45 protein-coding genes and 1 pseudogene (1 of these 46 only partly in view) are annotated in these 57671 nt (G+C 61.7%); 26 read left to right on the top strand and 20 right to left on the bottom strand.

Annotation, left to right across the window (positions count from 1 at the left end; all coding sequences use genetic code 11):
• Positions 1-355 precede the first annotated feature (355 nt).
• From OKW41_RS18520 to OKW41_RS18495, 6 genes are all read right to left on the bottom strand, one after another.
• Positions 356-1480, bottom strand: a complete 1125-nt coding sequence (locus OKW41_RS18520; RefSeq protein WP_429573535.1) for an amino acid permease — start codon at positions 1478-1480, stop codon at positions 356-358.
• On the bottom strand, positions 1407-1784 hold the full coding sequence (locus tag OKW41_RS18515) for an amino acid permease (RefSeq protein ID WP_429573534.1): 378 nt from the start codon (positions 1782-1784) through the stop codon (positions 1407-1409). Before OKW41_RS18515 ends, OKW41_RS18520 begins: the two co-directional genes overlap by 74 nt.
• Before the next feature lie 69 nt (positions 1785-1853).
• The gene (locus OKW41_RS18510) at positions 1854-3290 is read right to left on the bottom strand and encodes a basic amino acid/polyamine antiporter (protein ID WP_429573533.1); all 1437 of its coding nucleotides are present in this window, start codon (positions 3288-3290) and stop codon (positions 1854-1856) included.
• Between the two features lie 141 nt (positions 3291-3431).
• On the bottom strand, positions 3432-4928 hold the full coding sequence (locus OKW41_RS18505) for an efflux transporter outer membrane subunit (RefSeq protein ID WP_429573532.1): 1497 nt from the start codon (positions 4926-4928) through the stop codon (positions 3432-3434).
• The gene (locus OKW41_RS18500; protein ID WP_429573531.1) at positions 4925-7984 is read right to left on the bottom strand and encodes an efflux RND transporter permease subunit; all 3060 of its coding nucleotides are present in this window, start codon (positions 7982-7984) and stop codon (positions 4925-4927) included. Before OKW41_RS18500 ends, OKW41_RS18505 begins: the two co-directional genes overlap by 4 nt.
• A complete protein-coding gene (locus OKW41_RS18495; protein WP_429573530.1) occupies positions 7981-8955 on the bottom strand; it encodes an efflux RND transporter periplasmic adaptor subunit in 975 nt (324 codons plus the stop codon). The genes OKW41_RS18500 and OKW41_RS18495 overlap by 4 nt, the downstream gene beginning before the upstream one ends.
• Positions 8956-10215: 1260 nt before the next feature.
• Between OKW41_RS18495 and OKW41_RS18490 the strand changes: the two genes are divergently transcribed.
• Positions 10216-12276: an esterase/lipase family protein gene (locus OKW41_RS18490; RefSeq protein WP_429573529.1), complete on the top strand. Its 2061-nt coding sequence runs from the start codon at positions 10216-10218 to the stop codon at positions 12274-12276.
• A 2118-nt stretch (positions 12277-14394) separates the two neighbouring features.
• On the opposite strand, the gene OKW41_RS18485 is transcribed toward OKW41_RS18490, so the two are convergent.
• Together OKW41_RS18485 and OKW41_RS18480 are read right to left on the bottom strand one after the other, a co-directional pair.
• Positions 14395-15369, bottom strand: coding sequence for a ParB/RepB/Spo0J family partition protein (locus OKW41_RS18485; protein WP_429573528.1), 975 nt, complete (start codon positions 15367-15369; stop codon positions 14395-14397).
• Positions 15366-16577, bottom strand: coding sequence for a ParA family protein (locus tag OKW41_RS18480; RefSeq protein WP_167368785.1), 1212 nt, complete (start codon positions 16575-16577; stop codon positions 15366-15368). Before OKW41_RS18480 ends, OKW41_RS18485 begins: the two co-directional genes overlap by 4 nt.
• Before the next feature lie 1045 nt (positions 16578-17622).
• Here OKW41_RS18480 and OKW41_RS18475 point away from each other — a divergent pair.
• On the top strand, positions 17623-19026 hold the full coding sequence (locus OKW41_RS18475; RefSeq protein WP_429448720.1) for a replication initiation protein: 1404 nt from the start codon (positions 17623-17625) through the stop codon (positions 19024-19026).
• Positions 19027-19150: 124 nt separating this feature from the next.
• On the opposite strand, the pseudogene OKW41_RS18470 reads toward OKW41_RS18475, so the two are convergent.
• Both OKW41_RS18470 and OKW41_RS18465 read right to left on the bottom strand, forming a co-directional pair.
• Positions 19151-20648 (bottom strand): annotated as a pseudogene (locus OKW41_RS18470) (GntP family permease).
• A 2-nt stretch (positions 20649-20650) separates the two neighbouring features.
• Positions 20651-21694, bottom strand: a complete 1044-nt coding sequence (locus tag OKW41_RS18465) for a patatin-like phospholipase family protein (protein ID WP_429447095.1) — start codon at positions 21692-21694, stop codon at positions 20651-20653.
• A 629-nt stretch (positions 21695-22323) separates the two neighbouring features.
• Between OKW41_RS18465 and OKW41_RS18460 the strand changes: the two genes are divergently transcribed.
• The 7 genes from OKW41_RS18460 (at position 22324) to OKW41_RS18430 (ending at position 28914) form a co-directional block, all read left to right on the top strand.
• Positions 22324-22695: a GFA family protein gene (locus OKW41_RS18460; protein ID WP_429573527.1), complete on the top strand. Its 372-nt coding sequence runs from the start codon at positions 22324-22326 to the stop codon at positions 22693-22695.
• Positions 22692-22814 carry a hypothetical protein gene (locus OKW41_RS18455; protein ID WP_429573526.1) on the top strand — a complete coding sequence of 41 codons (123 nt, stop codon included), beginning with the start codon at positions 22692-22694 and terminating at the stop codon, positions 22812-22814. Before OKW41_RS18460 ends, OKW41_RS18455 begins: the two co-directional genes overlap by 4 nt.
• 7 nt (positions 22815-22821) lie before the next feature.
• Positions 22822-23562, top strand: a complete 741-nt coding sequence (locus OKW41_RS18450; RefSeq protein ID WP_184005401.1) for a response regulator — start codon at positions 22822-22824, stop codon at positions 23560-23562.
• Positions 23559-24905 carry an ATP-binding protein gene (locus tag OKW41_RS18445; protein WP_429573525.1) on the top strand — a complete coding sequence of 449 codons (1347 nt, stop codon included), beginning with the start codon at positions 23559-23561 and terminating at the stop codon, positions 24903-24905. Before OKW41_RS18450 ends, OKW41_RS18445 begins: the two co-directional genes overlap by 4 nt.
• Before the next feature lie 527 nt (positions 24906-25432).
• On the top strand, positions 25433-26854 hold the full coding sequence (locus OKW41_RS18440; protein ID WP_429447105.1) for a basic amino acid/polyamine antiporter: 1422 nt from the start codon (positions 25433-25435) through the stop codon (positions 26852-26854).
• A 56-nt stretch (positions 26855-26910) separates the two neighbouring features.
• Positions 26911-28170 (top strand): arginine deiminase, encoded by a 1260-nt coding sequence (gene arcA, locus OKW41_RS18435; protein WP_184061759.1) that lies wholly within the window; start codon positions 26911-26913, stop codon positions 28168-28170.
• A gap of 408 nt (positions 28171-28578) precedes the next feature.
• Positions 28579-28914 (top strand): RcnB family protein, encoded by a 336-nt coding sequence (locus OKW41_RS18430; protein WP_429447107.1) that lies wholly within the window; start codon positions 28579-28581, stop codon positions 28912-28914.
• A 98-nt stretch (positions 28915-29012) separates the two neighbouring features.
• On the opposite strand, the gene OKW41_RS18425 is transcribed toward OKW41_RS18430, so the two are convergent.
• The 4 genes from OKW41_RS18425 to OKW41_RS18410 form a co-directional block, all read right to left on the bottom strand.
• Positions 29013-30269 (bottom strand): MFS transporter, encoded by a 1257-nt coding sequence (locus tag OKW41_RS18425; protein WP_429447109.1) that lies wholly within the window; start codon positions 30267-30269, stop codon positions 29013-29015.
• A complete protein-coding gene (locus tag OKW41_RS18420; RefSeq protein WP_429447110.1) occupies positions 30266-30829 on the bottom strand; it encodes a GAF domain-containing protein in 564 nt (187 codons plus the stop codon). The genes OKW41_RS18425 and OKW41_RS18420 overlap by 4 nt, the downstream gene beginning before the upstream one ends.
• A 38-nt stretch (positions 30830-30867) precedes the next feature.
• A complete protein-coding gene (locus OKW41_RS18415) occupies positions 30868-32295 on the bottom strand; it encodes an MFS transporter (RefSeq protein ID WP_429447112.1) in 1428 nt (475 codons plus the stop codon).
• 69 nt (positions 32296-32364) lie between these two features.
• Positions 32365-34149, bottom strand: coding sequence for a gamma-glutamyltransferase family protein (locus OKW41_RS18410; protein WP_429573524.1), 1785 nt, complete (start codon positions 34147-34149; stop codon positions 32365-32367).
• A 220-nt stretch (positions 34150-34369) separates the two neighbouring features.
• Here OKW41_RS18410 and OKW41_RS18405 point away from each other — a divergent pair, with 220 nt between their 5' ends.
• On the top strand, positions 34370-35047 hold the full coding sequence (locus tag OKW41_RS18405; protein WP_184045149.1) for a FadR/GntR family transcriptional regulator: 678 nt from the start codon (positions 34370-34372) through the stop codon (positions 35045-35047).
• 40 nt (positions 35048-35087) lie between these two features.
• On the opposite strand, the gene OKW41_RS18400 is transcribed toward OKW41_RS18405, so the two are convergent.
• Positions 35088-36413, bottom strand: a complete 1326-nt coding sequence (locus OKW41_RS18400; RefSeq protein ID WP_429573523.1) for a type II toxin-antitoxin system HipA family toxin — start codon at positions 36411-36413, stop codon at positions 35088-35090.
• 2 nt (positions 36414-36415) lie between these two features.
• A complete protein-coding gene (locus OKW41_RS18395; protein ID WP_429573522.1) occupies positions 36416-36859 on the bottom strand; it encodes a helix-turn-helix transcriptional regulator in 444 nt (147 codons plus the stop codon).
• Between the two features lie 900 nt (positions 36860-37759).
• On the opposite strand from OKW41_RS18395, the gene OKW41_RS18390 reads away from it, so the two are divergent.
• The 3 genes from OKW41_RS18390 to OKW41_RS18380 all read left to right on the top strand — a co-directional run bounded on the left by OKW41_RS18390 (position 37760) and on the right by OKW41_RS18380 (position 40400).
• Positions 37760-38137: a hypothetical protein gene (locus OKW41_RS18390; RefSeq protein ID WP_035471298.1), complete on the top strand. Its 378-nt coding sequence runs from the start codon at positions 37760-37762 to the stop codon at positions 38135-38137.
• Between the two features lie 11 nt (positions 38138-38148).
• On the top strand, positions 38149-38367 hold the full coding sequence (locus OKW41_RS18385; RefSeq protein WP_429447121.1) for a YMGG-like glycine zipper-containing protein: 219 nt from the start codon (positions 38149-38151) through the stop codon (positions 38365-38367).
• Between the two features lie 467 nt (positions 38368-38834).
• Positions 38835-40400, top strand: coding sequence for an alpha/beta hydrolase (locus OKW41_RS18380; RefSeq protein WP_429573521.1), 1566 nt, complete (start codon positions 38835-38837; stop codon positions 40398-40400).
• Positions 40401-40513: 113 nt separating this feature from the next.
• Here OKW41_RS18380 and OKW41_RS18375 read toward each other — a convergent pair whose 3' ends face one another.
• From OKW41_RS18375 to OKW41_RS18365, 3 genes are all read right to left on the bottom strand, one after another.
• Positions 40514-41668: an endo-1,4-beta-xylanase gene (locus tag OKW41_RS18375; protein ID WP_429573520.1), complete on the bottom strand. Its 1155-nt coding sequence runs from the start codon at positions 41666-41668 to the stop codon at positions 40514-40516.
• Positions 41669-42038: 370 nt separating this feature from the next.
• Positions 42039-42347, bottom strand: coding sequence for a BON domain-containing protein (locus OKW41_RS18370; RefSeq protein WP_429573519.1), 309 nt, complete (start codon positions 42345-42347; stop codon positions 42039-42041).
• A 430-nt stretch (positions 42348-42777) separates the two neighbouring features.
• The gene (locus OKW41_RS18365; protein ID WP_429573518.1) at positions 42778-42912 is read right to left on the bottom strand and encodes a hypothetical protein; all 135 of its coding nucleotides are present in this window, start codon (positions 42910-42912) and stop codon (positions 42778-42780) included.
• Between the two features lie 279 nt (positions 42913-43191).
• Here OKW41_RS18365 and OKW41_RS18360 point away from each other — a divergent pair, with 279 nt between their 5' ends.
• The 9 genes from OKW41_RS18360 (at position 43192) to OKW41_RS18320 (ending at position 53179) form a co-directional block, all read left to right on the top strand.
• Positions 43192-44346: a porin gene (locus OKW41_RS18360; protein WP_429447126.1), complete on the top strand. Its 1155-nt coding sequence runs from the start codon at positions 43192-43194 to the stop codon at positions 44344-44346.
• A 199-nt stretch (positions 44347-44545) separates the two neighbouring features.
• Positions 44546-45637, top strand: a complete 1092-nt coding sequence (locus tag OKW41_RS18355; protein ID WP_429573517.1) for a LacI family DNA-binding transcriptional regulator — start codon at positions 44546-44548, stop codon at positions 45635-45637.
• 189 nt (positions 45638-45826) lie between these two features.
• A complete protein-coding gene (locus OKW41_RS18350; RefSeq protein ID WP_429573516.1) occupies positions 45827-47074 on the top strand; it encodes an ABC transporter substrate-binding protein in 1248 nt (415 codons plus the stop codon).
• Between the two features lie 130 nt (positions 47075-47204).
• Positions 47205-48239, top strand: coding sequence for a carbohydrate ABC transporter permease (locus OKW41_RS18345; protein WP_429573515.1), 1035 nt, complete (start codon positions 47205-47207; stop codon positions 48237-48239).
• Positions 48236-49066, top strand: a complete 831-nt coding sequence (locus OKW41_RS18340; protein WP_090810629.1) for a carbohydrate ABC transporter permease — start codon at positions 48236-48238, stop codon at positions 49064-49066. Before OKW41_RS18345 ends, OKW41_RS18340 begins: the two co-directional genes overlap by 4 nt.
• A 58-nt stretch (positions 49067-49124) precedes the next feature.
• Positions 49125-50462 carry a GH1 family beta-glucosidase gene (locus OKW41_RS18335; RefSeq protein ID WP_429573514.1) on the top strand — a complete coding sequence of 446 codons (1338 nt, stop codon included), beginning with the start codon at positions 49125-49127 and terminating at the stop codon, positions 50460-50462.
• Between the two features lie 112 nt (positions 50463-50574).
• Complete coding sequence (locus tag OKW41_RS18330) at positions 50575-51705, top strand: ABC transporter ATP-binding protein (protein WP_429573513.1); 1131 nt, start codon at positions 50575-50577, stop codon at positions 51703-51705.
• Between the two features lie 854 nt (positions 51706-52559).
• The gene (locus OKW41_RS18325) at positions 52560-52790 is read left to right on the top strand and encodes a type II toxin-antitoxin system Phd/YefM family antitoxin (RefSeq protein ID WP_008921569.1); all 231 of its coding nucleotides are present in this window, start codon (positions 52560-52562) and stop codon (positions 52788-52790) included.
• On the top strand, positions 52790-53179 hold the full coding sequence (locus OKW41_RS18320) for a type II toxin-antitoxin system VapC family toxin (protein WP_090810623.1): 390 nt from the start codon (positions 52790-52792) through the stop codon (positions 53177-53179). The genes OKW41_RS18325 and OKW41_RS18320 overlap by 1 nt, the downstream gene beginning before the upstream one ends.
• Here the strand turns inward: OKW41_RS18320 and OKW41_RS18315 are convergent.
• The gene (locus OKW41_RS18315; protein ID WP_429573512.1) at positions 53158-54207 is read right to left on the bottom strand and encodes a LacI family DNA-binding transcriptional regulator; all 1050 of its coding nucleotides are present in this window, start codon (positions 54205-54207) and stop codon (positions 53158-53160) included. The two genes, OKW41_RS18320 and OKW41_RS18315, sit on opposite strands and share 22 nt — an antisense overlap.
• Before the next feature lie 272 nt (positions 54208-54479).
• Here OKW41_RS18315 and OKW41_RS18310 point away from each other — a divergent pair, with 272 nt between their 5' ends.
• The 4 genes from OKW41_RS18310 to OKW41_RS18295 form a co-directional block, all read left to right on the top strand.
• Positions 54480-55775 (top strand): extracellular solute-binding protein, encoded by a 1296-nt coding sequence (locus OKW41_RS18310; RefSeq protein ID WP_429573511.1) that lies wholly within the window; start codon positions 54480-54482, stop codon positions 55773-55775.
• Between the two features lie 60 nt (positions 55776-55835).
• Entirely contained in the window at positions 55836-56753 is a 918-nt protein-coding gene (locus tag OKW41_RS18305) for a carbohydrate ABC transporter permease (RefSeq protein ID WP_429573510.1), read from the top strand.
• 3 nt (positions 56754-56756) lie between these two features.
• On the top strand, positions 56757-57587 hold the full coding sequence (locus OKW41_RS18300; RefSeq protein ID WP_184023548.1) for a carbohydrate ABC transporter permease: 831 nt from the start codon (positions 56757-56759) through the stop codon (positions 57585-57587).
• 70 nt (positions 57588-57657) lie between these two features.
• A protein-coding gene (locus OKW41_RS18295; RefSeq protein ID WP_429573509.1) for an ABC transporter ATP-binding protein crosses the window boundary here: on the top strand, positions 57658-57671 show its 5' portion. Its footprint extends 1117 nt past the window's final position; the window shows 14 of its 1131 coding nt (coding positions 1-14); the start codon lies at positions 57658-57660; its stop codon lies off the right edge, out of view.

Below are 57671 nucleotides of genomic sequence, written 5' to 3'. Positions count from 1 at the left end.
TCCCCGCCTTGCACAGAGGCGGATTGTACGATGCGCTAACAAGAAAAAAGTCAGCAGAGTCCTATATGCGTCATAGGTGCAAGAAGTGCTTTCAACATCCAGCCCAGTCGGCCCGTCGCAATGCCCCATCGCCGCCGGCGTCGCCGCCGTGTTTCTTCTAGCGGACCCCGCGCGACAGCAGGTCCGCCCTCGCGGGCCCATTTGAACCGAAACCGCTAGTTGCTGCCCCGCGTGCTGGCGAGACTGCATCTAATGCAGCGCGAAGGCGCGATTCACACGCGCCCGGCCGACTATTTCATCCGCTGCATTCGCCAGGCCGCGATCATGTGAGCCGCGCGGCGCGCGAGCGCGAGCCTTAAGCCGCAAAATGATTGCGCACAAGATCGACGAACGCGACCAGCCCGGTAAGCAGAACCACGATGAACAGCCAGCGTTCGAGCAGCGTAAACACAGGCCGTTTCCCCTTGCGACGCTCGGCGATGTAAAACCACACGGTCGCCGCCGTATAAAGCACGGTCGACATCAACAGATAATGCAGGCCGCCCGCGTACACGAGAAAGAGCGCGTAGCCGCAGCCCAGCAGCGCGAGCATGAAATCGATGCGCCGTGACCACGGCTGCCCCGCATACGATTCGCCGCTCGCTGCGAGCTTCAACCCATAGCCGGCGACGAGCAGATACGGGATCAGGTTCATCGACGTCGTGAACTCCTTGGCCAGCGTGAACGCTTCTTTCGAAAACAGCGTCACGAGCAGAAAAGCCTGAATCACGAGGCTCGTCATCCACAGTGCGGCGACCGGTACGTGGTTGCGGTTTTCTCGCCCGAGAAACGCGGGCATCGTGCGGCTCTTGCCCGCCGCGTGCAGAATTTCGGCGGCGAGCAACGTCCATGCAAGATAAGAACCGAGTACCGATATCAACAGGCCGAGCTTGACCACGACCGCGCCCCAGGCGCCGACCGCGGCGCTCAGCACGCCAGCCATCGACGGATTTTTCAGCGTGCCCAACTGCTCGAGCGGCAACACGCCATACGACAACAACGTGACCATGACCATCAACGCAAGCACGCAGAGAAAGCCGAGTACGGTCGCGACCCCGACGTCGCGCCGTTCGCGTGCATGCCGTGAATAGACACTCGCACCTTCGACGCCGAGAAACACGAATACCGTGCCCAACATCGTCTTGCGCACCTCGCCGAACAGACCGGTCGCCGACGGCTCGGGAATGGTCCACAGATTCGCGACGAACAACTGCCACTTGACACTCGATAGCACGAGCACCGCGAACAGTCCAAGCGCGAACAACTTGGCGGCCGTCATCGACGCATTCACTACCGACGAGCCCTTCACGCCGCGCAGTATCAGAAAGTGAAACACCCAGATCATCAGCGAGGAACTGACGATCGCGCTAAACGTATTGCCAGCGCCGAATGAAGGCGCGACGATCGCGAGCGCGGACTTGATCAGCACGAGATACGCCACGTTGCCGAGACAGCTGGCGCACCAGTAGCCGAACGCCGACAGAAAATCCGGTGTAGCGTCCAAACCCGACGCGCGCATACGTGTAGACGCCAGCGTCGAGTTCCGGCTTGCGCCATGCGAGCCGTTGAAAGATCAGCGCGAGTATCAGCATGCCGGAGCCGGTGATGGTCCAGCTGATCAACGAACCGACTACGCCGGTATATTTGCCGAGCGCCTGCGGCAACGAAAAGACGCCCACCCCGACCATCGAGCCGATCACCATCGCCATCAGGCCCGGCGCTGAAAGTCTGACGCGCTTGTCCATGGCTGCGATCGCTCTCCCGCGAACACGTTCCGATCGAGCCGCGCTCGTGCGACTACGATGATCGACCGCTCAGATGACGATCGTGCCGGTCGCGAGGCCGATCAGCGCGCCAATCGCGCCGCAGGCCGCGACGGCAACGATGACCCACTCGACTTTCGAAAACACCCGCTGGCCGCGCTCGCGTTTGGCCACCACATACAGCACCGTACCGGGCGCATAAAGCAGCGCCGATAGCATCAGGAACTTCAGGCCGCCCGCGAACAGCAGAAAGGCCGTGTACAACGTCGCGAACATCGCGACGAAATACTCGGTGCGCAACGCGCCGCTCAAGGTGCCGCCATTCTGCCCACTATCGTAACGCGCGGCCTTGATGCCGTATGCGGCCACGAGAAAATAGGGAATCAGCGCCATCGAGCTCGTGAGATTGAGCATCAGCGCAAACGCATCGGTCGACCAGTACGTGCTGATTACGAAACACTGCACCACGGTACTCGTGAGCCAGATCGCGGCGACCGGCAGCCTGCGCTCGTTTTGTCGCGCGAAGATACGCGGCATCGTCTCGAGACGCGCGGCGGCGAACAGCACCTCGGCACAGATCAGCGACCATGCGAGGTACGCGCCGAGGATCGAAATGATCAGACCGGCGCTGACGAACACGACACCGAATGGGCCGAGCAGCGCGCCGAGTACCGCGGCCATCGACGGCTGGCGCATCACCGCGATATCGGCGCGCAGCAAGGTCGCGTAAGGCAGCAGCGTCACCAGCACCAGCAGACACAGCACGGCGACGAAGCCGGTGATCGTCGCGGCGCCGACGTCCGAGCGCTTTTTCGCATAGCGCGAGTACACGCTCGCACCTTCGATACCGACGAACACGAAGACGGTGACGAGCATCGTCGCGCGAACCTGCGAGAACAAGCCCTTGCCGATCTGATCGCTGCGTTCCCACAGATTCGCGCGAAACATGTCGGCGCGAAACAACGCGATCAGCATCACGATGAACAGCACGATTGGAATCAACTTCGCGACCGTGACGATCGTGTTGATCATCGTGGCCTGCTGGACGCCGCGCAGCATCACCAGATGAAACAGCCAGATGCCCACCGACGACACGATGATCGCGGTCGCCGTATTGCCGTTGCCGAAGACGGGCACGAAAGCGCCAAGCGTCGATTTGATCAGCACCCAGTACGACACGTTGCCGAAGCAGCCGGCCATCCAGTAGCCGAATGCGGATAGAAAGCCCGCATAATCGCCGTAGCCCGCTCGCGCGTATGCGAACACGCCCGCATCGAGCTCGGGCCGTCGCTGCGCGAGCGCCTGAAAGACGCGCGCCAGCGCATACATGCCGATGCCCGCCACGCACCATGCAATGACCGCGCCGAACGGTCCGGTCGCGCGCGCGAAATTGCGCGGCAGCGAGAAAATCCCTGCGCCCACCATTGAGCCTACGACCATCGCGGTCAATGCGGGCAACGACAGTTTCGTCTCGACCTGGGTTGCCATCGTCCACCCTTCAGAGAAGCTGATTTCCTCCAGAAAGGGACTTACGCGGAGCAGGTACGCGTGAATTGCGCATCTCCTGTTAGTCCTCCCCGACTGAAGCCCACGGCCTTGCGAGTACCGGACCGCACTCGTCCTGGTCGTTCACTGTGCGGCCGGTGCCGGTGCGGTGGCGGGCGCGGGTTCCGTCGGCGATCGTGTATTCGAGGCCACTGGCGGATTGGCCAACCAGCCGCCTCCCAACGCCCTGAACAGTGCGAACTGTGCCTGCAGTTCGCCGACCTCTTCCCTCGCCTGCGACGACTGGCTTTCGAGCAGCGCAACCCGCACCTGATCGATATCAACGCGGCCGGTATCGCCGAGTTCGTAGCGACGTCGCACCTGGCTCAACTGCGTGGTGCGACGCGTGACTTCTTCATTGCGTGCCTTGAACAACTCGTCCTGCCGGTTCAAACGCGCCAGTGCACGGTCGACGTCATAGAACGCGCCGAGCGCGGTCTTTTCGTAGTTCAACATGGCCTGCTGCGCCTGCGCATCCGACGACTCCACCTGCGAGCGCCGCGCGCCAAAGTCGATCAGCGGCATCGCCATCGCCGCGCCGAACAGCCAGAACGTGCTGGCCCCGAGGCTTTGACCCGCGATCTCCCAACCATTGCGTGCAAGCAAACCGCTCAACGACATGGTCGGCCAGTAGTTGAGCCGCGCGACATCCGACTGCCTGACCGCCGCATTCACGCGTGCCTGCGCCGCGATCAGATCCGGGCGCCGCATCAGCAGGTCGACCGGCTGGCCGGGCTCGATATGCGGCAGCGCGGTCATCAGCGTGTCGCTTTCATCGAGAATTCCCGCGAATTCCGCGGGCTGCACGCCGCATAGATTCTGCAAATTGAGTCGTGCCTGCGCGATGCCGTTCTCCACGTCCTGCAAACGCGCATCGACCTGCGCGCGGCCGGCGCGCGCTGCTTCGATGTCCGTACTCAGCACGAGGCCCGCGTTAAAGCTCTTCTCGGCGATGTCGACGAAGTCGTCCGCGATCGCGCGGCTCTGCAGCAAAATCGTGCGCTGACGCAGCAGCCCGCGATAGGTGACGTACAGATCCGCAACACCCGACACCACGCTCAGGCGTACCGCCTCCGCGTCGCCCGCGGCCGCGCGTGCCTGTTCGCGTGCCGCCGAGAGCCTTGCGCGTCCCTGACCGAACAGGTCGATCTCCCATTGCGCCTGCAAGCCGACACGCCAGAACTGCGCATCGGTATTGTTGATGCCGAGGAATTCCGCGAATTCGAGCTGCGTCTCGCCGCCGTGGTACTTCGCAGCGCTCACGCCAGCACCGACCGACGGCAGCAGTTGCGAGCGAGCCAGCCGGATCCCGGCCTGCACCTGATCGACGCGTGCGTAAGCGGTCGCGATGTCGAAGTTGTGCGCGAGCGCGAGATCAATCAGTTTGTTCAGCGTCGGGTCGTTGTACTGGGTCCACCATGCCGCGAGCTGCTGCTCGGACATCGGTGTCGCCACGCCCGGTTGCGCCTCCGAATACTGCGGCGGAAACGCGGCGGGCTTTTGCAGCTGCAATGAACCCGTACAGCCGGCTTCGAGCAGCAGGGCCGCGATGGCGAGCAGATAAGGGCGCGCGCGGATCATTTTGCTTCCGGGTGTCGACCCGGCTCCCATTCCGCCTGCCTGATCGAGAACAGCATCGCATACAGCGCCGGCACGGCGACCAACGTCAGCACGGTGGCAAAAACAAGGCCCGCCATAATCGTGATCGCCATGTCCTTGAAGAAAGGATCCCACAACAACGGCGCCATGCCGAGCGCCGTCGTACCGCCCCCCAGTATCACCGGCCGCAGTCGGTTCATCGCGCCGTGGGTCACCGCCTGCATGCGCGGCACGCCCGCGGCGATCTGCGAATCCATCTCTTCGACGAGCACCACGCCGTTCTTGATCAGCATGCCGATCAGACTCAATAGACCGAGCAACGCCATGAAGCCGAACGCGCCGCGAAATAGCAGCAGACCGAGCGTGACGCCGACGATCGACATCGGCACGACGAGCAGCACGACGAGCGCCGGCTTCAGGCGTCCGAACATCATCAGCACGAGCAGCGCCATGCCGATGAAGCCGAGCGGCAGTTGACGGAACAGGCTCTGCTGCGCGCGCGTCGACGATTCGTGCTCGCCGCCCCATTCGAAGCTATAGCCCGATGGCAGCTTGATGTTCTCGATGCTGGAGCGTATGCGGTTGAACGCGTCGACACTGTTCTGCCCATAGATCGGGTTGGCCGAAACCGTCAGCGTGCGAATCCGGTTTTCGCGCGCGATCTGGCCTTCCTCGGTACCGACCGTGAAGCCGTTGACCACGTCGCCGAGCGGCACGTAACGGCGCAGCCCCGCGCTGAACACCTGCAGGTCCTGCAGACCCGCGACGCCACGCGTGTAGTCGGGCGAACGCAGCACGATCGGCAGTAGCTGATCGCCTTCGCGATAGATGCCCGCCCGCAGGCCTTCGGTTGCATAAGCCATCGTGTCGCTAACCTGACGGCGCGTCACACCGAGCGAGCGCGCCCGCGATTCGTCGAATTCCGGCCGCACGATGCTGATCGGGTTCTCCCAGTCGTCGCGGATCGCGATGATGCGGCCGTCGGCCTTCAGCACGTTCTGTGCTTCCTGAGACAAGCGACGCAGCACGATCGGGTCGGGTCCGGAGAAACGTGCCTGAATGGCCGCGCCACCGCCAGGGCCGAAGTTCGGCCGCGTGACCGTCCAATGCTGTTCGGGGAAGCGCTTCTTCAGATCCGCTTCGATCTCCGGAATCATGTCGTCGATCAGGCCCTGGTCCTTCACGCCGACGATGAACTGCGCGTACGACGGATCACGCCCTTCCGGATCGTAGACGAGGAAGAAACGCGTCGCGCCCGAGCCGATATAGGTCTGCACGTTGGTGACGTCCGCATGCTTGAGCAGCACTTTCTCCACCTCGCGGCTCTTTTCGACGACCGCGCGGATATCGGCGCCGCGCTGCAAGCGCATGTCGACATAGAAGATCGGCGTGGTCGACGCGGGGAAGAAGCTCTGCTCGACGAAACGGAACGCCCACCCGGCCAGCACGGTCAGCGCGACGAGGCCGATGACCACGAGCACACGCCGTCTCGTGACCCATGACAACAGCTCGCCGTAGCGCTGGTACAGCTTCGACTTGAACGGGTCTTCATCGATGATGTCCGCGGGCTTGAAAAGATACGTGCCGAACAGCGGTGTCAGGGCGATGGCGATCACCCAGCTGAATAGCAGCGAAATCGCAGCGACGGCGAACAACGACGCACAGAATTCGCCGACCGCATCCGGCGACAGGCCGATGCCCGAGAAAGCCAGAATCCCCACAATGGTCGACGCGAGCAGAAGCCATTGGCTTTGTTTGAGAATCTCGGTCGCCGCCTGGAGATGCGACGTGCCTCGTTGAACCTTCACGAGCATCCCCTCGACCACCACGATGCTGTTGTCGGTCAGCATGCCCATCACGATGATCAGCGCGCCGAGTGAGATACGCTGCAGCTCGATGCCTGCCGCGTACATGACCAGCAGCGTGCCGAGGATCGACAGGAACAGCTCGACGCCCAGCACGACGCCCGCGCGCCAGCCGAGCGCAATGCCCAGCGCGACACCGACGATCGCCACGGACAGGAACACGTCGAAGATAAAACCGCGCACGCTCTCGTCGACGACCTGCGGCTGATCGTAAAGCGAGTGCAGCTTGATGCCGATCGGGCGGTCACGCTCGAGTTCGGCGAGCTTCGCCTTGATCTCCTCGCCGACCCTCACCACATTGACGCGCGGCCGCGCGCTGATACCGATCGTAACCGCGGGCTGGCCGTTATAGTGAATGACGTGGTTCGGAATCGTGGCGTAGCCGTGGCTTACGCGCGCGATGTCGCCGAGCAGCAGCGGGCCGGGCGTATTGTTGACAGGCAGCGAACGAATGGCCTGCAACGAATCGAGCGAGCCGGACGGCGCAATCCGCAACGACAGGTCGCCGACACGTTCGCGGCCCGCGGGCCGAACCTCGTTCTGCACGAACAGCGTCTGCGCAAGATCGTCGGTGGACAGATTGTTGGCGATCAGTTGCGCCTGGTCGACGTCGACCGAGACCTGCTCCTGCTGCTCACCGGCGATCACGATGTCGGACACGTCGCCGAGTGTCAGCAGTTGGCGGCGCAGTTCGCGCGCGTACTCATACAGTTGCGCCTGCGTGTAGCCCTCGCCGGTCAGCGCGTAGAACATCCCGTAGACGTCGCCGAAACGGTCGACCACGAGTGACGGTCCCGCGCCCGGCGGAAGCCGGGGCTGTGCATCCGATACCGACTTGCGCACCTCGTCCCACACCTGCGGCAATTGCGCCGACGTGTACTGGTCGCGAATCTCGACGCGGACTTCAGAGTAGCCCGGTGTCGAACGCGAGGTCAGCTTGTCGACCTGCGGCATCTGCTGGATCGCGCTTTCGAGCCGGTCCGTCACTTCCTGCTCGACTTCGTGCGCACTCGCGCCCGGATACAGCGTCACGACGACCGCAGTCTTGATCGTGAACTTCGGGTCTTCGAGCCGCCCGATGTTGTAGTACGCGAAGATGCCGCCCAACAGCGAGATGAGCGTCAGAACCCACGCGATCAGCGGCTTTTCGATAAGGGGGCGCGCGAGATTCATTGAGGCGCATCCATTGGACGGACCGCCATTCCCTCTTTCATGAACTGCGAGCCGCCGGCCACCACGCGCTCGCCCGCCGCAACCGCCCCCGCGACGACCACATCGTCATTGCGAATTTCGCGCACGCTGACCGGCACCGCATGCACACGGCCGGACGCGGCGTCGTAGCGCCAAAGACTGCGCTGACCGTCCGCGCCGATCGACACCGCGGCGATCGGAATCGCGAAGTACCCTTTGTTGTCGTTTTGCGCGACCTGACGCGCCGTGTCGGAAATCTGTACGCGCAGCGCCATGCCGGGGAACAGCATCGCGCTTTGCGGTCCTTCGATCGAGAACACGAGCCGGTAGGCCGCCGAAGTCGGCGAGGTCTGCGTGGTCCGTTCCCGGAACACGAGCGGGAAGCGGTTCTGCGGCCGCTCGGGCAGCCACGCCTCGGCTCTCAGCGTCTTGTCGACGAACAGCCGTTCGGCAATGCTCTGAGGCAGATCGACGCCGACATCGACACGGCCGATGTTTTCCAGATTGAACGCGGGCGCCCCAGCCTGCACGACCTGCTGGATCTCGATGTTGCGGCGAGCGATCCGGCCGTCGAATGGCGCGACGAGCTGGGTATTGCGCAGGTCGCGGCTCGCCAGGTCGCGTGCCGCGCGTGCGGCATCGGTGGAAGCCGACAACTGCTCATAGGCAGCCTGAGACAGAATCCCGTCCTGGCGCAATACCGCCTGGCGCTTCAGGTTGTCGCTCAGCTGCTGATACTGCGCGTTCGCGCGTTGCATTTGCAGCTTGTAGGGTTCCTCGTCGATCCGCGCGATCAGTTGCCCGCGTTTCACCGACGCGCCTTCGAGCACCGCGATCTGCACGACGCGGCCCGATACTTCGAAGGCGAGCGGCGAGATGCTGGTCTGCTCGACCCGCCCGGTAAAAATGCGAATGGCGGAAGCGTCGGCCGGTTCGACCCTGGTGAGCTGCACGGCTGGCCTCGTATCGCCACTCTGTGTTTCGGTCTGCCGTTGGCAGCCCGACAGTGAAACGACAAGCGCGCAAGTCAGCGCGCACGACACTGCGCCGGTCAGTGCGATTCCGGCTGGTCGGCGAGGCCGCGGTGCATCGGAGCGGTTTGCATTCATGACGTTCTCGGCTGACTGCTGGCGCAACCCATGTCGTAAGCCCGGCGGCAACGTAGCTCACGGCCCGGCGAATACGAGACCCTACAGGTTGCTCAGCAATTCATAGGGGCCCATAACAGTGGACCGACGGGTGCATCCGATGCGACTTCCACGGCCAGCTCAGACTCGAGGAACAGCGGCATCCCTTCTGTCGGACCGGCAACGTCGTTCAAACCAGTCTATCGGCGACAATGGTGTTGTGGCCGTCGGGACTACAGCCGCGACCCATGTGTCGTCATTCCGGCTCCGTTCATCAGGCATCCTGTCTAAGTGCCAAACTGCTTCGCCATGTCGAAGCAAGACTGAGGAAATTGACGAATCCGCCCTGTACGGAATGCACGACGATTCCGCAAAACCTGAAGACGAATTGCGGGCGGATTGCAGCGTTGAATCAGATCCCTTCGATTGAACCTTGCTGCAAAATTATTAAAGTTCCCAAACAATTCGTTGTCAAGAGCCTCACAGGCGCAGCACGATCGTATCGATCGCTTACCTTAAGCGGTATATCAAAGCCATCATAGGCGTTCATGACTTCGCGCAGTTCACTGGTGGTTTGCCCGGATCATGCGTGCGTCATTGCCCCTTTCAGTTCGTCACAGGCATCATGGCCGAACAATGCGCAAGCCGTCAATCGATTCGCGACTTACTACGGCCATACAGACTTGTTCTATGGTTGCTTCGGCTTCTGTTGACGAAAAATAAGCATGGCTATTCTGCTGTACTAGTGACGAAATGCCATGGGGAAAAAATGCTATAGGTTTCATGGAATTTTTGTTTCGCCGATGGAGCAGCCGTGATCGTTAGATCGGAATACTCTCTCATTGAAGCCAAGGCGCGCTGTGGGGGACGGCGTTGGTTGCATCAGCAATTCGCCGGGCGTAGAGTACTCAGCGGACAGGTAATTCGTTCTCAGCGATATCGATTCGATGCGCGAGGCAACCGCCTTGTGACCCAACTCTGCATGAAAGAAAGTTGGCAATTGCAACGTCGCGGGCCGCCGCCAGCATTCATCGCTTGCATCGGCGTAGCGCGGCTGCCGTCTCGGACGAACCGGTTCGACGCATCATGACGCGCTCGCTCGCATCGTGGACATCGCGGTGCGCGGCACTCGCGCTGCTTACCAGCAGTCTTCTGTGCGGTTGCGCGATGGTGACCGTCAGCTCGCAAGGCCCGGAGCAGTACATCGCGATGCGTCGCGGCGACATTCTGTCGACCGGCCGTCTGAGCGCCGCGACGCGAGACACACTGCACATTGCGGCACTCGACGGGAACACCTGCCAACGTGAGCCGCTCGATTGCATCAATACGATCTCGACCGTCGGCGGAATCAATACCGACCGGCGATTGTCGAGCCTCGCCGAACTGTCGTTGCAGATGGCCATCACCAACACGCCGGCCAGCGCCAGCGATTGGAGCGACGCGCAATTCGATCTGTGGCTCAGGGCCGCGCGATTCGCGTATGCGTTTCTGTTCCTCGGTGAACGCACTGCTGGCGAACGTGCATTCGAAGATCGTCAGACCCAGGTCCGTGACTACTACAACTACGCGGTGCAGGAGCTCGCCCACGCGCTGTTTCTGCGTGGCGCGCTCGCTACCGATGCCGGCAACGGCGTGCCGGGCACGCAGTACATCGCAGGCTGGTCCATTCATCTCGACCTGAGCCGAACCCGGCTACCCGAAGGCGTGCGCGAACCGCGCGAAGTCATCCCGGCGTCGCGGCTGTCGTTCGCGGGGATACGTAGCATTTATCGACGCGATGGTTTGGGGGCGGAACTCGTTGCTGTGATGAACGTGCCGCCGCCTGAAGATGACGTCGATGCGGGTGGCAATGCCAGCGCCGACACGCGTGTGTCCGCCCGCGTCGATGGTCCCGCGAGCGCACCGTTCAACCCCGGCGTGTCGTCAGCAGCCGCGGATCGGCCAAGGCCGGCGTCGCGCTTTTTCCGCGAGATGCCGTCGCCGAACGTCACCGCGTTGATCTGGTTCAGCCAGGGCACGCTCGAACAGGTGCTTGCCTCGCATGAGGTCGTGCTGTCCGTCTATGATCCGTATCGCGAAGACAGTGTCGAGCGACACGGCCAGACTGTGCCACTTTCGGCCAACTTCAGCGCGGGCTACGGCATCTGGCTCGCGCGCTCGGGCTTCGCCGGGCAATCGTTGCGCACGCTGTTTGGACGCGCACACGGTATCGATACGCCCCGCATCTACATGATGCAACCGTTCGATCCCAATCGACGGATCATTCTGATGCTGCACGGCCTCGCGAGCAGCCCCGAGGCATGGGTCAACGTCGCCAACGATATTCAGGGCGATGAAGTGCTTCGCCAGCATTTCCAGGTGTGGCAGGTCTACTACCCGACCAACGTGCCGATTCTGGTCAACCTCGCGCGTATCCGCCGCGCCACGCAACAGACGCTCGCGCACTTCGATCCAGACGGTACGGCGCCGGCGTCGCATGGCATGGTGTTGATTGGTCATAGCATGGGCGGCGTTCTGGCGCGGCTGCTCGTGTCGACTTCCGGCGACGCGCTTTGGGCGACGTTCGAGGACAAGTACGTGCCCGAGGGCACCGATATCGATCGCGAGGACGAGCGGCTCGATCGGCTACTGAACTTCACGCCGATGCCGCAAATCGAGCGCGCCATATTTATCGCGGCCCCCCATCGAGGCACGCCGTTCGCGAGCAACCGGCTGTCGCGCTGGGCGGCCAACCTCGTGCGTCTGCCGCTTGCCCTGCTGAACGAGATCGAGGAAGTGATGCAGACGGCGACGAACATCGAGCCGCAGGGACGGACCTTCCATGTGCCTAATAGCATCGAACAGCTGCGCGAAACCGATCCGTTGATTCGCGCGACGTCGCGGTTGCCGATCAGCCCCCAGGTTTGCTTCCATTCGATCATCGCACGGCGCCGCGAAAACGGGCCGCTCGAAGATTCCGATGATGGCGTGGTCCCTTATCGCAGCGCGCATCTCGTGGGCGCGCTGTCGGAGAAGGTGATTGTTGCTGGACACAGTGTGCAGGAGACGCCGCGGGCGATCCTCGAGATTCGGCGGATCTTGCATGAGGATATTGCGCAGATCGATCAGCGCGGGGAGGTTTGCGGGGAGGCTGGGATAGCGAAGTGATGGCGGAGGGGCCAGCTGTCTTTTGCGGCGGCTCGGACTTGGGCTTGGGCTTGACATGCTTGCTGTTGCTGGGCTCTGTTCGAATCACTGGTACAGCGTTCCGAATCAAGCCAGCGTGATCGAGGCAGGCGCGGAAGATTGGTTCGGATGAGCGGTCAGGTCAGCGGAACGCTCGAAAGATCGCGATAGCCACTCGAGATTTTTTCGCTACAAATTACGTATTGAATGTTACGGATCGGCGGGGCACGTGTGTTCATTCTGGCGTGTTGTCGCCGTTTGGGGGGAGTGATGGGGTATCGTGCACCAATTTGACTGATTGGCGTGAAACAATGGGATGCATTGGTGAAAAAAGTCTTTTAAAACAATAGGTTGACATGCATAGAAGAGGTTTAGTTATGTTTCACGCCGTGTCGGTTGGCGAGATTGGCCGAAGAATCGAAAATTCTCGCTCGTATTGGCTAAGAGTCATTCGTTTTTCGATATTTAGTTCGCAAAAGTTGACCGTATGTTCAGTCCCCGTATATTGCTAGGTTGCAGATGCGCGACTGCTGCATCTGCTGAAGTTCAAGTTGGCCACACGCGTGGCGACTGACAGTCGCTCGAATTGCGGATGCGCGATCGTCTTGCTAGTCAATATCACAGGGCGGGGCGGGAGAGACTCTTTACGTTCGCGAGAATTGCGCGCTTGCCCTCACCTATCCTGCCGTCCATCGTCCGACGGATTTCTTGCGGATGATCTGAGAGCAGCGATGTTGATTTCGCGCTGAACGAGTGGTCTGACGCAGGCCTATCCGGGCGGCGTGACATACGATCGGACGGAAATCATTCGTTGCGGTCGAGTCACTCATTACTCCAGTACTTGCCCAAAAAATGATCGGGGCGGTCGCGATGCATCCCATCGAATACATCTATCTGGGTGTCACCCCAGCGGGTGGGTAGATCGGTAGGCCTGACGGCCGACATCAACTATCTTTAAAGTGCCCTCTCACTGACGACGGTGGGATGTTGGCTTAGCGCGATTACAGCCAAATTCATCGCGGCCGGCAGGCGTTCGCGATTGACTTTCTGGTGTTCGATCGAGACGCTGAATCAGCGACGGGATCTGATTTGAGGACAAGCTTGCGCCGTGGCGAACACTGTTTGCGGGACGGCGACTGCTTCGTTTGAGAGAACGCGCGATACATGATTCGGGATCCCTTAACGCGACGTTCCAGTAATAACTGGCTCCCGCCGGATCTTGACGCATGTCGTCTGTTCGCTGAGGCAAGCCCCATTCACAGCCTTCCTTGGCGCGTTTGTTCATGCCGCTTTCATTGCTAATCGTACGGAACAGCTTTTCCGGCAGAACGACTGTTGACTTTGCGGTCGATAAGCGGTGGCCTCAACGCTGCGCGCGTTCATTGCCTGAGGTACACCGGGAGTGTGAAGCATCCTTGCGAGACGTCGACGATCTTCGCCGAGGTTTGCTGCGGCCGACAGCGCCATCATGAACACAGCTGTTCATGGACAACCATGTGCAATGCACGTCGCGCACTAAGAATCGCGGCCTTTCTCATTGAGAAGATTGGGACCGACGATAGCGGAGTCGAGTCGTCTCGGGGAAATGCGCTGATGCGGCGTTGGGTTGAGAATGACCGTGGATGGTCTGCCGGAATAGAGTTTACGTTTATAGGACAGAGGGCTGGCCCTCCATCCCGTCCGTCATATGTCGCCTGTGCGATTTTGTATGTGCTCCGGGTAATGCGACCGTCAGCGAAGCAGCCGAACCCCGGCTCAATGGATGCATCAGAAATTCCCAGTCATTGGCTGTCTCGCTCATGGCGAGCGGCTGACCCGCAGCGGGTGCCTGCGAGATCGCTGCGAACGCAATACCGCGCGAATCGCTCCACGGGTCGTGCAAGGCACGAAGGATGTGCGTTCGCCCGGACGCGGCACGCTTTCATCGGCATCGGGGGTGCGTCGTCAAGAGTGTCTAGAGTCTAGACACCGGATGGCGCAAAGGTAGGGCTACGGAGTGAGTGTCTAGACTCTAGACACTCTTCGAGGTGGACCGAATTGATTGACCCAAAAAAAAGCCCGCACTAAGCGGGACTTTTAACACTACAACCGAACCACCGATTAGCTCGTCTTCGGCTGCGATTGGAACATCTGTCCGATCAACTGTCGTATCTGAACTTCTTGCGCCTCGGTGATCACTCCGGTCTTGATCTTGATCGTGAAGTTACTAACATCCTTGGTGATGCTCCCAGCGTGCTCTCGTCCCGCGAAAAATTTCTCGATGCTGCGTCCGCCGGTACTACCCGACGTCGTCTGCCGGGTCGCCAGGGCGGTGATTCCCGCCGCGACCTTGCCCTGATCCATTTCGCCTCTCACCAGCAGAGGCCAAATTTCGCGAGCGGCTTTAACGCCATCCTCGCCATGCTTTTTGATAGCCGCTGCAATTGCTTGCGCCGCAGTCCCGCCCAATAGTCGCGGTTGAATATCGAGATCTTTCTTGATGAAGTCCGGCAGATTGTCGAACGACAAGAACTGATACAGACCTGCCCGCGACAATCCCATCGCTTCCGCCAGTCGCTTGCGATTCGGGAACTCTGTTTCCGATCGACGAATCGCCACGCCGATTTCATAGTCAGCAAGGTCGTCGCGGCTAATGTTTTCGACCATTGCGAGCACGGCCATATCCGAGTCGGAGCAATCCGCAACCACGGCCTTGATCGTGTCCAGCCCCAACATCTTGTGCGCACGCCAGCGTCGTTCGCCGGCGACGATCTGATAGTCGTCCGCAACACGACGGACCACGATCGGCTGCATCAGTCCAACTTCCCGGATCGACTCCGCAAGCTCGGCTAACTTTGCTTCGTTGAACACGCGACGCGGCTGCCAAGGGTTTGGCAAGATGCCAGCAACCGCCAGTTGCGATGCGACGCCAGTCGATTCCAGTTCCTGCACGCGAAGTTGCGCAACGGCCAGCGCGCCGGCAAGGCCGGGCGCCGTTTGCGTGCGGTTGCTGCGCTTCACCTCGTCCTCGTTGATCGACGAAGTTTTGCGAATGCCGGACGTCTTGGCCAGCAACTGTTCTCGCATATTGCTCATTGCGCGTTCCTCCATTTTTCCGAATAGATCTCGTCGATCCAGCGACAGTAGTCGACGAGAGGTTGCCGCACGCGTTGCAGCGACTTGGCCGCGCTGTGATTGCTGCTGATGTCGAAGACAGTCGAGAACGCCAACGCCCCGGTGCTCATCACCGAGCTCGCCGGTACCTCGATCGAATGCAGCCAGTTTTCGTACGCGCTTTGCGCCCACGCGCGCACGATTGGCGCCGACGAGTTCCGCCCATAATCGACCCGCGACAACACCAGCGACACGAAGTCGTACTTCTTGTCCGTCTCGAATTTGATAAAGCTTTTGGACACGTCCGAGAAAAGTCGCCAGAACGACAGCGAGCTGATGAAGTCCAGGTTTTCCGGCACCATCGGCATCACCATGGCATCCGCGGCCATCAGCGCGTTCAGATTGAGGTACGACAGCGACGGCGACGTATCCATGAGAATGTAGTCGTACTTCTTGCGCAGCGGCTCGAGCCCTTGACGAAGCACGGTCCAGAAGCGAAAACCCGGTCGCATCTTTTGCATCGCCGGCAGATGGAACTCTGCTCCAATCAGTTCCGTGTGCGCAGGAATCACGTCGATGCCATCCCAGTACGTCGACTGGACCCGCCCCTCGAGGCCACCTTCGATGTCCTGGTCGTAGACGTACGGCAATACTGTGTCTTCAGGCGTCACGTCTTTTTCCGCGTACAGTCCACACAGTTCCGAAAGCGACGCCTGCGGGTCGAGATCAACCACCAACACTTTGCGTCCCCGCAGCGACAGCCCTTGGGCGAGGCACATCGTCGTCGTCGTCTTGGCGGAGCCACCTTTGAGCTGCGCGGTGATAATGATCTTCCCGTCTGGCTCCTTCAGGCGCGTGACCAGTGGAGTCTGGTAGATGTCGGAAATCTTTTGTACCCAGATCCGCGCCTCTTCCAGCGTGAAGGTCCGGGTACGGCCCGTGCCTGCCGCCGTGCCCGAAGGCAGTTCTCCGTCGCCTTTTGTCGCGAGATACTGAACCTGCGAGTGTGAGACGTTGCACATCTCGGCAATCTCGCCGGTCTTGAAAACAGGAGCCGTTTTTCGAGGACGCGGAGCCAGAATCGTGTCACGCAGCTCATTAGTGAAAATGGTGACTTTTTCTGCGAACTCACTGATCTGCTCAAAGTGAACGGTTCGGTCTACGGCAGGAAGTTGGCTCGTTCTGACCATTCTGAGGTTTTTCCATAAAATTCCAGAAACCTCAGAATACAGGAAATACTTGAAAATAGCTTTTTAAATTACTGTTTTTATGCGGATTTTCTGCAAATTTCTGTATTTCCAGACCGTTTTCGGTTGCAGAATCGCCGTGGAAACTAAACGACCCTCGAAACACTGCATCCTCGAAGGCACAAATGACCTCACCTTTCTTCGCAATCTGGGTAGCGGAGTCGGCACTCCTGCTCGAGACTTAGGCACTTGGTGAGGTCATTTGTGCACTTTCTCATTTCCTGAAAGACCGGTCCGGCGAACTTCTGCACAACCGACCTCACCATTGTTAGATTTTCGCCACCTCCCTGCGAGCGCTCCCCGCGCTTAGAACACAAATGCGCAATCAACCTCACCCACAGAAGCGGCGACGCACCGGCGCCAGGCCGTCAGCCAGAGGCTCAGCTCATCACCAAGGATTGCCAATCACCGTAGCAGCACAACCAACCTCACCTTGGCAGCAGCCCTCCCAAACTCGCTCCACGTTTCGCACAATCAACCTCACCATGCTGCATCGCGCAATCTTAAGCCGCATTTATTGTGTGAGCCAGGTTGGTAGGTTTTTTTAAAACCGAGAACGAACCCACAAACCAACGCAATCAAACACTATTCAATGCGTTCAACCACTTAAGTTCCAAAAGGTGAGGTGCGTTGTGTCGAAGGTGAGGTTCGCTGTGCTCAGAGGTGCGGTTGGTTGTGCAGCAAGGTGAGACCGATTCCCCACCAAGGTGTGGTTCGATGTGTTTGCCACTGCGTCAAATCACGAGGGTGAGGTGGGTTGTGCAGCTACTGGGAACGAGGTTGAAAGGGCCGTCGCATAAGGCCTTGCCGCGCGAACGCCCGCCCGCAAGGTGAGGTTCTTTGTGAACATGGTGAGGTTCGTTGTGCCGAAACGCGGAAGGGACGCCGAAACGGCCTCCGCCGCGGTCGTTTGATGGTGAGGTTCTGTGTGTTGACAGCTCACCACCGCATGCTTACAGTCCCGGGAGCGAAAAAGTGGATGAAGAACATGGCCGCGGACAATCCGGAAGAGGGCAGGTCGAAAGCGACGTCACGCCAGATGGCGCTCGCGCTGTTCGAAGACATGTTCGATCAGGGATTGCGCATCAACGAGGCCAATCGCGAGATCGGTTATCAGCGCAACGATTTCTTCACCGAAATCGTCAATATGGGGCTGCCGGCGCGGCGCTTTCTCGATGCCGCGTACTTCATCGTCGCGCAGGAGCCCGAGCAGCGCGATCAGTACGACGTCGAACTCAACTACTTCAAGTGGCTGATGCGTTACGACAGCCGCAACCTGAAGCACTTGCGCACGATCGCCGACGAAGCTCAGAACGCGAAAGTTCGCGTGACGAATACGCCCGCGGACCGCGATCCCAACGAAGACGATCTGTGGGTGCAGGTTCAGTTGATCGGCATGGTCGGCTTTCATCGCGGACGTATGCGTTTCGACGTCCATCCGCGGCTGGTGCCGCATATCCGCGATCCGCAGAAATCGCATTGGCTGAGCTTGCGCATTTCCACCGCGTTCACGCGCAGTCTCGCGCGCGCGATCTACGACAAAGTTTTGCCCAACGTGCCCGCGGGACGCACCGACTGGATCCAGCTCGAGGAAATGCGCAACTGGCCCGGCAAAATGGGCGCGAATGCCGCCATCTTCAAATACTTCAAGCGCGACTGGCTCGAGCCGGCGGTGCGCGAGATCAACGAAGTGTCGGACGTCGAGATGTCCTATGAGACGCGGACTGCATCTACGACGTCGAAGAAAATCGACCGCATCCGCTTCCTGCTCAAGCGCAAGGACACAGCCGACGCGGTACTCGCGAGCCTCGCCGACGCGAGCCATCTGTACAAGATTCTCACCGACGAATTCGGGCTCTCGACCAAGCAGTTCAGCGAGATTTCGGAGAACCGCGAACTCTGGACCGACGAACGCATCCAGCAGGCAGTCGAATACACGCGCTTCAGGGTCAAGCGCGGCCAGGTCAAGAAGAGCCCCGCGGGCTACCTGATGCGCGCGCTACGCGACAACTGGAAGATCTCCGACGCCGAGCGCACGATGGTCGACGTACAGGCCAAACTGCTCGCCGACGAAGCGCAGGAACAGGCGGTCAAGACCGAAACGAGAAAGACCGTGGCGCACAGCATCGCGACGCGCGAAGAAGAAGTGCGCGCGCGCATGAACGAGGATTCGCGCAAGGGCCGCGACCATTTCAACGCCGCCGATGCGAAGACGCGCAAGGAACTGATGCATGCGTGGACGACGTCGCGCGAAGGCAAGCTGATGCTGCGCCGGATGAAGCTCGAACCGTCGACGGTCACCGAAGATGCCATTTTCGCGAATACCGAGCTGGTCTGGTATCTGGGGCAGTTCGTGTTCGGCCGGATGAATGCGGCGCGCGCGGCGGCGTGAAGTGAGCCGGAAATCGGCTGCAAAGCAGCCCAAACTGAGCCGATCGGCAAATAGAAAGGGGTCTTGCACTGACGGATAGCAACGTCAGTGCAAGACCCCTTGCTACTTCAGCCGCTCAGAACGCTCAGAACGACCCGAACAGCGAGCCCAGCACGATCACCACCACCAGCGCGAGTAACGCGCCGAGAATCGCGACGATCACGATGTCGCGATAGCTTTCGCGGTGGTTCGACCCACACACGGCAAGCAGCGTCACGACCGCGCCGTTATGCGGCAGGCTGTCGAGTGTGCCTGAGGAAATCACTGCGACCCGATGCAGCAGCGCCGGGTCGATGCCGTATTGCGCAGCCAGTTGCAGATAGGTGCTGCCGAGCGCGTCGAGCGCAATGGTGAGACCGCCCGAGGCCGAGCCGGTCAGCGCCGCGAGCAGATTGGTGGCGACCGCGAGCGATACGAGCGGACCACCGCCGATACCCAGCACCCATTCGCGCACGAGCGCGAACGCTGGCAGTGCGGCGATCACCGCGCCATAGCCGACCAGACTGCCGACGCTGAGCACCGGGAGCACCGATGCATTCGCGCCCGCATCGATCGTCTCGCGCAGCGCTGCCAGGCGATGCCGATTGAGCAGCACGAGCACGACGATCGCGACGGTGAGCGCCACGCACACGCCCCACACACCGCCGACCGCCGCAAGCGACGTCTCGCCCCAACGGACCTCGGCCAGATAGTCGGCGTCGATGCGCGGCAGCACGATCACGTTCATCACGAAGTTCGTCAGCACGACGAGCACGAGCGGCGTGAGCGCGACGCCGAACGAGGGCAGACTCTCGCTGACATGCCCGCGCTTCGCTTCCTCCGGATCGAAACTCTGCGATACGCTTGCGCGCTCGCGCACGAGGTTGTCGCTGGCCGGCGCCCCGGTGGATTTCACCGCCGCCTTGAGTCCGTCGAATCCTTCATTGGCCGCCTTCGCGCGCGATTGCTGCAAGGACAAACCACCAGAGCCCGAACACCGCCATCACGATACTCGCGATGATGCCAAGCCCGGGCGCCGCAAACGGCGTCGTACCAAAGAACGGCATCGGGATCGCGTTCTGGATAGCCGGTGTGCCGGGCAGCGCGGACATCGTGAACGTCGACGTGCCGAGCGCGATCGCGGCCGGCATCAGACGGCGCGGAATATTGGCGGCCTGGAAGAGGGCGGTGGCCATCGGCGCGAGCACGAAGAACGCCACGAAGAGGCTGACGCCGCCATAGGTGACGAGTGCGCCACCGATCACGACCGCGAGAATCGCCCGATGCGAGCCGAGCTTCTCCGTCATGTAACTGGCGATCGCCTTCACGGAGCCGCTGTCTTCCATCAGCTTGCCGAACAGCGCGCCGAGCAGGAACAACGGAAAGAACTGCGCGAGAAAGCGCGCGGCGCTGAGCATGAAGGTCTGGGTCCAATGCGCGAGAATCGGTTCGCCCGAAATCGCGGCGGCCAGCATCGCGGCGAACGGCGCGAGCAGCAGCACGGTCCAGCCGCGGTACGCGAAGCCGATCAGCAGCGCGAGACTCGCGAGCATGCCGAAAAGCCCTAGACCGATCGCGAGCGGCGACAGGGTGATGACTTCCATGGTCAGACTCCGTCGAGCAACGCGTCGAGATCCAGCGAGGAGCGCACGCCGATCGAATCGCCGTGCTCGGCGAGGAACGCGTCGGCGGCACGCCGGCCTTCGTCGCGCAGCATCGTCAGAAAGCTCCACTCGGCGTTCAGCTTCGACGAGTAGCCGAGTTCGGTCATCAGCTCGCTCGCGATCCGATGGATGCGCATCGCCGCCCAATGGCGGCCTTCGTCGCTGCCGGGGTCCGCCGCGCGGCGCAGCAGTGCGATCATGCGCAGCTCTTTCAGCAGCGGCGCGTTGAAGGCAACTTCGTTCAGGCGACTGATGATGTCGCGCGCGGTGCGCGGGGTTTCGTCCCGCACGACGGGATTGACCTGGATCAGCAGCGTGTCGCTCGACGTGCATTCGCGTACCAGCGGCGTCATGGTCGGATTACCGGCATAGCCGCCGTCCCAGTAGTCTTCACCGTCGATCTGCACGGCCTGAAACAGCGTGGGCAGGCAGCCGGAGGCGAGCAGCACGTCAGGCGTCAGGTCGCCATTGCGAAACACACGCGCCTGGCCCGTGCGCACGCGCGTCGCGGTGATGAACAGCTTGATCGGCGCGTCGCGCAGATGCGCGAAATCGATCGAGTCCTGCAGAATCTTCGCCAGCGGATGTACGCCGCGCGGGTTCAGGTCGTATGGAGAAAACACGCGCGCCGCGAGGTCCATCGCGATGAAGAGCGGCGAGTAGTCGAGCGTCCAGCGGCCCATCAACACGTCGAACGGGGTACGGCGAAACGGGCTGTACACCGATGCTTCGAATACTCGCCGCCAGAAGGCTTCGAGCGCGGCGCGCGCGCCGGCCGCGCCGTCTGCCTGATAGCCGCTCACCAGCACCGCGGCGTTCATCGCGCCAGCCGACGTACCCGATATGCCTTCGATCCGCAGCCACGACTCTTCGAGCAAACGGTCGAGGACGCCCCATGTAAATGCACCGTGCGATCCGCCGCCTTGCAATGCGAGGTCGATAAGGGCGGGTTCGCGGTGGGTGGGTTGGTTTTTTGTTGCAGCCAAGACGACTCCGGTAGTGAGGAGTGCTCCATTTCGCGAGCTGACGCCGCATGCACGGCGGACGAATGAACTGCTGGCCAATGCTGTGAACTACCGAATGCGGTGAGGCGTGTTTCAAAGGCGAAACATCGCACTGCACCATTGGTATTGGAAGTGGCCGGTGACTAAAAGTCAAGCGTATTCAACCTGATTCACAAAGCTTGCGAGCAACCGGCTCGTGGCCGTCATCGCCCGCTTGCTGGTCACGCGCGATTGTGCCTGGCAATGCCGGCCATTCAAGCGGACTATAGAAAAGCCGGTTGGTCACGCCGAGGTCAAAAACAGCGTGTAGGGAGGCCGGCCGGCGCGCCCCGTCGCGCCGCTTACGTAAGCCGCTCACATAATCATGGATAGGCGGAGTATCTTTGCACGGTTGGCGCGATAATGCGGTGGCAATCATGCAATCTGCGTTATCCGATTGCGCGTGCCGCTTAAATGCTAACTCGCGTGTATATCGTCGCTGTTTCGCCTTGCGCTAATCGCCGCGGCGTATTGCAATGTAATGTATCGTCTCGGCCGCCGGATACATTACGACATAATTCGACTGATGAACCAGGCTATAAAGCAGGCATCTTCAAATCACGGAGAGCATGATGAACGCCGAGTTCCTGCAAGGGTCCTGTCACTGCGGGGCCGTCAAGTTCGAAGTTCGCACCGAAATCGTTCCGGCTGGTCGTTGCAACTGCAGCCTGTGCCGCCGCAAGGGCGCGCTGATGACGCCGCTCTTTCCCGCCAGTCAGCTGAAGATTCTGAGTGGCGAGGATTCGCTGACGCTATACCAGTTCAACACGAAGGTCGCGAAACACTACTTCTGCAAGCATTGCGGCATCTATCCTTTTCATCAGACGCGCAAGGATCCGCAGCAATGGCGCGTCAATATCGGCTGCCTCGACGGGGTCGATCCTTACGCGCTCGAAGCCGGCGTGGCCGATGGCGCGAGTCTTTCCGTGCTGGAGGACGCATGAAACGCCTGTTTGCCATCGCTGTGTTCGTGGCGGGCGGGTTCGCGGCCGAACTCGCCCATCCGTTGCAGTGTTCATTGATCCAATCGAGCGGCGTGCAACTCAATCGCCGCAGCAGATAATCCGTCGATGGAAACCTCCGACCACGTACTGATCGTCGATGACGATCGCGGTATCCGTGAACTGCTCGCGGGATACCTCGAGAAAAACGGCGTGCGTGTCTCGCTCGCGGCCAATGGCCGCCAGATGCGCGCCGCGCTCGAGAACGGCGCGCCCGACCTGATCGTGCTCGACCTGATGCTGCCCGGCGAAGACGGCCTCGTGCTGTGCCGTGAGTTGCGCGCGGGCAAGTTCCGCACAGTGCCGATCCTGATGCTGACGGCGCGCAGCGAGGAAGCGGACCGGATCGTCGGCCTCGAAATGGGCGCCGACGATTACCTGACCAAACCGTTCGCCGCACGCGAGTTGCTCGCGCGAATCCGTTCGGTGCTGCGCCGCGCGCGCATGCTGCCGCCCGGCATGGAGGTGACGGAGTCGGCGCCGATGCTGTGCTTCGGCGACTGGCGGCTCGACACGACCGCGCGCCATCTGCTCGACGCGGACGGAACCGAGGTGGCGTTGAGCGGCGCGGAGTACCGTCTGTTGCGTGTGTTTCTCGATCATCCGCAGCGCGTGCTCACGCGCGATCAGTTGCTGAACCTCACCCAGGGACGCCAGGCCGATCCGTTCGACCGCTCGATCGATCTGATGGTGAGCCGCCTGCGTCAACGCCTGCGGGACGGCGCGCGCGAGCCGCGCTACATCAAGACGCTGCGTAGCGAGGGCTATGTGTTTTCAGCGGCCGTGACCGCGATCGGAGATCCGGAATGAGCGCATCTCCATCATCACCGTCGTTGCTGCGCTGGCCGCATTGGCCGCGCACGCTGTTCGCGCGGCTCGCGGTGATTTTGTTCGTCGGGCTCGCGCTCGCGCAGGCGCTGTCGTTCTGGCTCACGATGACCGAGCGCGACCAGACGATGACCAATATCATGATGGGCTACATCGAGCGCGAGGTGGCGAGCTCGGTCGCGCTGCTCGATCATCTGCCTCCCGACGAGCGCGCCCAGTGGCTGCCGCGGCTCGCGCGGCGCAGCTATGAGTTCGTGCTCGGCCCCGGCGTGCCAGGCACCCCGGTCGACGCGAGCCTGTCGGCGCGCGTCGCGCAGTCGATCGGCGATGGCATCGGCACGCGTTATCCGTTGACCGTCAACGCAGTGCCGGGCGATCGCGAGCGTCTGCAAGTGCACCTGAAACTGAGCGACGGCACGCCGCTCACCATCGACCTGCGGCCGATGCCCGGCGCCCCGTTGTCGCGCTGGCTGCCGCTCGTGCTGACGCTGCAGCTGCTCGTGCTCGCGGCCTGCTGCTGGCTGGCGGTACGGCTCGCGACGCGCCCGCTCAATCAGCTCGCAGTCGCGGCCGACACGCTCGGCCCCGACCTGAAGGCCGCGCGTCTGCGCGAAGCCGGTCCGTCCGAAGTGGCGCGCGCCGCGCGCGCGTTCAACGCGATGCAGGACCGGATCGCCACTTACATGACCGAGCGCATGCAGATTCTCGCGGCGATTTCGCACGATTTGCAGACGCCGATCACGCGCATGCGTCTGCGTGTCGACACGATGGACAACGACAGCGAGGCCGCGAAGCTGCGCCAGGATCTGCAGGAAATGGAGGCGCTGGTCAAGGAAGGGATCACCTATGCGCGCACGATGCATGGCACGACCGAGGTGCCGCGCCGCATCGATCCCGATGCGCTGTTCGACAGCCTGGTGTGCGATTACGTCGACGCGGGTCAGCGAGTGTCACTGCAGGGCCACTTCGGCCAGTCGCTGACGATGCGTCCGCAGGCGTTGAAACGCATCGTCGGCAATCTGGTCGATAACGCGCTGAGGTACGGCGGCGCCGCGCAGATCGATATCGGGGCGTTGCACGATGGCGAGGCTACCGTGTCGGTGCTCGATCGCGGTCCCGGCATTCCGGTCGAGTCGCTGGAGACGGTGTTCGAGCCGTTCGTGCGGCTCGAAGGGTCGCGCAATCGTCAAACGGGCGGCACGGGGCTGGGGCTCGCGATCGCGCGGCAACTCGCGCTCGCGATGGACGCGACGCTCACGCTGCACAACCGCGTCGGCGGCGGTCTCGAAGCGCGGCTGACGTTGAGGAAGTTGCGCGAGTCATAGTTGGACCTCTTGCGGCGCGGACACGCGGACGATTCCGTCAGAAAAATTCACAAAGCCCGCCAATACGAAATCGTCATCGGGTTTGGACTATTAATGACCCCCGCGCGCCATTTCGAGCTGTGGCTCTGGTGCTTCTCAGTAGTTCTGAATGACCACCGGTTCAGCTCGCTTCAGCGATTCCCCATCATTTGAGAAAACCGCTGCGGTGATGCGGCAGGTCGCATCATTGTTAAATCATCGATATTCAAAGCGACTTATCGATGCGAGCAATTCAGATGCGTGGTGAATTGTTAATTCGCAAATTCAACCAAATTCGGCAACGCAGCATCGATGGATTCGATCGCATAGCGAGCCACAGTCCGTTACCTTGTCTTCGATAAATTGACAAACGCCAACGGACAGACCATTCTTTTCGTGTGGTGGCTGCAGAGTAGCACGGCTGATCAACAGCAAGATTGGCCGAGAGACACGTTTCGTTCGAATCTGATTAAAGATCCTTGTTAAAAAGGTAACTAAAAGGAATCCGAATGGCGTCCACTCCACAAAAGATGTCAAAAATGCAACTCACCGGGATGGTGGTGGGCGGCATGGTCGGAGCCGGGATCTTTTCCCTGCCGCGCACTTTTGCCAATGCCACCGGTCCGGTGGGTGCCGTGATTGCCTGGCTGATTGCGGGCACGGGCATGTATATGCTGGCGCGCGTGTTTCAGGCGCTGGCGGAACGCAAGCCCGAACTGGACGCCGGCGTGTTTGCGTATGCGAAAGCGGGCTTTGGCGACTATCCGGGCTTTCTGTCCGCATTTGGCTATTGGATCGGTAGCTGTATCGGCAACGTTTCTTACTGGGTGCTGATCAAGTCGACACTCGGCGCGTTCTTCCCCGTGTTCGGCGACGGCAATACGGTCGTCGCGATCGTCGTTGCATCGATCGGCATCTGGCTATTTCATTTCATGATCCTGAAGGGGGTGCAGCAGGCGGCCTTCATCAACAGTATCGTCACGGTCGCCAAGGTCATTCCGATTCTGGTGTTCATCTTGATCCTGATCTTCGGTTTCCGGTTGGACCTGTTCCAGGCCAACCTCTACGGCGGAGGACTCGAAGGCAATATCCTCGAGCAGGTGCGGGCCACGATGCTGGTCACGGTGTTCGTGTTCATCGGTATCGAAGGGGCGAGCGTTTATTCCCGTTATGCGAAGAAGCGCTCCGATGTCGGCCAGTCGACGATTCTCGGCTTCGTCGTCGTGACCTCGCTGATGGTGCTCGTGACGATGCTGCCTTACGCAGTGCTCCAGCGCGCCGACATCGCGGCCATGCGGCAGCCGTCGATGGCGGCGGTGCTCGAAGCGGTGGTCGGTCATTGGGGCGCGGTTTTCGTCAGCATAGGTTTGCTGATTTCGGTACTGGGCGCTTATCTCGCCTGGTCGCTGATCTGCGCGGAAGTGTTGTTCACGGCGGCAAAGACCGAAGACATGCCCGCCGTATTCGCGAGGGAAAACGCTAACAAGGTACCTGCCAATGCATTGTGGCTGACCAACATCGTGGTGCAGCTGCTCGTCATCAGCACCTACTTCTCGCGCGATGCGTTCGCGCTGATGCTGAATCTGACGAGCGCGATGTCGTTGATTCCGTACCTCTTCGTCGCGGTGTTCGGCTGCATGAACGCGAACCGCGGCGACGGTTACGACGTGCGCGCCGACGAGCGCCGGCGCGACTTCATCATGGCCGCAATCGCCTCGATCTATACGGTCTTCATGATCTGGGCGGGTGGCCTGAAATTCATTCTGCTTTCCGCCGTGCTGTATGCGCCAGGAACCGCGCTTTATATCTGGGCTCGGCGCGAGCAGAACAAGAATGTCTTCATCGTTTCCGACTGGATCATTTTTATCGTTGCGATCATTGGCGCGATCATCGGCATCTATGGCCTCGTAACCGGAAGGATCGCGATTTAGCTTTAATGAAATCCGATTGAACAGAGCGGGCCAACATTGGCATTCAGGAGATCATCATGGCGAACACGGACGCGAAAGCGGGTGAATTGGGTGTCTACTCGGAAGTCGGGCAGCTGCGCAAAGTGATGGTCTGCGCACCGGGGCTCGCGCATCAGCGTCTTACCCCGAGCAATTGCGATGAACTGCTGTTCGACGACGTGCTGTGGGTAGAGAACGCGAAGCGCGACCACTTCGACTTCGTCACGAAGATGCGCGACCGCGGCGTCGAAGTGGTGGAGATGCACAATCTGCTCGCCGAAACGGTCGCGGTGCCCGAAGGCAAGAAGTGGATTCTCGACAACCAGGTGGTGCCGAATCAGGTCGGCCTCGGCTTTATCGATGAATTGAGAAGCTATCTGGAAGGGCTCGACAATCGCAAGCTGGCCGAAACGCTGATTGGCGGGCTATCCACTCACGATTTCCCGGAAGCGCACGGCGGCAAGGCGCTGGAGGTCGCGAAAGAAGCGGCGGGCGGCACCGAATATCTGCTGCCGCCGCTGCCGAACACGCTGTACACGCGCGACACGACGTGCTGGATCTATGGCGGCGTCACGCTGAATGCGCTGTACTGGCCGGCCCGCCACGAGGAGACGATCCTGACCACGGCGATCTACAAGTTCCACCCCGATTTCGCGGGCAAGGTCAACGTGTGGTGGGGCGACCCGACTCAGGACCACGGTCTCGCCACGCTGGAAGGCGGCGACGTGATGCCGATCGGCAAGGGCGTCGTGCTGATCGGCATGAGCGAGCGCACCTCGCGGCAGGCCATCAGTCAACTGGCTGCAATGCTGTTCAAGAAGGGTGCGGCCGAGCGCGTGATCGTCGCGGCGATGCCGAAGATTCGCGCGGCAATGCACCTCGATACCGTGTTCACGTTCGCCGATCGCGATTGCGTGCTGGTCGCCCCGGACTTCATGGCGAAGACGCGCACCTATTCGTATCGGCCGAGCAGCCATCCGAGCGGCGTCGAGTTGCACGCCGAAAACAAGCCGTTCACCGACGTCGTCGCCGAGGCGCTCGGGCTGAAGCATCTGCGCGTGGTCGAGGCGGGCGGCAGCGACTATCAACGCGAGCGCACGCAGTGGGATAGCGGTGCGAACCTCGTGTGCGCGTCCCCGGGCGTCGTCTATGCATACGACCGCAACACGTACACGAACACGCTGTTGCGCAAGCAGGGCATCGAAGTGATTACGATCGTCGGTGCGGAGCTGGGCCGTGGACGTGGCGGCGGTCACTGCATGACCTGCCCGATCATCCGCGATGCGGTCGACTATTGATCGGTCAAGCGAATCAATCTGGCCGGTGACTGGCAAAGTGTCGCCCGCTCGCTGAAGTGGCGAACGGGCGACAGCGCCGCGCGCGCGTCCGCCGCCGCCAGGAACGGCGCGATCCGTCCAGACGATCGACGCGACGAATCGGATCGCCCCGCTAATCGCCGGTTGACGCACGCCGTAGTGGTGGGCAGGTCCGGCTTGAAGTCGAACTTCCTTTTACTATACTTTTTAACGACTTCGCGCCTGAATTATCGAATTTGATATCTCGCGATTTGCAAAGATTACATTCGATAGACCAGCGATCGCTGCAATGAAGTTCGAGTTAATGAATCTGCGAGTAGCTGGACGATCACTTTTCACGTCAATCGCGTGAATGCTCGGAGCTTTCTTCCACCGCACGGAGGTTCGAATATGAATAATCGCTTTGTTGCGCAACTCGTCGCCTTGTCATTTGCCGGTATGTCCGCGCTCGCGATTGCGGCTGGGCCCATGAAGGACGAGGGCGGCGGCCAGATGGCCGGTACGGGCCGTCAGCAGGTGATGCCGTCGATTCCGCACCGTGACTGGCATAAAGGTCAACGTGTGCCGGCCGAATACCGTCACTACAACTTCATGATGGACGACTGGCGCGGACACGGCCTCAATGCGCCGCCGCGCGGGCACAAATGGCTGGGTGTCAACGGCGACTATGTGCTCGTAACGACGAACAACTGGACCATTTCAGACATTGTCGCCGGAACCCAGTAATGCTTCCTCGTGGTGCCCGGGCTATCCGGCGGCCAGTTTTAGCGCCGGAACCTGGGCCATTCATCGACACGACATGATTTCGTCATTTTCGTGTCGATTTAATGCTGCGTGTCGTATAGCCGGTCGGGAACGAACAATGCAGTCACGCCGCTCAAAAAGAACACCGCGCCGACCACGAGAAAGCCAAGTCCGATCGAGAACTGCGTCGCGATAAAACCGATGACGATCGGCGCCGCTCCCGAACAGAAGCGCCCGAGATTATACGAGCCGCCCACCGCGGTGCCGCGCACCGACGTCGCAAAACTCTCCGACATGAACGTGCCGATCGTGCCGAGCGGCACGCCGTACAGAAAGCCGAAGAAAAGCATCAGCGTGGAAATGTTGTCGTGGGTGTGCCAGAAAATGATCACGGGCAGAAAGAGTGCCGCACCGATACAGCCGATCACGTACACGCCGCGCCGGCTCCAGCGGTCACCGAGCCAGCCCGCGAAGATCTTGCCGATGAAGGCGACCACGTATGTGCCGATCATATAGCCGGTCAGCGAGCTGAACTTGATGTGCAATTCCTTCTCGAGATACGTCGGCAGCCAGTTGTTCAGGCCGTAAAAGCCGGACAGCACGAAGATCGACGCGAAGGTCCACAGGATGAACATCGTGCGCGCCTGGCGGTCGCGGAAAATCTGCGCGTAGCGATTGTCGACGAGCCGCGTTTTGCTCGCACGGTCGGCAGCCCGGCTAGCGAGCCATGCCGCCGGTTCGGGCACCGCGAACTTGATCGCGAATGCGAGCAGCACCGGCACGGCAGACACGTAGTACAGCGTGCGCCAGCCGTACTGCGGCAGGATCCAGTTGCTGAGTGCGATCACGACGATATATCCAGCCGAAATGCCAGTTTGCAGCATGCCGAGTACCAGCGAGCGCCGTTCTGTCGGCACATATTCGGCCACAAGCGTGGTGACCAGCACCATGCAGCCAATGCCGAGCGAACTGATAAAGCGCACCGCCGCGAATTCGACGAAGCTGTGCGTGAACCCGAGCATCCCCGCGCCGAGCGAGAACAGCGCGAGCGCCCATGCGATGACCCGCACGCGGCCGAGACGATCGCTCGCCCAGCCGCCGACAATGCCGCCGATCGCCATGCCGAGCAAGGTCAGACTGCCGAGCGCGCCCGCTTCGACATTGGTCAGCCCGAAGTCGTCCTTGATGCGCGACAGGGTGAGACCGTACATCATCACGTCGGCGCCATCGGCGATCAGCGCGAGGTAGGCGAGCACGAAGACCAGCACCCAGCGGCCTTGCGAGACGGCGGGATGGGTCACCGCTCGATAGTTTTGCAGGTCGGATGGTGTTTTCATGAACGGGCGGCGCAAGCGGCGGATGCCGTATTCTGCCTGAGCAGAGCAGGGACAAGGAAGGCGCCGATCAGGAGGCCTATGCTTTCATGACGGCTGGTGTACCAGCCTTCCTTGTGGGTCAGGTTCATCGTACCGATGCACACGCCATCATAGGCGATCGGAATGTTGAGGATCGAGCCGAGACCGATACCTGTCATCACCGCATGATCGTCGAAGGCCTCGCGAATGCCTTGCGACGTGGCGGCACGAAACGGCTTCAGATCCTGAAGTATCTGTCGCGCCCACGCGGTGCCTTGCTTGTTTTTGCGGCCGCCCAGTGGATAGACGTCCGGCATGTTCGTGTAGACCCGTTCGACCTCGTGACGCCGCGCATCGTAGGACATGATCGTGAACAGGCTTAGGCCTATCGCCTTTGCCGCCACCGCGTGAACCGCGCGGAACAGCTCGAGCGGTTGGTTCTTCAGGCGCATCGCCAGCGCGAGACGCTCGAGGTCTGCGATATCCAGCATCTGCGTATCGTGCGGTGCGGGTTCGGTCAGGTTGCCTTGCATCATTTGCATCGCGTTTGCATCGGAAAGTGTGAAAAGTCGCAGTGCGTTCAGCCGTGCATGCGGGTGGAGTTCAGTTGGCCTCGCGCGTCGCGAGCCGGTTCGAGTTCGCTCGCCTCGATATCTTCGAGCGAGCGGTTGCGCGTTTCGATGCCGAGGAAGAACACCACGCATGCGCCGATCACCAGCACCGTCGTGGTAATCGCGAACACACCGAGGAAACCGGACAGCGGATAAACGAGACCGACGAGGATCGGCGCGCTGACCGAGCCGATGCGGCCGAACGATGACGACGAGCCCGTGCCCGTCGTGCGTACCGCGGTGGGAAACACTTCCGGCGTGTAAGCGTAGACGCCGGCGAATGCGCCGTTCATGAAGAACGACAGCGCGATGCCCGCGGTCATGATCTGTATGCCGGTGTGAGAAAACGCGAGCGTGATCGCGGCGATGCCGCCGAACAGCATGTAGGAAGCGACCACCGCCTTGCGGCCGATCTTTTCGTTGAGCCACGCCGCCGAGAAGTAACCGGGAATCTGCGCGCCATAGATTGCAATCGAATAGCCGAAGCTCTTCGTCATCGTCAGCCCTTCCTTGACGAGCAGGCTCGGGATCCACGAGAAGAACGAGTAGTACGCGAACGCGACCGAGAACCACATCAGCCAGCTGACCGCGGTCGTGCGCGCGAGTCGCGGCGACCACAGCGTGAGCACGTTGCGCCACGCGTTGCCGCGCGCCGGCGTCGAGGCCGGCGTGGGCACCGCGTGAAGCGCGTGGTTCGCAGTCACGGGCGCAAGCGCAATGCCGCGCTCGACGAACGCCGCTTCGATGCGGCCGACGATGCCGTTCGCTTCGGCCGCGCGGCCCTGGCTTTCGAGCCAGCGCGGCGATTCCGGCAGCGTCCGGCGCCACCACAGCAGCATCACGACGGGCAGCGACGTGATCACGGCCAGATAGCGCCAGCCGTCGACGAAGTTGCGCACCACCGCGAAGCCGAGAATCGACGAGGTCAGATAGCCGAACGACATGAAGCCGACCAGCGCGCCGCAGAAAATGCCGCGATAGCGGCGCGGCACGAACTCGGCGAGAAACGGCGCGATCACGACCGTCTCCGCGCCCGAACCGAAGCCCGCGACGACGCGCAGCGCGAAGAACGTGTGCCAGTCGTGCGCGGTCGCGCTCGCAAGAGACGCGACGCAATAGATGGCGAGCGCGCTCATCATGATGCGGCGCCGGCCGATCACGTCGGCGAGCACACCCGACAGGAACGCGCCGAAAAAGTAGCCGATATAGGTGCTGCTCGCGACGAGCCCGGTCTCAGCGCTCGTCAATTGCCACAGCTTGCTGACGACCGGCAGCAGGAACGCGAGCGACGACGAATCGAGTCCGTCGAACATGTACCCGAGCCCGCCGATCAGCAGCAGTCTGCGGTGAAAGCTCGACAGGGGAAGTCTTTCAAGACGGGCGGCGACGGCGGACACGGCAACTTCTCCTGAAGGAAATGGCGCGGCGAGACCGCGCGTTCTGCGCTGATGGCTGCTTCGGGCCGCTTATCGGCCGATTGCGTAGGCCTGCATCTGACGCGGTGTAGCGGCGCCTCGCATCAAACCGTTGCGGATCGCGACCGCGCAGACCCGGCCGAGCGCCCACGGTTCCGCGACGGTGAGGTCGTGGCCCCGCGCGTGCAGTTCGGCGAGCGTGCTGTCCGGAAAGCGCGACTCGACCGACATCTTGCCGAGCTGCATCGTGCGCGGATAGAACGAGCCGGGGAAGTGCGCGGTCTGGAACGAGGGCGCATCGGCGGCGGCCTGGAAGTTCATGCCGCCATGCACGTGCTTGAGGAACAGCTGCAGCGACCACTGATCCTGCTGGTCGCCACCCGGCGTGCCGAAGGCCGCGTACGGTTTGCCGTCGCGCGTGACGAGCGTCGGCGACAGCGTGGTGCGCGGCCGGCGGCCCGGGCCGAGTGACGAAGGCAGGCCTTCTTCCATCCAGAACATCTGCGCGCGCGTGGTGACGTTGAAGCCAAGACCCGGCACCGCCGGCGACGCCTGCAGCCAGCCGCCCGACGGCGTAGCCGACACCATGTTGCCCCAGCGGTCGACCACGTCGAGATGCACGGTATCGCCGCGCAATTCGGGCAGCGGCGCGAAGGTCGGCTCACCCTGGCCAAAGCCGCCGGTCTGCTCGCGCCCGGCATTCGCGACGATGCGCGCGGCGCGTTGCTCGCTGTCGCCGAGCAGCCCGGGGCGGAATTCGAACGACGCGCGGCGCGGATCGATGAGGCGGCGCCGCTCGTCGTTGTACGCGTCGCTGAGCAGCGCGTCCATCGGCACATGCGAAAACGCCGGGTCGCCGTAGAACACTTCGCGATCGGCGAAGGCGAGCTTCGAGCACTCGATCACCGTGTGCACGAAATCGGGCCCGAGGGGGTCCATCGCGCCGAGATCGAAACCCTTCAGCAGCGCGAGCTGTTGCAGGAACATCGGGCCCTGGCCCCACGGGCCGGTTTTGTGCACGCGCATGCCCGCGTAGTCGTAAGACACCGGGTCTTCGTAGGTTGGCTCCCAGCGCGCGAGATCGCCCGCATCGAGCAGACCGCTGTTGCGCAGGCCCGAGGTGTCGAGCACGGCGGTCGAACGGAAGTACTGGTCGATCGCGTCGGCGACGAAGCCGCGATAGAAGACATCACGCGCGCGTTCGCACTGCTCGGCGCGATCGCTGCGCGTATTTGCCTCGCGCAGGATGCGCTTGTAGGTTTCGGCGATCGCGGGATTCGCGAACAACTGGTTCGGCATCGGCGCCTCGCCGTTGCGCAGCCATTGCTCGGCCGAGGTCGTCCATTCGGTGCGGAAGAAGTCCTGAATCGCGAGAATCGACGATGCCATGCGTGGCAGCACCGGATAGCCGTTTTCCGCGTAGCCGATCGCATAGCTCAGCACTTCTTCGAGCGGCAACTGGCCATAGTCGCGCAGCAGCGCCATCCACGCGCCGAATGCGCCCGGCACGACCGCGGGCAGCAGGCCCGTGCCCGGCACCACGTCGAGCCCCATCTTGCGCATCCGCTCGATCGTCATGCGCGCGGGCGTCACGCCTTGTCCGCACAGCACGCGCACGCGTTCTTCGCGCGCGCTGTAGAACACCACCGGCAGCTCGCCACCCGGACCGTTCAGATGCGGCTCGACGATCTGCAGGACGAAGCCGGCCGCGGCGGCGGCGTCGAACGCATTGCCGCCTTTTTCGAGGACCGCCATCGCCGATGCGCTCGCGAGCCAGTGCGTCGAGGCCACCATGCCGAAGGTGCCGATCAGTTCTGGACGGGTTGTAAACGACATGCGCGACTCCGTGGCGACGACGGTCCGAATGGAAGAACCAATATGGAATGGTTCAATTGGAGAAAATGAAAGCGTAAAACTAACGAAGCCGGGCTGCACCCGGTGTTAACCATCAACATGCGACCCAGTATAGCGAATCAAAAATCACCGGGTGCTGCTATGTCATGCCGCCTCGATTCTGGTATCGTTGGAACCAATACAAATTGGTTCGGCGGACAACATGGACAAACCGGTACTGGATGCGCTGCTCGACTACATCGCCGATCATCAGTTGAAGGACGGCGACGCGCTGCCGCCCGAACGAAAGCTCGCCGAGGAACTGGACGTGAGCCGCCGCGAGCTGCGCGCGGCGCTCGCTTCGCTCGAGGCGTCGGGGCGCGTGTGGCGCGGCGTCGGCCGCGGCACCTATCTGGGCGCGCGGCCGCTGAAGTTTGCGCCGACGCTGCGCGGCTTGCGCGCCGGCACCAGTCCCGCGGATATCGCCGAAATGCGGCTGCTGTTCGAGCCGGCGCTGGCCGCGCTGGCCGCGACGAAAGCGAGTGGCGACGATCTGCAGGAACTGGAGAAATGCGCACGCAAAAATGCCGCCGCAAAAAACGACGACGAGTGGCAGCAATGGGATCATCGCTTTCATTTGCTGATCGGACATGCCACGCGTAATCCCGCGTTGATTGCGTTGATGGAGGTGATCAACGGTATGCGGGTGAAGCCGGAGGTGCGCGAGAAAACGTCCGCGCAGGAGACGCGGCAGTTTTTCGCGCAACAGCATCAGGCGATCGTCAATGCGCTGAAAGCGCGCGATGCGGATGCGGCCGCGCAATGCATGCGCGAGCATCTGCTGAGCGTGCAGTGGCGTGCGTCGGCGAAGACCGATGGTGCGGCGGCGCGGCGTGCGTGAGGTTGCCGTGGTGCCGCGCGTCGATCAGGATGGCGGAGCTTTACTGCGCAAGCTTCCGGTTCAGCCGGCGCATGCCGTCGAAGACCGCATCGGCCACGTCCAGCGGAAAGTCGGCGGGCAGTTGCGACGAGACTGTGTCGATCACCGTCTCCGTTTGCGCGGTCAACTGATCGATCAGCGTATCGACGTCGGCGGCGGAAAAACCGACGCGCTGTCCTTCGGCCACCCAATGCCGGCGCTGGATCTGATTGAGCAGGTAGTGGACGTTCTTGCCGCGAACCGCCATCGCCAGTTTCACTTTTTGCGCCGCGAGGCGCCCCGCGCCGCTGCCGATGATCGGATGCGCGGACAACACGTCATAAAGCGGCGTGGATTCGTAGCGATTGCCGGGCAGATGCGCAATGCTGAAGTTCTTCGCGTGGCCATCGGTCGCGGCGAGCAGCCAGAAAACCAGCTGCGTCGCGAAGAAGTTGCGCCGGTCCGTCGTCGCGCGTGTGGACCTCGCGAGTATCTCCATGATCGCCTCGATGCCCGGACCGCCGTCGGACTCATACTTGTGCAGCGCCGACGTGCCAGTGGCCTGGCACATGTCCTCTTGCGGCAGACGCACGATCCACGTGGCGTCGCTCGACAAACGGCGATCGAAGCGCTCGACGATCAATACCTTCTGCTCATCGAATCGCGCGATTTCGCAACGCGCGACGGGCAGCCCGTAGGCCGCGACGATCTGCGAGCACAGCCATTCGTTTTCCACCGACGTGCGCATATCGGCGCGCATGTTGCCGACGAGCCCGAGCGGCAGCTTGAAGATGTGCGTGGTCGGCGTGCTGCGTTCGGGCAGCAGCCAGCGATTGCGATGACGGAGCAGCGCGGTTTTTTCCTGCGCGCCGGCGATCGACAGACGCAGGTCTTCGAGCGGATCGTGCTGCCCGAGCGGCGCCGCCGTCGTCGTGCCGCGTAGCAACGCCGCGATGTCGCTGTCGCTGAGTTCGCGACCGTGGATGCTCGTCAGATCGCTCGGCTCTTCGTCCGGCGACAGCAGTTGCAATGCGCCGACGCAGTCTCGTCCGAGCGCGGTGAGCAACGCAAACGGCGCGGCGCTGCCGGTCCGGTAGCGCGCGGCGATGCGGCGCCGGATCGGTTCGCTGTCGGGCAGCAGGTTGTCGAAATAGTCGGCGACGATCTGGCCGCGATACGCCTGATTGCCCGGTGTGAACGGCAGCGACAGCGATAGCGGACGTCCTTGCGGATCGTCGATCCATTCGTCGGCATAGCTCAGACGTTCGCCGCTGCGTGTCGTTTCCCAGGCGCCGACCCGCAGGCCGTTCATCCACAGATTCAGACGGTTCGGTGTGCTGCGCGCCATGCTTACCAGTCCTCCCGTTTCTTGCTGGTGCTGGCCGCTTTGGTTGCCTTGGCGGGTTTGACCGCTTTGGGCTTTTGCGCCGACGGTCCCGGTTTGAGCGGCAAGCGCGTGGCGCGTTTAGCGTTGCCTTTGGCCTCGACCGGCGCTCCGGCGACCGGCGTTCCGCTCCGGGCGCGGCGGGAGCGGTTCGGCGCCGGCGCGGCGTCTTCCACGGCCACGCTTTGCGTCGATCCGCTCTGCGCGAGCTTCAGATCGACCTGCAAGACCCGCAACACCCTGAAGAGTCGTTCGACGCTGACGGTCGCCGGATTCGCTTCGAGTTGCGCGTAGGTCTGTTGCGTGACCCCGAGATGCGCGGCCATCGCGGCCTGAGTGAGGCCGGCGGCCTTCCTGAAGCCCTGCAGGATCGGTCTGAGCTGGCTCAGTGTCTTGATGGCGTAGTCCACGGTCGATCTCCGGTTCGGCTGCGGCGGCGTAACAGGCCAAAACCTGTAAATAACAGATACAGTCTATACGCTGTATTTAGCAAATACAAGCTAGAGACTGTTAATGACGAGCACGGACGCATTTGAAACGGCGTCCCCTCACGCTACTCATCACGCAACTAACGGTCAACCGCGCACCGCCAACCCCTTCGCTGCTGCGCAGCCACTCCGCCGCAGGCAACATGTGATCGACCGAAAATAAAGATGATGGACAAACGCATCCATAAAATCGCATCTGTTTCACTGCTGGCTGGTGCTGCCATCAGAAAGAAGCAACGCCTCGACCGGAAATAGATAAATCCGAATCGTTTTCGATTGACGATCTAATCAGGAAGCCGACATTCAGGCAAAACAAAAGCTGTTTTCGCATTGCGTGGCTAGAACACTGAATGGCCGTCGATAACGAATCGCTAGCAATATCACGGGCGCTCAAATCGAGCGCAGGATAACCGACGAGTGTTGACGCGCATTGCATCGTATCCTTTCGCTTGCCGAATGAAATTTGACACAAATGTCACGCGCCGCGCATCGAGCGGAAACGGGCTTGGAAATTACAGAAAAGGCTGTAGACTCTATAGCGTGTCTTACGCGGCGAGGCCAACACGAGTCCAATCGTTGCGCGCACCCAGCATGTGTGCAAATCACTCCAATCCGCCACGAGATTTTCTGCCATCAAGGTGTCTATTCGCTGATACGACCCAACGCCAATAGAACCCGAACCGGCGAACCACGCCGACCGGTGAACCTGAAAGGAGATTCGACGAGACACACAGACCATTCTTCCAAATAACGTGATCGACGCCGCCGGATGCGGTCGTCGCCGGCGGGCCGCTGGAGAACATAACTTCTTTGGAGTATGTGATGGCAAGCAAACCACAATGGCGAACGCTGTTATCTCTGACTTTTCTATCGCTGGCAATGATGGGCAACGTCGCGCGTGCGGAGAGCATTCCAATTGTCACAGGCCAGCAATGGATGCAGTCGACCGATGAGCAGAAGAAAGCGTATCTGGTCGGCATCTCGAATGTGATCGACGTCGAGCGCGCCTATGCCGGCAACACGGCGAACAGCAATGACATCGCACAGCGCTTCGGCAAGGGCATGCAAGGCCAGACACTCGACAGCGTGCGTCAAGGCCTCGACGGCTACTACGCCGCCAATCCCACGATGATCCAACACCCGGTGATCGAGACCCTCTGGTTCCAGATGGTCGTGCCCGGCCTGAAGAAAAATCAGTAAGGAGAACGATCATGAAACGACTTGGGTGGATCGTCAGTATTGGCGCACTGGCCGCGATGATCGGTTGCACGGACATGAGCCCGCAGACGCAGGGAACGGTGAGCGGCGCGGCACTTGGCGCGGGCGCAGGTGCGGGCATCGCGGCGATCGCCGGCGGCGATGCGTGGACCGGCGCGATCATCGGCGGCGCGGCGGGCGGCGTGGCCGGCAATATCCGCGGCCGTCAGTAATTACCGGCGAGCAGGCAAGGCTGGGGCGCGACCTGGGTCACGTCCCGGTTTCGTTACTGAAGCGCACGGCCCGATCAGGCCTTGATCAGGTATTCCACGGCCGTCGAGTGAAGCGATTTCCGAGGCGTCGCTGAAGGACCGTTCTTCCATGGGGCACCTCTCCCTTCCCCGCGACGCCGTATGCATTCCGTGCCATTTTCCTCACGTCGAATGTCAAGTAACGAAGCGAATGGGGCGAATTCATTCGCGCTCGCGACATCGCGCATCCCCAGTTCGTCATGAAAATCATCCGTTCATACACGAGCCGCTGTCGACGTCGCGTTGCGCGCCCGGCCGACAAAGTTTGAACCGGTGCTTAAAAGCCCTTAGGATATCCACACCGGAAGCCGCCGCGATGGCGGCATGCGCACACCGCGCAGAGAGCAGCCTGCCCGCGGTGCAACCTTCATCTCATCAAGAGAACACGAATGCTGCGCACGTCACTGAAGGTAATAAAGATAAGTGCATGGGTTCTGGTGCTGCTGGCGGTGCTCGCATTGGGGCTACGCGCGTGGTATTCGCAGCGCGGGCCGGAGTTGTCGGTATGGCACACCTATGTGCCGCGCGAAATGACCGTCGAGGAAATGGACACCGCCGACTGGAACGCATACATCGAGGCGGAAAATCGGATTTTCGAGGACGTGCGCGTCAATGTCGTCGAAAAGCTGCGGCCGTCCGAGCGCATTCCGGCGAACCGCTATTACGAGGGCTCGCCGATCTTTCCGTGGCATTTCGCCGAAAACTGGAATCACTCGTACATTCTCGAGCCGTCGGGGCCACCCGTCGGCGCGGTCGTGCTGCTGCACGGCATGACGGATGCACCGTACAGCATGCGGCATATCGCGCGTCGATATCGTGATCGCGGTTTCGTCGCAATCGGCATCCGCTTACCAGGACATGGCACGGTGCCGGCGGGGCTCGTCGACGTGCACTGGCAGGACTGGACCGCGGCCACTCGGCTCGCGGTGCGTGAAGCGCGCCGTCGCGTGGGGCCGGACAAGCCGATCGAGCTGGTCGGGTTTTCGAACGGCGGCGCGCTCGCACTGCAATATGCGCTCGACGCGATCGAGAATCCCGCGCTCGCGCGTCCGACGCGCGTCGTGCTGATCTCGCCGATGATCGGCGTCACGCGTTACGCACGCTTTGCCGGTCTCGCCGGATTGCCCGCGGTGCTGCCGGCCTTCGCGCGCGCCGCGTGGCTCGGCGTCGTGCCGGAGTTCAACCCGTTCAAGTACAACTCGTTTCCTGTGAATGGCGCGCGACAGTCCTTTCTCCTCACGAGCGTGATTCAGGAACAGATTGCGCGGCTCGAGCGCGAGAACCGGCTCGATACGTTGCCGCCTATCCTGACGTTCCAGTCGGTGACGGATTTCACGGTCAGCACGCCAGCGGTGATGTCGGCGCTCTACGACAAGCTGCCTGAGAACGGCAGCGAGGTCGTGCTGTTCGACGTGAACCGCAGCGTGCGCTTCAGAACCTTCCTGCGCTCCGCGTCGTACATGGCGCTCTCGCGCCTACTGCGCATCGGTCCGCAGAACTATCGCACGACGGTGATCGCCAACGTGTCGTCGGATTCAGCGCATACTGTCGAGCGCAGTGTTTATGCGGGTGAAGTGCAAACGCGTGTCAAGCCGTTGGATATCGACTATCCGCAGGATATTTTCTCGTTGTCGCACGTCGCGATTCCATTCCCGATCACCGACGCGCTGTACGGCATCGCGCCGGACGATTCGGAGAACTTCAACGAGAACCTCGGCACGCTCGCGCCGCGCGGCGAACGCGGCACACTGATTCTGACGCTCGATTCGATGTTCCGCATCGCGTCGAATCCGTTCTTCCCGTATCTGCTGCAGCGTATCGACGAAGGCATCGGCAAGATGCCGCCGCCGGTCGTCAACTCACCGCCGCGCACGCATGAAACCGCCGACGGTCCGCCCGACGATTTCGCCGAAGATCTGAATGCGCTCGAGCAGGTTGGCTCGGACGAGCCTTGAAATCTCGATGTTTTGAATCAAGCTGACGGCAAATGCACTGCCACCCTCGCGAGATGTGACCAGACGGCCCGCACCTACCGCGGGCCGCCTGCTTTTCGGCTCGAAGATCGACGTTACGGCTGATACGACGAATCGACGATCGTCCACAGCGCCGCTTTCGGCTGCAGGTTCGCATCGAACGGCAGCGGCAGGTTGTTGCGCGGCACCGGCGTCGACGTCAGCCACGTGTGCTTGTCCGAATAGCCCCAGAACGTGACCGCCTTGATGCTCGGCTCCTGCTCGAACAGAGCGAACACGGCGCGATAACGCTCGGCCTGCGCGCGCATGATCTCGTTCGGCACTGGATGCCCGAGGTCCGGCAGACATGCATGCGGATCGCTCCAGCATTCACCGGGATCGGCATAGAGACTCACGTCGAGTTCGGTCACGTGGTTTTCGAGGCCGAGCGCGGCGACGTCGTCGAACGCCTGCTTGATGTTCGGCAGCGGCGGCCAATTTACGCTGATATGCATCTGATGCCCGACACCGTCGATCGGCACGCCCTGCGCGCGCAAATCGCGGATCACCGCGAGCAGCTTTGCGCGCTTGCGCGGATCGTCGGTGTTGTACTCGTTGATATAGAGCTTCATGTTTGGGTCCGCCGCGCGCGCCGCGCGGAAGGCGATCGCGATGTAGTCCTTGCCGAGCGTCCGATACCACGGACTGTCTTCGCGATACACCTGATGCGGATCGTCGCTGATCACTTCGTTGACTACGTCCCACGCGTAGACCTTGCCTCGGAAGTGTGTGACGACGTCGGTTACATATCGATAGAGCCGCTTCGCGACGATGTCGTGATAGAGCGGATCTTTCGGATCGCCGGCGAAGAACCAGTCCGGCGCCTCGGTCCAGTCGCCGGCCTTGAAGTGCCACAAGAGCGTGTGCCCGCGCACCGCAATGCCGTGCGCTTGCGCGAACGCGACGATCCTGTCGGCCGGTTCGAAGTTGTACTTGCCTTCCGCGACGCCGATCGTGCCCGGCTTCATCTTGTTCTCGGCGGTCAGGCTCGAGAACTGGGCGGCGACTAGCGCCGCGTCGGCGGGACTGTCGATTGAATCAGGTTCAATCGCCGCGCCGACCTTGAAGTGCACGGCCATCACACTGCGCAATGACGGCAGCGCCTCAGCGGGCGCCGCGGCGAGCGGCTGGCCGTCACGAGCGACGGCGGCCCGGTTGTGCGCGCAGCCTGCGGTTGCGAGCGCGCAAACGGCGACGGCTGCGCAGAGCATGCGCATTGAAGTCCTCAAAGGACGCACTCCTGGTCTCCTTATGACGGAATGCCGGTTCGGATGTCTTCTCTAACTATGTTTACCGTTACCGGTAACAGTGAAGATGTTAAGCAGCCTCTGTCAGCCCCGCTATGAGGGATTTACCTGACATATCGACGAGACATGGATGGTGAATCAGCGTTGAGTCGACCGGCTTGACACGGCGTGGGTTGAAAGCGCTTTCAGATGGGGATTGCACGGAACCGACGCGCGGCTAACGGCGCGAAACAGGGCGCCAGTCACTGAATTCCAACTGGCGAGCAGGAAAACCGAATCCGTTGAACGCGCGGGTCTGCTTCAATCGTCGTCCGCGCCGCGATTCAGTTTGATTTCAATGCCCGTTCAGCGAGCCAGCGTCGGGCGAGAGCCAGTTGTCCACCGAGGTGACACCCGGTACCGACATCGCACTCTGCTCGGCACGCGCGACATGGTCCCGCTCTGGCACCCATCCGACCAGCGTGATCCGCCCCGAGTGGGCAAAGACGAACACATGTGACATCCCGACTCCGCTGTGCGCCTCCGCGACCCGCACGCTATGGGCGAGTTGTTGGTCGGTGGCTTGCGGATCCTGGGCATGGGCCGCTGGCGCTATTGCGCTTGAAATCAGCAGCGCGAGTGTAGAAACAAGGGCTGTTTTCACGATACCTCCTTAGAGTGCCAAGGTGTGCCGGCAAAATCCGCCGGCAAATCTTCCGGTTCGACTCGATGCGAGGCGTCGGAAGTGCACTGGACAAAATCCTCTTTCCACTGCATGCGTCGCGGATATCGCGGTTGCGCGCCGAGGTTTTGCCAGTCGGGGCGATGGGCGATCGTGCCTTCGCCCGCAGAAAAGTTGCAAGGGCAGCGTGTTCGACCGGGACGTCGCATGTGCGGCGTGGCGGGGGAACAGCGAGAGCCGAGGGATGGGAACTGGTTGGAGCGTTCGTGATGGAGCGCGAGAGCCAGACAGATGCGCCGACAATCCCGCACTCAGCCGGCTACGCCGCTGAGCCCGGCTCGTTGCCTAGCATCGTATGCATTGATGATAGTCGCTAATGTCCACCACTGCTGGCGGCTCCTGCGCCAGTTCGTCAAGCCCAAACCGGCAATGCAAGCGAGGCGGCTCGTTGCATCTTCGCAACATCAAGGGCGAAATTTTTCTTGCATTCGAGCGCGTCTTCCTCGTTAAGCAAGCGCTGAGCGACGCGCGAGACGGATTCGCGCATCGTTTCGGTGCATGAGTTCAAACGGATTTCCGACGCTTGTGACCATCACGTAATGGTCACAAAGCAGGGCGCTACTGCGGGATCGTCCGGCGCGCAACTGTTATCGATAACAGCGTTTTCCCTGAGCAGTTAGTTTGATGCGCGGCGCAAGGTCATCCCTATAATCGCCTCGAAATGTGAAGCAAATAAGTAGCGAGCATTTCGGCAAGAGGGGAAACGTGTGAGAACGCGTGCGACCTGTGCGGCTTGGAGACGCCAAAATATATATAGGATATCTAAATGAAGAAGAAGCTTATTGCTGTGTCGGTGATGGCAGCCGCGACGACGGTGGCCCATGCGCAGAGCAGCGTCACGTTGTACGGCCGTATCGACAACGGCATCCAGTTTGAAACCGGCCTCCCGGGCGGCCACGCGTGGTCAGCCCAAAGCGGCGACTGGGGTTGCTCGTGGTTCGGCCTGCAGGGCGCCGAAGATATCGGCGGCGGCACAAAGACGGTCTTCCAGCTCGAAGGACAGCTCAACACGATGACCGGTGCATCGGCCGGCAATCTGTTCGGCCGTCACGCGACGGTGGGCCTGACGAACGACCACTGGGGTTTGTTCAAGATCGGTAACCTCGGCGCCGGCGAACTGGCGCAGGACAGCTGGGGCACCGACCCGCAGGTGATGCAGCGCTACGCGATCTCGACACTGGTGCGCGGCCGCAACTGGACGAGCACCAGCAACGGCGCGGAGTACAACTCGCCGGTGCTGTTCGGCGGCCTCGTGCTGAAGGGCCAGTATTCGCTGACCAACAACACGAGCTGGAACTCGGCGCCTGTCAACTCGGCTGGCGTGCCGACCGGTCAGGGTCGTACGAACGCGGTCGAAGGTGTGTACACGTGGGGCAACGGCGACGTCCGCGTGATCTATGACGAAGTGCGCGGCGCCAACGGCTCGTTCAACAACGTCTACTCTGCTTCGCGGATGGCCCTTGTCGGCGGCACGTACGTGCTAGGTCCGGTCAAGCTGTACGCGGGCTACCAGCACCTGAGCGCGCCTGACGCGACCAACGCGAGCGTGGGCGTAACCGATGCGTCGCAGCCTCTCGGCGTGAGCGCGCCGACCAGTGTGAACCACGAATGGGTCGGCGCTGCATGGCAGGTCACGGCGCCCACGCTGTTGACGGCTGCGGTCTACCACGCGAACGCGAACAACGGCAACGGCAATGGAACGCTGTTCACGCTCGCCGCGACGTACGCGCTGTCGAAGCGCACGTTCCTGTACACGGAAGCCGGCTACGTGCACAACAGCTCGACGTCGAACCTGAACCTCGGCAACGGGCCGTACGGCAACAACAACTTCGATGCGGTGACGGGCACGTCGTCGAACAGCAATCCGAACTATGGTCATAGCCAGACCGGCGTCTTCGCCGGGATCATGACCTCGTTCTGAGTTGAGGTTGCCTGATCAGCAATCGCAGTGATCTCTTTGTTTCAAGGACTGTTTATTTCTCTTTCATAGAGAGGCCGGTGCGACGCCTCCTCCACCCTCGTCGCATCGGCTGCTTTTTCTTTTTTTCGAATTCATCACCGGACGTAGTGCGCCCCTTCATATCTGAAAGCGCTTTCATCACAGGATTCAGGCAGAACTCATGACCCACGACGGCTCCAACGACAAACCCGGCGCGCCCAAGGTATCCGACGTACCCGCTGCGACCAACGTGACGCTCGAAGCCATCGCGCGCGCGGCCGGTGTTTCTCCGAGCACCGTATCGCGGATCCTGAACGGTTCTGCGCGCGTGCTTCCCGCCAAGCAGCAGGCGGTGGAAGCGGCGATCGCGCGTTTCAACTATCGGCCGAACGTGCTCGCGCGCAGTCTCGCGAGCGGGCGGACCGAAACGATCGGCGTATTGACGCAGGCGGTGTCGAGCCCGTTTTACGCCGAGTGGCTGCGCGGCATCGAGGAGTCGTTGTACGAGCCGGGCTTTACGCCGATCTTCGTGAGCAGCCGCTGGAACATCGACGACGAAAAGGCGCGCCTCGAGCAGTTCATCGCGCGGCGTGTCGATGGAATCATCTTGCTGCACGCGCAACTCGATGAGTCGACGTTGACCGACTACTCGCGGCACGCGCCAATGCTCGTACTCGGCCGCTCGGTACAAAACAGCGCGACGCTCGCTGGCCTGCCGATCGACAACATGCAGGGCGCACGCGACGCGACCCATCATCTGATCGAGCAAGGCCATCGCGAGATCGCCTTCATCGCCGGGCCGGCAAGTCACGAGGATGCGATCGAGCGCCTCGTCGGCTACCGGACCGCGCTCGAGGAAGCGGGCATCGGTTTCAATGCCGATCTCGTCGAGCAGGGCGATTACCTCGAAACGGGCGGCGTCGCCGCGATGGAGCGCCTGATGGCGCGTCATCCGTCGTTCAGCGCGGTGTTCTGCGCAAACGATCAAACCGCGTACGGCGCGCGCCTCGCGATGTTCCGCCGCGGCGTGCGGGTGCCGGACGACGTGTCGCTGGTCGGCTTCGACGATTTGCCGACTTCGTCGTACATGACGCCGCCTTTGACGACGGTCCGCCAGCCGACTTACGAAATCGGCCGCCTCGCCGCACAGGGCATCGTGCAGATGATCCGCAAGCAGTCGATCGCGCTAAGCCCGATTCCGCTCACGCTCGTGACGCGTGAAACCACGCGGCGAATCACGCCGCCGGTAAAACGGGGGGATACGCCTACGTAGCGGCTGTTTTTTCGCCTCAACGTGAAAGCGCTTTCATGTATCGGCAGTCAAGCAGAAATTCAGCAGCGCATTCAGCACCAAGCAGAGCAGCACCATGCAAAGCAGCAACAAAGACAACAGGGGAAGTAGGTCGCAGCAACCGGATATTCATCGAATGCAATTCAAACAGGGTTCTTCAGGAGACGAGTAATGAAATTCCGCTTTTCAGGCTCTGCCACCGCCGTTCTGCTCAGCCTGGCCGCAGTCGGCGCGCACGCCAACACCACGTTGACGGTCGCGGTCTTTCCGAAGCTGGATCAGGAAATCAAGGACGCGCTTCCGGCGTGGAAGAAGCTGCATCCGGACGTCGACATCAAGGTGTCGTCGCTCGCGATCGCCGATCACCACAACGCAATGACCACCGCACTCGCGACGAGCTCCAATCTGCCCGACGTGATGGCGGTCGAGGTCGGCTTTATCGGCCGCTTCGCCTCGGGCGGCGGTCTCGAGGATCTGTCGAAGGCGCCGTATAGCGCGGGCCAGTACAAGAGCGAGTTCATCAACTACACGTTCGCGCAGGCGGCCACGCAGGACGGCACGATCGTCGGCATGCCGGCCGATATCGGTCCGGGCACGCTGTTCTATCGCAAGGACATTCTCGACAAGGCGGGCGTGACCGAAGCCGACCTGACGAAGTCGTGGGACTCGTATCTGGCGGCCGGCGTGAAGATCAAGAAGGCGACGGGCGCGTACCTGATGGCATCGTCGCGCGATATCGAGGACATCTACATTCGCGCCGACCTGAAGGAAGGCAATGGCGTGTACTTCGACAAGGCCGGCAATCCGGTCGTCACGTCGCCGCGCTTCGTGAAGGCGTTCGAACTCGCGAAGAAAGCACGCGACCTCGGTCTCGACGCGAAGATCACGCCCTGGTCGAACGAATGGGCCGAAAGCTTCAAGCGCGGGACCGTCTCGACGCAGATGATGGGCGCGTGGCTCGGTGGTCACCTGTCGTCGTGGATCGCCCCGGACACGAAGGGTCTGTGGCGCGCGGCCAATCTGCCGAACAACGCGTACGCATCGTTCGGCGGCACGTTTTACTCGATTCCGGCGAAGGCGACGCAAAAGCCGATGTCGTGGGAATTCATCAAGTTCCTGACGACGCGTCAGGACACGCAGCTCGCATCGTTCCGTTCGATCGACGCATTCCCCGCGCTGCTCGCCGCGCAGAACGACACGTTTTTCGCGGAGCCGGTCGCATTCCTCGGCAACGAGAAAGCGCGTCTGATCTGGCGTGACGCAGCCTCGCACATCCCGGCGATCCAGCGTAGCAAGTACGACCAGGTCGCCGAGGAAGCGGTGCACTCGGCGCTCGACAAGGTCGTCGACGACGGCGCAGACGTGCATACGGCGCTCCAGGAAGCGCAGGACCAGATCGCGCATCGGGTCCGCCGTTAAAGCGGTATCGATGCAAGGTCGCGGCACGCTGCGTGCCGCGACCGAAGTGTGTCGCAGTGCGCTGCAAGTCTGCTGCAAACAGCGCGGCCGGTCATCGATCCCGGCCACGCCCGACTGGACGGAACTATTGATGAACACCCCGCTGCCCTCGACCCAAGAGGTCGCCCGCGATGCGCGCGCGAGCGATGTGCTGAGCTCGACCGCGCCGTTCGCCGCGCCGCGCAGAACTTCGCGGCTCGATCCGGTGAAAGTCGCACCCTACCTGTTTCTCGGTCCATTTTTCCTGCTGTTCGCGCTATTCATGGCGTTCCCGCTGCTGTTTTCGCTGTACCTGTCGTTCCAAAGCTGGGACGCGACGGCGGGGCTCGCGAGCATGAAGTGGGTGGGTCTGTCGAACTTCACGTTCACGCTGACCGACCCGTGGTACTGGAAGTCGCTGTACAACACCGCGTCGATGGCGATCATGTCCGGCGTGCCGCAGCATCTGGTGGCGCTGCCGCTCGCATTCTTTCTGCAAACCGCGTTTCGCCGCTGGCGCAACCTGGTGGTCGGCCTGTACTTCCTGCCGTTCATCACGTCGAGCGTCGCGATCGCGCTGATCTTCTCGTCGCTGTATTCGACCGACTTCGGCATGATCAACCTCGCGATCGCCGAGCTCGGCAAGCTGGCCGGCCTGCACTGGATCGTCCCTGCGCATCCGATCGAGTGGCTCTATAACCCGAAGAACGTCAAGCCGGCGGTGTCGGTGGTGATCTTCTGGCGCTATGTCGGCTGGAACACGGTGCTGTATCTGTCGGCGCTGCAAACCATTCCGAAAGACCTTTACGAGGCCGCGCGCATCGACGGCGCGAGCGGCTGGCAACAGTTCACCCGCATCACGATTCCGCTGATCAAGCCGATGATTTTCTTCGCGGTCACGCTGTCGATCATCGGTGGGCTGCAACTGTTCGAAGAACCGTTCATCCTGCTGCCGAACGAAGGCATGGGTACCAGCCAGTCCGGTCTGACGACGGCCGTCTATATGTATCGCACCGCATTCCACGACGGCGATTTCGGCACCGCGAGTTCGATCGCATGGCTGCTGTTCATTTCGATCGGCGCGTTGATGTGGTTGAACACGCGGATCTTTCACCGCAGCGGCATGAACGAGGAGACACAGCGATGAAATCGTCGAGCAACAAGGGCCGTTATATTGGCTACGCGATCGTGGTGGTCGGCGCGCTGCTGATGTTCTCGCCGTTCTACTTCATGTTCGTGTTCGCGACGCACACGAGTTCCGAGATTTTCTCGATGCCGCCCCCGCTGTGGTTCGGCAGCGCGTTTCTCGACAACATGGCCTCGCTGATGCGGCACATTCCGTTCTGGCGCAATCTCGGCTGGAGCTTCTATACGGCCACGATGCAAACCGTGCTGACGCTGCTCGTCACGTCGATGGCCGGCTACGCGTTCGCGATGTACGAATTCCGCTTCAAGAAGACGCTGTTCGCGATCGCGCTGACCGCGATGCTGGTGCCGCCGTTCCTCGGCATGATTCCGACCTTCATGACGATGAACCTGCTCGGCTGGATCGATCAGCCGCGCGCGCTGTACGTACCTGGCGCGGCCGCCGCGCTCGGCGTGTTCCTGATGCGCCAGTACGTCGCGGCGGCGATTCCGTCCGAGCTGATCGAGGCGGCGCGCATCGACGGCTGCGGTGAATTCCGCATCTACTGGAGCATCGTGATGCCGCTGCTGGGACCGGCGCTGGGCACGCTTGGACTGATCAGCTTCATTCAGGCGTGGAACAACTTCCTGTCGGCGCTCGTCGTGCTGCGTTCGCCGTCGATGTACACGCTGCCGCTCGCTCTGCGCATTCTGCAAAGTCCGACCAATTCGGATTGGGGCGCGGTGATGGCGGGCTCCGCGGTCGCGGTGCTGCCGTTGCTGGTGCTGTTCGCATTCACCTCGCGGCGTTTGATCGACGGTCTGACGACCGGCGCGGTCAAGGCTTGAGATTCTTTCTTTCATTTTTCACGCCCGCGCGGGCGTGACATTCAGGACAACATCATCTATGTCGACGTATCGATTCAACGATGACTTCGTCTGGGGCGTCGCCACCAGTTCCTACCAGATCGAAGGCGCAGCGCATGAGGACGGCCGCGGCCCGTCGATCTGGGACGCGTTCTGCAACGTGCCGGGCAAGGTCGTGAACGGCGAGAACGGCGATGTCGCATGCGATCACTATCACCTGGTCGAGGAAGACCTCGACCTGATGGCCGAACTCGGGGTCAAGGCTTATCGCTTTTCGATCGCCTGGCCGCGCGTGCAGCCGACTGGCCGCGGCGCATTCAACGACAAGGGCCTCGCGTTTTACGAGCGCCTCGTCGACGGTTTGCTCGAGCGCGACATCCAGCCATTCGCAACGCTGTATCACTGGGACCTGCCGTTGTCGCTGCAGCATACGCAAAACGGCTGGGAAAGCCGCGACACCGCTTATCGCTTCGCGGACTACGCGCGCAAGATCGGCAGCGTGCTCGGCGATCGCATTGCATCGATCGCGACGCACAACGAACCGTGGTGCACCGCGTGGCTCGGCAACGCAACCGGCTATTTCGCGCCGGGCAACGCCGATCTGAAGAAGGCCGCGCATGTCGCGCACCATCTGCTGCTGTCGCACGGTCTCGCGTTGCAGGCACTGCGCGCCGATGGCGTGAAGGCGCCGCTCGGCATCGTGCTGAACCAGTCGCCGGCGCATGGCGCGACGGATGCGCCCGAAGATCAGGCCGCCGCGTCGCTCGAATACGCGAAGTTCGTGCGCTGGTACATGGACCCGCTGTTCAAGGGCGAGTATCCGGCCGAGGCGCTGGAATGGTATGGCGCGAACGGTCCGCAAGACGTGATCCGGAGCGGCGATTTCGACGTGATCGGCACGCCGATGGACTTCCTCGGCGTCAACTACTACACGCGGATCTTCGCGAGCGCATCGGGCGACAAGCGTCCGCCGGGCGCGCTCGGCTTCACCGACATGGATTGGGAAGTCTATCCGCAAGGTCTCACCGAATTGCTGACGCGCATCAACGCCGACTACAAGTTGCCGCCGATCTACATCACCGAGAACGGCTGCGCGGCGAAAGACGTGCTCGATAACGGCCGCGTGCACGACGCCGAGCGCGTGCGCTTCTACGACCTGCATCTCGCCGCCTTGTCGGACGCGGTGAAACAGGGCGTCGACGTGGCCGGCTATTTCGCCTGGAGCCTGATGGACAACTTCGAATGGGCGTCGGGCTACGACAAGCGCTTCGGCATGGTCTACGTCGACTACGCGAGCCAGCAGCGCACGCTGAAGGACAGCGCGTGGTGGTATCGCGACGTGATCGCGCAACACGCCGGCGTCGCGGCTGGGCGCTGAGGCGCACGCCCGGCGACGGGCGCGTCGAACCTCGCGTGGCGCGACAGTAGTGCGGCAGTGCGATAGCGTCACGCGGGGTCTGCAAGTACAAGGATTGAGGAGGAGGCATCAAATGGGCGAACTCGTATTGCGCAACGTCACGAAGACGTATGGCGAAGGACCGCAGGTGATCCAGGGCATCGACCTGCACATCCCGGACGGTCAGTTCACGGTGTTCGTGGGACCGTCGGGCTGCGGCAAGTCGACGATGCTGCGCATGATCGCGGGGCTCGAGTCGGTGACGGGCGGCGACATTCTGATCGACGGCGTACGCGTCAACGATCTGCAGCCCACGGACCGCGGCATCTCGATGGTGTTCCAGAGCTACGCGCTCTACCCACACATGACGGTAGCGGAAAACATGGGCTTTTCGCTGAAGCTGTCGGGCAAGTCGAAAACGGAAGTGCGCGAGGCGGTGGGCCGTACCGCCGAGATCCTGCAGATCACACATCTGCTGGAGCGCAAACCGAAGGCGCTGTCGGGCGGCCAGCGCCAGCGCGTCGCGATCGGACGGGCGATCGTGCGCAAGCCGCGCGTGTTCCTGTTCGACGAACCGCTGTCGAATCTCGACGCTGCGCTGCGCGTGCAGATGCGTATCGAACTCGCGAAGCTGCATCGCGAACTCGGCACGACGATGATCTACGTCACGCACGATCAGATCGAGGCGATGACGCTGGGCCAGCAGATCGTCGTGTTCAACAAAGGCTGCATCGAGCAGACCGGCGCGCCGCTCGATCTGTATGAGCGGCCGGCGAACCGCTTCGTCGGCGGCTTCATCGGCTCGCCGCAGATGAACATGCTGACCGCAACGCTGGTGTCGCGAAGCGATGCGCAAACCGTCGTGGCGCTTGCCGGCGCGAGCCAGCGCATCGTGCTGCCCGGCCGGCTGGCGCAGCCGGTCAGTGGCGAGTTGACGCTCGGGGTGCGCGCCGAGCATCTGGGCATCGGCTCGCTCGACGAAGGTCTCGCCGCGCGTGTCGAACTGGTCGAGCATCTCGGCGACGTCTCAATCCTGCATGCTCGACTCGATGGCATGGCGCACGCGATCGCGCTGAAGCTCGGCAAGAAGGACGCGCAGCACGCGGTCAGCGCGCGTGTCGGGATCAAGGTGGCGTCGTCGTCGGTCACGCTGTTCGATGCGAACGGCGTCGCGGTGAGCCTCGCGCGACCCGAAGTCGGCGAGGACGTCGGCGCGGTGGTTTGACAGGCCGATGTCGGCGAGTGAGCAACGGTACACCGATGGCGGATAGTGCGATGGAGAAAAATGTAGCGAACAACGATGGCAAGGCCGCGACTAGCAATCCGTCCGGGCACCGGTCTGACCGGACGTCTGGTGAAACCGCCGCTGCCCCGAACCGCGGGCAACCGGCTACCGAACGAGAGCCGCAGCAGCGCGGCAGGCTGAAGAAGCCGCGCGAATCGTTGCATGCGTGGATCGTGCATTTCGATGCGGAGCCTTCATCAGGGCCCCCTGCATCGAACGACGAAGACTGACGCAAGCAGCGATGATGTTAGCCAGTTCGCATTAAATATTACGCGTTACTTTCGACGCCTTGCATCGAGCTTTCTCCTTGCCGGGCTTGATTTAGAGGGTCCAGTCGAGGGGTCGGATAGTGGTTCGGAGCTTAGGTAAACTCCGCATGGCGGCCGCGAACATGCGCCATTAACATCCGCTAACGTTAAGGGTAACGTTCAGCAAGTTTGCATCTATTCGAAGATCTATAACACGGGGCAAAACATTGCAAGCCAAGACGCGCCGCGCCGCTATCCGGCACGACCCGGTATGGCCAGAGCGGTCTGTGTAAAACCAATTGATTAGATGAACGTGCATCGGTTGCGCGCAGGAATTGGCGCTACCGATGCAGGCTGTGTCGCGGTTACGGTAGTTGTCGCCGCGAGTTGGATTGGAGCTCGAGGGAGCTCCTGGCAGTAGGCTGGGAAGCAACGACTGAGAGCAAGGTTGATAAAGAATGTCGGGCACGCATCGCTGGTGTTCGCCTGCGGGCGCACTGCCCGATACAAAAAATACCGTTGGATTTTTGCTGGGTGGAGAGCGTCATGGAAAAGCGAGTGTCTAAAGCCATTTTCAAGTCCCGGGCCTGCGAGCTGTTCCGTCAGGTCGAGGCATTGGGCGAAACCGTGGTCGTCACCGACCGCGGGCAACCCACCATCGAAATCCGGCCGTATCGCAGCAAGCAGGAAAATCCGCTCGAGCTGCTGCGCGCGTCGATTACGCATTTCAACCTGAAGCACGCGTTGCAGCCTGTCACTGCCGAGCAGGACGAGTAATGATCACGCTCGACACGCTTGCGCTCGTGTGCTGGCTCGGCAGGCAGAAAGCGCTGAGCCAGGCCGCGCACGATGCGATCGATCGGGAGCTCGCCGGCGGCGAGATCCTGATTTCGGCAATCAGTGCGTTCGAAATCGCGGAGTTCGTGAAGGTCGGCAGTCTCGGGCTGTCGATGGACGCGCGCAGTTGGATGTCGACGTTTCTGTCGCTCGACGGCGTGCGGATGATCCCGGTCGACACCGAGATCGCGTTTCGCGCGGCCACGCTGCCGCCCACGCTCGCCTTGCATCAACGCCTGATCGTCGCGACCGCGCGCACGCATGGCGGCGCGCTCGTGACTTCGGATGCGAAAGTGCGCGCGTCGACTTACGTCGAAACGATCTGGTGACGGCCGCGGCGCTGCCTGGTGCGGACGGGGCCGGTGGAATCGCGCACCACCAGTTCCGCCGGCAGCGTGATGCGTTGCGAAGCGGCGTCGATCCCGGCGATCTGCGCGAGCAGCGTGTTGACCGCCGAGCGCGCCATTTGCTGGAACGGTTGGCGGATCGTGGTGAGCGCCGGGTGAAACTGCTCGGACATCGGGATGTCGTCGAAGCCGATCACCGAGATGTCGTCCGGCACGCGCAGACCCGCTTCGCGGATCGCGGCGATCACGCCGAACGCGCTCTGGTCGTTGGCCGTGAAGATCGCGGTGGGCGGCTCGGCGAGATTCAGCAGGTCGAACGTGACGTCGAACGCCATCATTTGCGACAGGTCGCCCGCGGCGACCAGCGCGTTTTCGCGTGGCAGGCCGAGGCGAGCCAGCGTGTCGTGATAGCCGCGTTGCCGGTCGCGCACGCCTTCGATCGTTTCGTCGCCGGCCAGAAACGCGATGCGCTTGTGACCGAGCTCGGCGAGGTGCTCGACCGCGAGACAGGCGCCGCCGTAGTTGTCGACCGACACCGACGGGAAGCCCGTCAGCGTGCCGCGCTGATCGACGACGACGACCGGTACCTTCGCGGTGGCGAGCGCCTCGAGGCACAGCGACTCGCGCGGAAGAATGGCGAGGATACCGTCGGAGAATTGCTGGATGAGCCCAAGCAGGTCGTGATGCGTATGACGATCTTCGTCGAACACCGTGTAGACCAGCATCTCGCAGCCCGCGCCACGCGCCGCACGGCCCGCGCCGAGAATCAGTTCGCTGGAGAATTGCGTGTCGAGTGTTGGCGTGATGATGCCGATGATGCCGTTGCGGCCGCCCGATAGTTTCTGTGCGGTGCGGTTGACGACGTAACCGATGTCCGACGCGATTCTCAGTACTTCGTCGCGGGTTTCGCGCGACACGCCGGGACGGCCGTTGAGGGCGCGCGACGCGGTCATCTGGGACACCCCGGCAAGCTTGGCAACGTGCTCAAGCGTTGGGGTCTGTCTTGCCATGCGGGTCGAAGGTGTGCGAGAGGTCATTGGATGGGGCGACTCGCTAATCGCGTTAGCGATACCGTTTATGTAGTCGTTATTCTAGCAGAACCCTTTATATTTCAGCTTTCCCACAATCGGTCCATCTTATCCGGCAGTTGCGTCGCAGCCCGCCGGGACCAGGTAAAATCCCGCATAGCCTTACTTCACGCATCGACCTAACATTCACTAACGTTAAGGCTAACGTTAATGTTTTGGTGATTTCTTATAAATCCAGAAGAGGGGACACACCCATGGCGTACCCGGCTTTGTTTAAAGCGCGGTCCATCATCGGCGCGACGGCGCTGCTGTTTTCGTTGTCTGCAGTTGTTTCGAACGCCGTAGCGGCGGACTCCAAAACGATCACGGTATGGGACCAGCAGACCAATGCGTCGTCGAGCAAGATCATTCGCGACGCGTCGGATCGATTCGAAAAGGCGGTTCCGGGCTACAAGGTCGAGAATTCGCACGTCCTGAACGAGGCATACAAGACTAAGCTGAAGGTCGCCTTCGGCGCGAACCAGCCGCCGTGCGTGTTCGAGAACTGGGGCGGCGGCGGGCTGCACGAGTACGTGAGATCCGGCCAGATCGCCGACCTCACGCCGTACCTGGAGAAGGATCCGGCGTACCGCAGCCGCTTCATGCAAGCGTCGTGGAATGTCACGACGTTCGACGGCAAGACCTACGGTGTTGCCGCCGAAAACGCGGCGGCCGCGGTGATCTTCTACAACAAGGAAGTCTTCAAGAAGTACGGCATCACGCCGCCGAAGACGTGGGATGAACTGATGCACGTCGTTGAAGTGCTGAAGTCGCACAACGTTGCAGCGTTCTCGCTCGCGAACAAGAACAAGTGGACCGGTTCGATGTACTACATGTACCTCGTCGACCGTATCGGAGGTCCGCAAGTCGTGAAGGACGCGATCGAAGGCAAGGGCAAGGGCTTCGAAGATCCGGCGTTCGTCGAAGCCGGCAAGCGCATTCAGGAACTCGTGAAGGCTGGCGCGTTCGCACCGGGCATCAACGGTCTCGATTACGACTCGGGCGCCTCGCGCCGCCTGCTGTACACGGGCAAGGCTGCCATGGAGCTGATGGGCGCCTGGGAAGCTTCGACGATCGCGAACGAAAATCCGACGTTCTCGAAGGATCTGGACTTCTTCGCGTTCCCGAGCGTGCCGGGTGGCAAGGGTGATCCGCGCGACCTGATCGGGACGGTCGGCGACGGCTTCCTCAGCATCTCGACCGAGTGCAAGACGCCGGACGCAGCGTTCAAGCTGATCCAGGCACTGACCGACGAGCAGGCGATGCAGGCTCGCGCGTCGGATGACCACAAGCTCCCGCCGGTCAATAACGTCAAGATCGACGATCCGTTCACGCAGCGTCTGCAGCAAATGCTTGCCGCCGCTCCGAGCGTGCAGCTCTGGTACGACCAGGCACTGCCGCCGGCCCTCGGTGAAATGCACAAGGACACGACGCAAGCACTGTTCGGTCTGTCGCTGACGCCTGAGGCTGCTACGCAGCAAATGGAAGCCGCTTCGAAGAAGGGCGGCTGATCTCCAGTCTTAAAGAAAAGTCCGACCGGCACCGCGAGGTGCCGGTCGGCATACAAGCCCGTGAATATCGCACTTTCCGCTACACCAGAACGCCGGCTGAGATTTTCATCGCAAACGCTCGTCACGGTTGTGTTTCTTGCGCCGTCGCTGCTGCTGCTGGCCGTGTTCCTGCTTTATCCGCTCGTCTCCAGCCTGCGGCTGTCGCTGCTCGACTGGAACGGCCTCGGCAACACTGCCCGTTATATCGGGCTCGCGAACTGGGCGCGGCTCGCGCACGACACGGTGTTCTGGCAATCGCTGAAGAACAACGTGATTCTTGCTGTCGCGTCGATCGTCGTCCAGCTTCCGATCGCGCTCGCGCTCGCCGTGCTGCTGGAGAAGGCCGGTCGTGGCTCGCGCTTGCTCAAGGTTCTCTATTTCCTGCCGCTGCTGATGTCGAGCGTGGCGATCGGTGTGCTGTTCAAGCAAATCTACGATCCGAATTTCGGTCCCATCAACGTCGCGCTGCAGGCATTCGGGCTTGATGGCCTCGCGAAGGACTGGCTGGGCGATCCGCATTTTTCGCTGGCTGCGACCATCACCGTGATCATCTGGCAGAACGCGCCTTTCTACATGATTCTGTTCCTCGCCGGCCTCTCGTCGATGCCGGCCGAGGTCAACGAGGCTGCGCTCCTCGACGGCGCATCCGAGTGGACCATTTTCTGGCGCATCAAGCTGCCGCACCTGCAAGGCACGGTGCGCACCGCTGTGCTGCTGTCGGTGCTCGGGTCGCTGCGTTACTTCGATCTCGTCTTCGTCATGACCGGTGGCGGCCCCGAAGGCTCGTCCGAGGTGATGGCCACCTACATGTATCGCACAGTGTTCAGTTCGTTCCAACTCGGCTACGGCAGCACCATCGGCTCGGCGATGTTCCTTATCGTCATCACAGTGGCGGCGGTGTCGATGTACTTCACCCGCCGTTATGCAACCGAGGTCTGAACCATGAACAAGAAACTACGCTTCCCCCGCGTGGGGGTTCCTCTGCTGGCACTGATTTGGCTGGCCGTCACGACGATTCCGTTTCTCTTCATGGTCGCATCGAGTTTCAAGAGCCAGGAAGAGACCTTTGCGACGTCAGTGTGGGCGCCGCCGAGCCACCTGTATTGGGGTAACTACGCGGCTGTGCTGCAGGGGCCGTTTTTCACTTATTTCCGTAACAGCGTGTTCACGGTGGGCGTGTCGGTGCTGCTGATCGTCATCATCAGTGCGATGGCGGCCTACGTGTTTGCGCGCTTGCGCTTCTCGCTGAACAAGACGCTGTTCGGTCTGGTGGTCGCCGGCATGATCGTGCCGCTGCATGCGACGCTCGTGCCGATCTATCTGCTCACGCGCAACCTCGGCCTTTACGACACCGCGTTCGCGCTGCTCGGCCCTTATGTGGCCCTCAGTCTGCCGGTGTCGATCTTCATCCTGACCGAGTTCATGCGCCAGATTCCGCGCGAGCTCGAAGAAGCGGCGCAGCTCGACGGCTGCAGTCCGTTCCGCATCTTCTGGCGTATTTTCTTCCCGCTTTCGGCACCGGGGCTCGCCACCGTGACGATCTTCAACGGCATTGGTCTGTGGAACGAGTTCATCTTCGCGTACATGCTCACGTCGACGGCCGAACACCGTACGCTGCCGCTCGCGATTTGGGACTTCATGGGGCAATACGCGTCGAACATACCCTCGATGCTGTCTGTCCTCGTGCTCACGTCGTTGCCGCTGATCGTTGCCTACGCGTTCGGTCAGGAGCGCGTGATCAAGGGGATGATGGCCGGCTCGCTCAAGGGCTGATCCGCATCGCACCTCACCTCGAATCGTGTGGGCCAAAGTTGGCCCGCACACCGAACTTCGCATAAACGATATGGCAAGCATCTC

The organism is Paraburkholderia sp. UCT70 (assembly GCF_050434085.1).
In the GTDB taxonomy this organism is placed as follows: domain Bacteria; phylum Pseudomonadota; class Gammaproteobacteria; order Burkholderiales; family Burkholderiaceae; genus Paraburkholderia; species Paraburkholderia tuberum.
The sequence above is the reverse complement of the archived record's forward strand: the minus strand, read 5'-3'. Positions and strand labels throughout refer to the sequence as shown.

Excerpts from the sequence above, each read along its gene's own strand:
- OKW41_RS18515 (WP_429573534.1), bottom strand. The coding sequence starts at position 1,784 with ATGGACAAGCGCGTCAGACTTTCAGCGCCGGGCCTGATGGCGATGGTG.
- OKW41_RS18510 (WP_429573533.1), bottom strand. The coding sequence starts at position 3,290 with ATGGCAACCCAGGTCGAGACGAAACTGTCGTTGCCCGCATTGACCGCG.
- OKW41_RS18505 (WP_429573532.1), bottom strand. The coding sequence starts at position 4,928 with ATGATCCGCGCGCGCCCTTATCTGCTCGCCATCGCGGCCCTGCTGCTC.
- OKW41_RS18500 (WP_429573531.1), bottom strand. The coding sequence starts at position 7,984 with ATGAATCTCGCGCGCCCCCTTATCGAAAAGCCGCTGATCGCGTGGGTT.
- OKW41_RS18490 (WP_429573529.1), top strand. The coding sequence starts at position 10,216 with ATGACGCGCTCGCTCGCATCGTGGACATCGCGGTGCGCGGCACTCGCG.
- OKW41_RS18485 (WP_429573528.1), bottom strand. The coding sequence starts at position 15,369 with ATGAGCAATATGCGAGAACAGTTGCTGGCCAAGACGTCCGGCATTCGC.
- OKW41_RS18480 (WP_167368785.1), bottom strand. The coding sequence starts at position 16,577 with ATGGTCAGAACGAGCCAACTTCCTGCCGTAGACCGAACCGTTCACTTT.
- OKW41_RS18475 (WP_429448720.1), top strand. The coding sequence starts at position 17,623 with ATGGCCGCGGACAATCCGGAAGAGGGCAGGTCGAAAGCGACGTCACGC.
- OKW41_RS18460 (WP_429573527.1), top strand. The coding sequence starts at position 22,324 with ATGAACGCCGAGTTCCTGCAAGGGTCCTGTCACTGCGGGGCCGTCAAG.
- OKW41_RS18455 (WP_429573526.1), top strand. The coding sequence starts at position 22,692 with ATGAAACGCCTGTTTGCCATCGCTGTGTTCGTGGCGGGCGGGTTCGCG.
- OKW41_RS18450 (WP_184005401.1), top strand. The coding sequence starts at position 22,822 with ATGGAAACCTCCGACCACGTACTGATCGTCGATGACGATCGCGGTATC.
- OKW41_RS18445 (WP_429573525.1), top strand. The coding sequence starts at position 23,559 with ATGAGCGCATCTCCATCATCACCGTCGTTGCTGCGCTGGCCGCATTGG.
- OKW41_RS18440 (WP_429447105.1), top strand. The coding sequence starts at position 25,433 with ATGGCGTCCACTCCACAAAAGATGTCAAAAATGCAACTCACCGGGATG.
- arcA (WP_184061759.1), top strand. The coding sequence starts at position 26,911 with ATGGCGAACACGGACGCGAAAGCGGGTGAATTGGGTGTCTACTCGGAA.
- OKW41_RS18430 (WP_429447107.1), top strand. The coding sequence starts at position 28,579 with ATGAATAATCGCTTTGTTGCGCAACTCGTCGCCTTGTCATTTGCCGGT.
- OKW41_RS18425 (WP_429447109.1), bottom strand. The coding sequence starts at position 30,269 with ATGAAAACACCATCCGACCTGCAAAACTATCGAGCGGTGACCCATCCC.
- OKW41_RS18420 (WP_429447110.1), bottom strand. The coding sequence starts at position 30,829 with ATGCAAATGATGCAAGGCAACCTGACCGAACCCGCACCGCACGATACG.
- OKW41_RS18410 (WP_429573524.1), bottom strand. The coding sequence starts at position 34,149 with ATGTCGTTTACAACCCGTCCAGAACTGATCGGCACCTTCGGCATGGTG.
- OKW41_RS18405 (WP_184045149.1), top strand. The coding sequence starts at position 34,370 with ATGGACAAACCGGTACTGGATGCGCTGCTCGACTACATCGCCGATCAT.
- OKW41_RS18400 (WP_429573523.1), bottom strand. The coding sequence starts at position 36,413 with ATGGCGCGCAGCACACCGAACCGTCTGAATCTGTGGATGAACGGCCTG.
- OKW41_RS18390 (WP_035471298.1), top strand. The coding sequence starts at position 37,760 with ATGGCAAGCAAACCACAATGGCGAACGCTGTTATCTCTGACTTTTCTA.
- OKW41_RS18385 (WP_429447121.1), top strand. The coding sequence starts at position 38,149 with ATGAAACGACTTGGGTGGATCGTCAGTATTGGCGCACTGGCCGCGATG.
- OKW41_RS18380 (WP_429573521.1), top strand. The coding sequence starts at position 38,835 with ATGCTGCGCACGTCACTGAAGGTAATAAAGATAAGTGCATGGGTTCTG.
- OKW41_RS18375 (WP_429573520.1), bottom strand. The coding sequence starts at position 41,668 with ATGCTCTGCGCAGCCGTCGCCGTTTGCGCGCTCGCAACCGCAGGCTGC.
- OKW41_RS18365 (WP_429573518.1), bottom strand. The coding sequence starts at position 42,912 with ATGCGCGAATCCGTCTCGCGCGTCGCTCAGCGCTTGCTTAACGAGGAA.
- OKW41_RS18360 (WP_429447126.1), top strand. The coding sequence starts at position 43,192 with ATGAAGAAGAAGCTTATTGCTGTGTCGGTGATGGCAGCCGCGACGACG.
- OKW41_RS18355 (WP_429573517.1), top strand. The coding sequence starts at position 44,546 with ATGACCCACGACGGCTCCAACGACAAACCCGGCGCGCCCAAGGTATCC.
- OKW41_RS18350 (WP_429573516.1), top strand. The coding sequence starts at position 45,827 with ATGAAATTCCGCTTTTCAGGCTCTGCCACCGCCGTTCTGCTCAGCCTG.
- OKW41_RS18345 (WP_429573515.1), top strand. The coding sequence starts at position 47,205 with ATGAACACCCCGCTGCCCTCGACCCAAGAGGTCGCCCGCGATGCGCGC.
- OKW41_RS18340 (WP_090810629.1), top strand. The coding sequence starts at position 48,236 with ATGAAATCGTCGAGCAACAAGGGCCGTTATATTGGCTACGCGATCGTG.
- OKW41_RS18335 (WP_429573514.1), top strand. The coding sequence starts at position 49,125 with ATGTCGACGTATCGATTCAACGATGACTTCGTCTGGGGCGTCGCCACC.
- OKW41_RS18330 (WP_429573513.1), top strand. The coding sequence starts at position 50,575 with ATGGGCGAACTCGTATTGCGCAACGTCACGAAGACGTATGGCGAAGGA.
- OKW41_RS18325 (WP_008921569.1), top strand. The coding sequence starts at position 52,560 with ATGGAAAAGCGAGTGTCTAAAGCCATTTTCAAGTCCCGGGCCTGCGAG.
- OKW41_RS18320 (WP_090810623.1), top strand. The coding sequence starts at position 52,790 with ATGATCACGCTCGACACGCTTGCGCTCGTGTGCTGGCTCGGCAGGCAG.
- OKW41_RS18315 (WP_429573512.1), bottom strand. The coding sequence starts at position 54,207 with ATGGCAAGACAGACCCCAACGCTTGAGCACGTTGCCAAGCTTGCCGGG.
- OKW41_RS18310 (WP_429573511.1), top strand. The coding sequence starts at position 54,480 with ATGGCGTACCCGGCTTTGTTTAAAGCGCGGTCCATCATCGGCGCGACG.
- OKW41_RS18300 (WP_184023548.1), top strand. The coding sequence starts at position 56,757 with ATGAACAAGAAACTACGCTTCCCCCGCGTGGGGGTTCCTCTGCTGGCA.